At 58.2% G+C, this 57671-nt stretch carries 54 protein-coding genes and 2 riboswitches (2 of these 56 cut by a window edge); of the genes, 22 read left to right on the top strand and 32 right to left on the bottom strand.

Features of this window, described 5'->3' with window-relative positions; genetic code table 11:
* The 7 genes from deoC to AB4Z23_RS20410 form a co-directional block, all read right to left on the bottom strand.
* Positions 1–38: the 5' end (the start) of a deoxyribose-phosphate aldolase gene (gene deoC, locus AB4Z23_RS20380; protein WP_113473768.1), read on the bottom strand. Its footprint begins 922 nt before the window's first position; only the first 38 of its 960 coding nucleotides appear in the window; the start codon lies at positions 36–38; the stop codon falls past the left edge of the window.
* A gap of 19 nt (positions 39–57) precedes the next feature.
* Positions 58–996 (bottom strand): ribokinase, encoded by a 939-nt coding sequence (rbsK, locus tag AB4Z23_RS20385; RefSeq protein ID WP_065660544.1) that lies wholly within the window; start codon positions 994–996, stop codon positions 58–60.
* A 25-nt stretch (positions 997–1021) separates the two neighbouring features.
* Positions 1022–2104, bottom strand: a complete 1083-nt coding sequence (locus tag AB4Z23_RS20390; RefSeq protein WP_441360692.1) for an aldose 1-epimerase family protein — start codon at positions 2102–2104, stop codon at positions 1022–1024.
* Between the two features lie 4 nt (positions 2105–2108).
* Complete coding sequence (locus AB4Z23_RS20395; RefSeq protein WP_441360693.1) at positions 2109–3107, bottom strand: ABC transporter permease; 999 nt, start codon at positions 3105–3107, stop codon at positions 2109–2111.
* Between the two features lie 14 nt (positions 3108–3121).
* Complete coding sequence (locus AB4Z23_RS20400) at positions 3122–4099, bottom strand: ABC transporter permease (RefSeq protein WP_065660547.1); 978 nt, start codon at positions 4097–4099, stop codon at positions 3122–3124.
* A 13-nt stretch (positions 4100–4112) separates the two neighbouring features.
* The gene (locus tag AB4Z23_RS20405; protein WP_003517010.1) at positions 4113–5612 is read right to left on the bottom strand and encodes a sugar ABC transporter ATP-binding protein; all 1500 of its coding nucleotides are present in this window, start codon (positions 5610–5612) and stop codon (positions 4113–4115) included.
* A gap of 71 nt (positions 5613–5683) precedes the next feature.
* A complete protein-coding gene (locus AB4Z23_RS20410; RefSeq protein WP_003517012.1) occupies positions 5684–6730 on the bottom strand; it encodes an autoinducer 2 ABC transporter substrate-binding protein in 1047 nt (348 codons plus the stop codon).
* A 337-nt stretch (positions 6731–7067) separates the two neighbouring features.
* Between AB4Z23_RS20410 and AB4Z23_RS20415 the strand changes: the two genes are divergently transcribed.
* The 3 genes from AB4Z23_RS20415 (at position 7068) to AB4Z23_RS20425 (ending at position 9169) form a co-directional block, all read left to right on the top strand.
* The gene (locus AB4Z23_RS20415) at positions 7068–7796 is read left to right on the top strand and encodes a DeoR/GlpR family DNA-binding transcription regulator (protein ID WP_065660548.1); all 729 of its coding nucleotides are present in this window, start codon (positions 7068–7070) and stop codon (positions 7794–7796) included.
* Between the two features lie 295 nt (positions 7797–8091).
* Positions 8092–8715, top strand: a complete 624-nt coding sequence (locus tag AB4Z23_RS20420; protein ID WP_441360746.1) for a hypothetical protein — start codon at positions 8092–8094, stop codon at positions 8713–8715.
* A gap of 94 nt (positions 8716–8809) precedes the next feature.
* A complete protein-coding gene (locus AB4Z23_RS20425; protein WP_272479391.1) occupies positions 8810–9169 on the top strand; it encodes a hypothetical protein in 360 nt (119 codons plus the stop codon).
* Between the two features lie 392 nt (positions 9170–9561).
* Here the strand turns inward: AB4Z23_RS20425 and AB4Z23_RS20430 are convergent, their stop codons facing one another.
* The 3 genes from AB4Z23_RS20430 to AB4Z23_RS20440 form a co-directional block, all read right to left on the bottom strand.
* Positions 9562–10185 carry a pyridoxamine 5'-phosphate oxidase family protein gene (locus AB4Z23_RS20430; RefSeq protein WP_003517021.1) on the bottom strand — a complete coding sequence of 208 codons (624 nt, stop codon included), beginning with the start codon at positions 10183–10185 and terminating at the stop codon, positions 9562–9564.
* Positions 10186–10503: 318 nt separating this feature from the next.
* Positions 10504–11883: an enoyl ACP reductase FabMG family protein gene (locus AB4Z23_RS20435; protein ID WP_111796253.1), complete on the bottom strand. Its 1380-nt coding sequence runs from the start codon at positions 11881–11883 to the stop codon at positions 10504–10506.
* Between the two features lie 351 nt (positions 11884–12234).
* Positions 12235–13134 (bottom strand): LysR family transcriptional regulator, encoded by a 900-nt coding sequence (locus AB4Z23_RS20440; RefSeq protein WP_003517025.1) that lies wholly within the window; start codon positions 13132–13134, stop codon positions 12235–12237.
* 98 nt (positions 13135–13232) lie between these two features.
* Here AB4Z23_RS20440 and AB4Z23_RS20445 point away from each other — a divergent pair, with 98 nt between their 5' ends.
* The 7 genes from AB4Z23_RS20445 to AB4Z23_RS20475 all read left to right on the top strand — a co-directional run bounded on the left by AB4Z23_RS20445 (position 13233) and on the right by AB4Z23_RS20475 (position 20080).
* Positions 13233–14648 carry an aldehyde dehydrogenase family protein gene (locus AB4Z23_RS20445; RefSeq protein ID WP_076844215.1) on the top strand — a complete coding sequence of 472 codons (1416 nt, stop codon included), beginning with the start codon at positions 13233–13235 and terminating at the stop codon, positions 14646–14648.
* Positions 14649–14844: 196 nt separating this feature from the next.
* The gene (locus AB4Z23_RS20450; RefSeq protein WP_080802999.1) at positions 14845–15456 is read left to right on the top strand and encodes a glutathione S-transferase family protein; all 612 of its coding nucleotides are present in this window, start codon (positions 14845–14847) and stop codon (positions 15454–15456) included.
* 54 nt (positions 15457–15510) lie between these two features.
* A complete protein-coding gene (locus AB4Z23_RS20455) occupies positions 15511–17571 on the top strand; it encodes a 2Fe-2S iron-sulfur cluster-binding protein (RefSeq protein ID WP_441360694.1) in 2061 nt (686 codons plus the stop codon).
* A 123-nt stretch (positions 17572–17694) separates the two neighbouring features.
* Complete coding sequence (locus AB4Z23_RS20460) at positions 17695–18243, top strand: carboxymuconolactone decarboxylase family protein (RefSeq protein ID WP_441360695.1); 549 nt, start codon at positions 17695–17697, stop codon at positions 18241–18243.
* A gap of 67 nt (positions 18244–18310) precedes the next feature.
* Entirely contained in the window at positions 18311–18775 is a 465-nt protein-coding gene (locus tag AB4Z23_RS20465) for a nuclear transport factor 2 family protein (RefSeq protein ID WP_111802226.1), read from the top strand.
* A gap of 61 nt (positions 18776–18836) precedes the next feature.
* On the top strand, positions 18837–19112 hold the full coding sequence (locus AB4Z23_RS20470; RefSeq protein ID WP_112523745.1) for a hypothetical protein: 276 nt from the start codon (positions 18837–18839) through the stop codon (positions 19110–19112).
* A gap of 77 nt (positions 19113–19189) precedes the next feature.
* Positions 19190–20080: a LysR family transcriptional regulator gene (locus tag AB4Z23_RS20475; RefSeq protein WP_003517041.1), complete on the top strand. Its 891-nt coding sequence runs from the start codon at positions 19190–19192 to the stop codon at positions 20078–20080.
* A 19-nt stretch (positions 20081–20099) separates the two neighbouring features.
* On the opposite strand, the gene AB4Z23_RS20480 is transcribed toward AB4Z23_RS20475, so the two are convergent.
* A complete protein-coding gene (locus AB4Z23_RS20480) occupies positions 20100–21086 on the bottom strand; it encodes an NADPH:quinone reductase (RefSeq protein WP_441360696.1) in 987 nt (328 codons plus the stop codon).
* A 108-nt stretch (positions 21087–21194) separates the two neighbouring features.
* Here AB4Z23_RS20480 and AB4Z23_RS20485 point away from each other — a divergent pair, with 108 nt between their 5' ends.
* Complete coding sequence (locus tag AB4Z23_RS20485; protein ID WP_003517048.1) at positions 21195–21524, top strand: winged helix-turn-helix transcriptional regulator; 330 nt, start codon at positions 21195–21197, stop codon at positions 21522–21524.
* 13 nt (positions 21525–21537) lie between these two features.
* Here the strand turns inward: AB4Z23_RS20485 and AB4Z23_RS20490 are convergent, their stop codons facing one another.
* Positions 21538–22419 (bottom strand): LysR family transcriptional regulator, encoded by an 882-nt coding sequence (locus tag AB4Z23_RS20490; protein ID WP_441360697.1) that lies wholly within the window; start codon positions 22417–22419, stop codon positions 21538–21540.
* Positions 22420–22557: 138 nt separating this feature from the next.
* On the opposite strand from AB4Z23_RS20490, the gene AB4Z23_RS20495 reads away from it, so the two are divergent.
* Positions 22558–23133 carry an isochorismatase family protein gene (locus AB4Z23_RS20495; protein ID WP_003526149.1) on the top strand — a complete coding sequence of 192 codons (576 nt, stop codon included), beginning with the start codon at positions 22558–22560 and terminating at the stop codon, positions 23131–23133.
* Positions 23134–23200: 67 nt separating this feature from the next.
* The gene (locus AB4Z23_RS20500; protein ID WP_076844229.1) at positions 23201–23950 is read left to right on the top strand and encodes a pirin family protein; all 750 of its coding nucleotides are present in this window, start codon (positions 23201–23203) and stop codon (positions 23948–23950) included.
* A gap of 383 nt (positions 23951–24333) precedes the next feature.
* Here the strand turns inward: AB4Z23_RS20500 and AB4Z23_RS20505 are convergent, their stop codons facing one another.
* The 9 genes from AB4Z23_RS20505 to AB4Z23_RS20545 form a co-directional block, all read right to left on the bottom strand.
* Positions 24334–25002: an amino acid ABC transporter permease gene (locus tag AB4Z23_RS20505; protein ID WP_441360698.1), complete on the bottom strand. Its 669-nt coding sequence runs from the start codon at positions 25000–25002 to the stop codon at positions 24334–24336.
* Positions 24999–25682: an amino acid ABC transporter permease gene (locus AB4Z23_RS20510; RefSeq protein ID WP_441360699.1), complete on the bottom strand. Its 684-nt coding sequence runs from the start codon at positions 25680–25682 to the stop codon at positions 24999–25001. Before AB4Z23_RS20510 ends, AB4Z23_RS20505 begins: the two co-directional genes overlap by 4 nt.
* 3 nt (positions 25683–25685) lie before the next feature.
* Positions 25686–26432 carry an amino acid ABC transporter ATP-binding protein gene (locus AB4Z23_RS20515; protein ID WP_111801285.1) on the bottom strand — a complete coding sequence of 249 codons (747 nt, stop codon included), beginning with the start codon at positions 26430–26432 and terminating at the stop codon, positions 25686–25688.
* A gap of 29 nt (positions 26433–26461) precedes the next feature.
* Positions 26462–27295 carry a transporter substrate-binding domain-containing protein gene (locus AB4Z23_RS20520; protein WP_441360700.1) on the bottom strand — a complete coding sequence of 278 codons (834 nt, stop codon included), beginning with the start codon at positions 27293–27295 and terminating at the stop codon, positions 26462–26464.
* Between the two features lie 82 nt (positions 27296–27377).
* A complete protein-coding gene (locus AB4Z23_RS20525) occupies positions 27378–27578 on the bottom strand; it encodes a hypothetical protein (protein ID WP_080850342.1) in 201 nt (66 codons plus the stop codon).
* A gap of 5 nt (positions 27579–27583) precedes the next feature.
* Positions 27584–29059: an amidase gene (locus AB4Z23_RS20530; RefSeq protein ID WP_121556227.1), complete on the bottom strand. Its 1476-nt coding sequence runs from the start codon at positions 29057–29059 to the stop codon at positions 27584–27586.
* 5 nt (positions 29060–29064) lie between these two features.
* Positions 29065–30486, bottom strand: coding sequence for an MFS transporter (locus AB4Z23_RS20535; RefSeq protein ID WP_441360701.1), 1422 nt, complete (start codon positions 30484–30486; stop codon positions 29065–29067).
* Between the two features lie 36 nt (positions 30487–30522).
* Entirely contained in the window at positions 30523–31452 is a 930-nt protein-coding gene (locus tag AB4Z23_RS20540; protein ID WP_441360702.1) for a hypothetical protein, read from the bottom strand.
* The gene (locus AB4Z23_RS20545; RefSeq protein ID WP_441360703.1) at positions 31452–32369 is read right to left on the bottom strand and encodes a hypothetical protein; all 918 of its coding nucleotides are present in this window, start codon (positions 32367–32369) and stop codon (positions 31452–31454) included. Before AB4Z23_RS20545 ends, AB4Z23_RS20540 begins: the two co-directional genes overlap by 1 nt.
* Before the next feature lie 167 nt (positions 32370–32536).
* Between AB4Z23_RS20545 and AB4Z23_RS20550 the strand changes: the two genes are divergently transcribed.
* From AB4Z23_RS20550 to ribB, 4 genes are all read left to right on the top strand, one after another.
* Positions 32537–33214, top strand: a complete 678-nt coding sequence (locus AB4Z23_RS20550) for a TetR/AcrR family transcriptional regulator (protein WP_441360704.1) — start codon at positions 32537–32539, stop codon at positions 33212–33214.
* Between the two features lie 474 nt (positions 33215–33688).
* Entirely contained in the window at positions 33689–35197 is a 1509-nt protein-coding gene (locus tag AB4Z23_RS20555) for an ATPase domain-containing protein (protein WP_441360705.1), read from the top strand.
* Positions 35139–37244, top strand: a complete 2106-nt coding sequence (locus AB4Z23_RS20560) for an ATP-binding protein (RefSeq protein WP_441360706.1) — start codon at positions 35139–35141, stop codon at positions 37242–37244. The genes AB4Z23_RS20555 and AB4Z23_RS20560 overlap by 59 nt, the downstream gene beginning before the upstream one ends.
* Positions 37245–37392: 148 nt before the next feature.
* Positions 37393–37542: riboswitch (FMN riboswitch) on the top strand.
* A 119-nt stretch (positions 37543–37661) separates the two neighbouring features.
* Positions 37662–38303: a 3,4-dihydroxy-2-butanone-4-phosphate synthase gene (gene ribB / locus AB4Z23_RS20565; RefSeq protein WP_013637525.1), complete on the top strand. Its 642-nt coding sequence runs from the start codon at positions 37662–37664 to the stop codon at positions 38301–38303.
* 121 nt (positions 38304–38424) lie between these two features.
* Here ribB and AB4Z23_RS20570 read toward each other — a convergent pair whose 3' ends face one another.
* The 4 genes from AB4Z23_RS20570 to AB4Z23_RS20585 form a co-directional block, all read right to left on the bottom strand.
* Positions 38425–39213, bottom strand: coding sequence for an SDR family oxidoreductase (locus tag AB4Z23_RS20570; protein WP_003517081.1), 789 nt, complete (start codon positions 39211–39213; stop codon positions 38425–38427).
* A gap of 14 nt (positions 39214–39227) precedes the next feature.
* Positions 39228–40706: a sugar ABC transporter ATP-binding protein gene (locus AB4Z23_RS20575; protein ID WP_441360707.1), complete on the bottom strand. Its 1479-nt coding sequence runs from the start codon at positions 40704–40706 to the stop codon at positions 39228–39230.
* Between the two features lie 120 nt (positions 40707–40826).
* Positions 40827–41756 (bottom strand): sugar ABC transporter substrate-binding protein, encoded by a 930-nt coding sequence (locus AB4Z23_RS20580; protein ID WP_003517083.1) that lies wholly within the window; start codon positions 41754–41756, stop codon positions 40827–40829.
* Between the two features lie 132 nt (positions 41757–41888).
* Positions 41889–42869, bottom strand: a complete 981-nt coding sequence (locus AB4Z23_RS20585) for an ABC transporter permease (RefSeq protein ID WP_003517084.1) — start codon at positions 42867–42869, stop codon at positions 41889–41891.
* A 437-nt stretch (positions 42870–43306) separates the two neighbouring features.
* Here AB4Z23_RS20585 and AB4Z23_RS20590 point away from each other — a divergent pair, with 437 nt between their 5' ends.
* The 5 genes from AB4Z23_RS20590 to AB4Z23_RS20610 all read left to right on the top strand — a co-directional run bounded on the left by AB4Z23_RS20590 (position 43307) and on the right by AB4Z23_RS20610 (position 48446).
* Positions 43307–44116 carry a transketolase gene (locus tag AB4Z23_RS20590; RefSeq protein ID WP_080850346.1) on the top strand — a complete coding sequence of 270 codons (810 nt, stop codon included), beginning with the start codon at positions 43307–43309 and terminating at the stop codon, positions 44114–44116.
* Complete coding sequence (locus tag AB4Z23_RS20595) at positions 44116–45072, top strand: transketolase family protein (protein ID WP_003517089.1); 957 nt, start codon at positions 44116–44118, stop codon at positions 45070–45072. The genes AB4Z23_RS20590 and AB4Z23_RS20595 overlap by 1 nt, the downstream gene beginning before the upstream one ends.
* Positions 45073–45187: 115 nt before the next feature.
* Positions 45188–46657 (top strand): FGGY family carbohydrate kinase, encoded by a 1470-nt coding sequence (locus AB4Z23_RS20600; RefSeq protein WP_441360708.1) that lies wholly within the window; start codon positions 45188–45190, stop codon positions 46655–46657.
* A 20-nt stretch (positions 46658–46677) separates the two neighbouring features.
* Positions 46678–47631 (top strand): sugar-binding transcriptional regulator, encoded by a 954-nt coding sequence (locus AB4Z23_RS20605; protein WP_019565848.1) that lies wholly within the window; start codon positions 46678–46680, stop codon positions 47629–47631.
* A gap of 29 nt (positions 47632–47660) precedes the next feature.
* Entirely contained in the window at positions 47661–48446 is a 786-nt protein-coding gene (locus tag AB4Z23_RS20610; protein ID WP_003517095.1) for an SDR family oxidoreductase, read from the top strand.
* On the opposite strand, the gene AB4Z23_RS20615 is transcribed toward AB4Z23_RS20610, so the two are convergent.
* The 7 genes from AB4Z23_RS20615 to AB4Z23_RS20645 form a co-directional block, all read right to left on the bottom strand.
* Positions 48436–48990 carry a peroxiredoxin gene (locus tag AB4Z23_RS20615; RefSeq protein WP_076844251.1) on the bottom strand — a complete coding sequence of 185 codons (555 nt, stop codon included), beginning with the start codon at positions 48988–48990 and terminating at the stop codon, positions 48436–48438. The genes AB4Z23_RS20610 and AB4Z23_RS20615 overlap by 11 nt on opposite strands.
* A gap of 663 nt (positions 48991–49653) precedes the next feature.
* A complete protein-coding gene (locus AB4Z23_RS20620; protein WP_019565843.1) occupies positions 49654–50682 on the bottom strand; it encodes a methionine synthase in 1029 nt (342 codons plus the stop codon).
* A gap of 24 nt (positions 50683–50706) precedes the next feature.
* Complete coding sequence (locus AB4Z23_RS20625; protein ID WP_025591622.1) at positions 50707–51684, bottom strand: DUF1852 domain-containing protein; 978 nt, start codon at positions 51682–51684, stop codon at positions 50707–50709.
* 104 nt (positions 51685–51788) lie between these two features.
* Positions 51789–52001: riboswitch (cobalamin riboswitch) on the bottom strand.
* A 221-nt stretch (positions 52002–52222) separates the two neighbouring features.
* A complete protein-coding gene (locus AB4Z23_RS20630) occupies positions 52223–53503 on the bottom strand; it encodes a hypothetical protein (RefSeq protein ID WP_025591621.1) in 1281 nt (426 codons plus the stop codon).
* 92 nt (positions 53504–53595) lie between these two features.
* Positions 53596–55563 carry a glycosyltransferase family 2 protein gene (locus AB4Z23_RS20635; protein WP_441360709.1) on the bottom strand — a complete coding sequence of 656 codons (1968 nt, stop codon included), beginning with the start codon at positions 55561–55563 and terminating at the stop codon, positions 53596–53598.
* Between the two features lie 138 nt (positions 55564–55701).
* Entirely contained in the window at positions 55702–57156 is a 1455-nt protein-coding gene (locus tag AB4Z23_RS20640; RefSeq protein ID WP_025591617.1) for a hypothetical protein, read from the bottom strand.
* Positions 57157–57422: 266 nt separating this feature from the next.
* Positions 57423–57671, bottom strand: partial view of a hypothetical protein gene (locus tag AB4Z23_RS20645; RefSeq protein ID WP_025591615.1) — the 3' portion only. The gene runs 57 nt beyond the window's last position; only the last 249 of its 306 coding nucleotides appear in the window; the start codon falls outside the window, past its right edge; it ends in the stop codon at positions 57423–57425.

Consider the following 57671-nt stretch of genomic DNA (forward strand, 5'->3'; position numbering starts at 1 on the left):
AGAGCCGTGCCGTTGTTTCTGGGGAGTGCTTCGCTCATTTTCTGTCCATTCTTCTGGTCAGGCTGCGGCATGGTCATGTTCGCGGCAGAATGCCTCGAACTCTTCGATGCTGGCATAAGCCTTCTGTGTTCCGGGACGGGTGATGGAATGCGCCGCATAGAGAGATGCCTTCTTCAGTGAGGACACGACCTCTCCCGTTTCGGCATAAAAGCGGGCAAAGGAGCCAATAAAGGCGTCGCCAGCGCCGGTGGTGTCTTTCGGCGTTACCTTGACGGGCTCGATATTGACGATCTCATCTGACGTAATCATGCGCGCGCCACGTCCGCCCAGCGTCACGATGACGATACGGATACCGCGTGCGATCAGGGAACGGGCGGCAGTGATGATTGCTTCGTCGGTCTCGGTCGGCAAGCCGGACAGTAATGCCAGCTCGCTCTCGTTCGGAACGAGGAACGTTACCTGGCGAATACGCTCCGGATCGAGATTGGCAGCGGCGGGCGCAGGATTGAGGATCGTCTCGATACCGTTTTGGGCCGCAAGTTCGATGGTGTGATAGACTGTCTCAACCGGCACTTCCATCTGCATGAGGATCAGACCGCACTGTTTCAGATCGGCGGCCGCCTTGTCGACCTCTGCCGGCAGAAGATCGGCATTGGCGCCCTTGACGATGAGGATCGAATTCTCGCCCGACTGCTCGACGAAAATCGGCGCGACGCCACTGGACTTGCCGGCAACCTTCACCACGTGACGCGTATCCACGCCGAAGCTCTCGAGATTGCGAATGGTATTGTCGCCGAAGACATCGTCACCGACCCGGGTGACCATCATGACGTCAGCGCCAAGACGCGCCGCAGCCACCGCCTGATTGGCGCCCTTGCCGCCGCAACCCATTTCGAAGGCGGGAGCCTCAAGCGTCTCGCCCGGTCCGGGCATACGGTTCACATAGGTGATAAGGTCGACCATGTTGGAGCCTACGACCCCGATTTTCTTGCTCATGCCGAAATTCCCTGGATATCCTGTTTCAAAGGGCGCTGATCCTGGCGCCGAACTGATCGGCGGCAGCGCAATCGAGATAGCCGAGCCGTACCGGAAACGCCCTGCGTTCGCCCGGTGCCAGGCTCTGCACGTTGTTCTTGGCCTTCTCCGCTAGATAGCCCTCCGGCTCGCAGGTAGACGGCAGGGCAAATGCGGCAACTTGCGAATCCCCATTCACCAGGATCCAGCGCACCGTCTTCGGGAAGGCCGCAAGCGGATAGGAGATGGCAAAGCCATCGCCCTCACGCCGCTGCATCATCAGATGCGTAAGCCCCTCGCCGTCCGTCGGCAGGCCGTTAATGTAAAACACCTGTTCGGGGTCGTAACGTTGCGGCTCGTTAAGCACTTCCATGGCTGAAGGCCGCTTTGCCAGCGTCTCCAACAGGGAAAGATAATCGGGGTTTGGCGTCACGTGGCCGGGCACGGCCGTGCGCACCTTCACCTGCTCCGGCGTATACGGTACAGGCTGAACGATGCGTGCACCTTCGGCATAGGCGAAGTTTACATGGCACATATACATGAGGTCCATGGGCGCTGATGACAGGTTCTGGATATCCATGACCATGTCAAAAAGCGTGTCTTCAGCGTGCAAAGTCACGCTGGGGCGGGCCAGATAATTGGCGCCGAAGCCCATGACATATTCAACTTCGCCTGTTACCCGAACGTAAGTGCCGCGTGTATCGTAACCGATGACGAAACCGGCCTTGTCCATGGCGGCACAGGGCATTTCGCCATGCAGGGGGTGATTGTCCTGCGGCGACGGGCAGCCGTTGCGCAGCATGCCGCTGTGGAACGCAAAACACCCATAGGTCTCCACGATCGAACCGGCCGGCCGCGGCATTGAAAAGCGGCTTCCCATGGTCAGGTCGACGCCGTTGAACTCGACGCTCCAGATCATCTGCCCCATGAAAGGCAATATGACGATCCGGCCGTGGCGGTTGTCCAATCGCAGTGCCTCAATGCCGGTGGCATAGCGGATGGCGGTGACCTTCAGCCCATCGGTTGCGGCCAGAAGATGCGGGACGTCTGCAAAGTCCTGCCTGCGGAGATGAAATTCCGTCGCCTGCATGGGGTCACCTGCCGGGGTTGCGCCACGCATTGATGGCGATGACGAGAATGAGGAATGCCCCCCAGATGAAGTCGATAAGGTGGTTGGAGAACCGCATCATCTGGAAGCCGGAGGAAAGCAGCATGAGGGCGATCAGTGCGATGGCGATGCCAAGAACCCGCCCCTTCCCGCCTGCGGGATTGGTGCCGCCGAGTACCGCGATCAGCACCGCCTGCAACAGATAGGACGCACCGTAGTCGGATTTCGCTGCGTTGGTTCGGCCGGACAGAATGATCCCCGCCAGTGACGCCAGAACGCCGGTCAGCATGTAGGAATACAGCATCATGCGATCTTTGCGGATGCCGGCAAACACTGCTGCCCGCGGATTGGTCCCGATCAGCATCAGGTTGATGCCAAGCGTCGAGCGCGTCAGCAGGATAGCCACGATAATGCACACGGCGACGAACAGCAGGAACGGAGTCGCGATACCGAAGATTTTACCGTTACCTATCCAGTTCCATGCATCGGGAAAACCGACGATTGCCGGCCCGCCGGTCATCACCAGTGCCAGTCCCATCAAGACCTGGCCTGTGCCAAGCGTGGCAAGGATTGGCGTAATGCGCAGTTTCGCGACCAGCAGCCCGTTGACCAAACCGGCAAGCAAGCCGACTGCCATGGCGAGCAGGATGCCAAGACCGGTGTAGAACACCATGCCCGACGTAGAGGATTGCCCTGCCTGAACCATGGTGGAATGGAAATAGACGCCAGCGATGATACCCGCCAGATTGGCAATGCCCACCACGGAAAGATCGATGCCGCCGGTCAGCATGGCGATCATCATGGCGATGGAGAGGATCCCCAGTTCGGGCATGATATAGCTGATGGACTCGAAGTTGTAATAATTCAGGAACTTGCCGGGGTTCATCCAGGTCATCAGCGCGAAGACGATGACGGTGATCACAAGGAGCTGAAGGATGTTGTTGTCGTTGCCGAGAAGCCGGCGCATTTCGAACGAATTTTTCATGATGCGCTCTCCCGTTACGCTATGCTTTTGCGATCGCGCCATGCGGTGATGGCGGTGGCGATGATGATGATCAGGCCGACCACGACGCGCTGCCAGGTGGTGTCCACCTTCATGATGATCAGTGAGTTTTTGACCATCACCAGCATGAACACGCCCATCAAGGTGCCCAGAACCGTGCCGCGTCCGCCAAAGATCGATGCACCGCCCAGAACCACGGCCGCTATCACGTCGAGTTCGAGACCGACAAAGTCACGCGGGTTGGCAAGCCAGATCATCGATGAGTGCAGCAGCCCTGAGAAACCTGCCAGCGCACCGGCAACGCAGTAGACAAAGAAGATCGTCGCGCCCGTATTGAAGCCAACGCGCTTGGCCGCTTCGGGCGAGCCGCCGTAGGCATAAACACTGCGCCCGATCATGGTGTAGGTGAGGACGAGGTGGATAACCAATGCCAGACCCATATAGACCACAAACATCGCGGTCAGGCCGAAAGTCGATCCCGTGGCCGACGTCAGCGAGATGACGTCGGTTTTGCCGAACCCGATCAGTTCCTTTGGCATCTTGTTGATGTTGACGATGCTAGTGCCGACGAGGCCTAGAACCAGACCGCGCACGATCGATCCGGTTCCAAGCGTCACGATCAGCGGGATCATCCTAAAACGGTGGATAATGAAACCGTTGAACGCACCAAGAGCCAGCCCAATCAGCGTTGCCGCAACGAAGGGAACGAGCACGCCGTCGTAGCCGAGATAGACCATGGCGCGCACAGTCAGATACATCGCTGCAATGGCAAAGGCCGTGAACGAAACATCGATACCGCCGGAAATCATTACCAGCAGGACGCCGAGCGCCATAATGCCGATCACGACATTGGAACGCAGCAGCCCGAAAATGTTGTCCAGCGACCAGAATGCCGGGTTGATAGTACCAATAATGACCATGGCCGCCAGCAAGACGCCCGCGATAATAAATTCTGTGCTTCTGAAGAATTTCATGTTTTGCGGCCCCTCAATTCAGCGTCTTGAGCCGGTCATTAACGGCGTCTTCGGTCATGCCTTCTCCGGACAATTCGTCAACGAAACGGCCGCGGTGCATAACCACCACGCGATTGCAGTTCTGCACCAGTTCCGGGACATCGTCGGAAATCATCAGCACGGACAGGCCTTCCTTTTCGGCCAGTTTGCGGATGATGTTATGAATCTGTGCTTTGGAACCAACATCGACACCAACGGTCGGGCCGTTCAGGATCAGCACTTTGGCGCCCGTCAGCAGCCAGCGGGCCAGAACCACGCGCTGTGCGTTGCCGCCGGACAGATGGTTGACCGGCGTGTGCGGTCCCGGCGCCACGATCTGCATGGCCGAGAACATATCGCGGGTCGTTTCGTCGGCCTTTTTGCGATTGATGAAAAGACCGCGGACAAATTTCTCAATCGACGTGACAATGATATTGCGCTCGATCGATTGTGTCAGGAACAGGCCCTCGGTCAGGCGGTCCTCCGGCACATAGGCGACACCGCAGGCAATACCTTCCTGAACGGTCCTCGGGTGAACCTCGCGGCCTGCAAGGCGCACTGAACCTGTAAAGTCAGGGCGCATGCCAAACAGCGCCAGTGCAAGTTCGGTGCGACCCGAACCGATCAAGCCCGAAATACCGACGATTTCGCCCGGCCTCAGCGTCAGGTCGGCATTTTCCACCGAACCCGGAACCGAGAGATTGCGAACTTCCAGCACCGGCATGTCGGCGCCCTCCCGAGGAGCCCACTGGTAGCTGTGGGCGGTCAGTTCCTGCCCCGTCATCGCGCGTGTGATTGCCGGCTCGTCGAATTCGGCAATCGGTCCTTCGGCAACCTTCTTGCCGTTGCGGAAAACTGTCAGGCGCTCGCTGATTTCGAGCATCTCGCGCATCTTGTGGCTGACAAAGAGAACGGCAATGCCCTGCGCCTGAATATCGCGCACGATCTTGAACAGGGCATCGACCTCGTGGCGCGTTAGCGCGGTCGTCGGCTCATCCATGATGATCAGGCGCGCATCGGCCATGAGAGCGCGGGCGATTGCCACGATCTGCTTGCCAGACGTGGGCAGACTTTCGACATCCGCATCAAGATCGATGCTCACGCCGAGGCGGTCCAAAGCCTTTTGAGCCAGCTGACGAACCTGTCGCCAGTCGACCGTCTTGCGGCCTTCCATCAGGAAGGTATTGATCGCCAGGTTTTCGGCGACCGTCAGGTTACCGAACAGCGAAAAATCCTGATAGATCACCTGAATACCGTGGTGAACGGATTTTACCGGATCGAGTTTGCCAACAGGCTTCCCGTCGATCAGAATCTCGCCGTCCTCGGGCGTGTAAACCCCAGACATGATTTTGATGACGGTGGATTTACCGGAACCGTTTTCACCGGCAAGGCAATGGATTTCTCCCGGGCGAATGCTCAGCGACACGTCGTCGAGCGCCTTCACGCCGCCAAACCGCTTGCCGATATGGCGCAGCTCGATCAGATTTTCAGTCATAATGGCCTCGTGCAAGGCTGGAAAACACGGGGTGTAAGGAGAGAGGGTTGCCCCTCCCCCCGTGGTGCGGATCAGAAGTCGTACTTGTCCATGTTTTCTTTGGTCACGCCGACCCAACCTGCGCCATAGAGCAGATGTGGCTTGGAGGCGTCAGGAACCAGCAGGCTTTCGTAACCGGGCAGGCCCATATTCAGGCCGGCCTTGATCTGCTCGTTCTTCTTCTCGAGAACCGCGACAGCCAACATGTTCATGGCATAACCGGCAACGGCCGGATCCCAGAACTGAATGTACTGGATGTTATCGTTCTTGATGTATTCGCCGGCAACGGAAACCAGGCCCGTGCCCGAGAAGAAGACCTTGCCCGACAGACCGCCTTCGGCGATCAGGCGACCCGCGCCTGCCGATGTCGGCATCGGCGCGCCGAGAATACCGGTGATATCAGGATAGGCGGTCATCGCTTCCTTGAGTTTGGTATAGTCGGTATTGGCGTCGTCATAGGTTTCCAGCCGCTCGGTCGCCTGCGACATTTCCGGGAAGTTGGCCTTCTGGTACTCGACGGCGCCATCGATCCATTCCATCTGCGACTTGGACGTCAGACTGCCAACGGTGGCGACATATTTGCCCTTGCCGCCCATGGATTTGCCGAGCTCCTTCATCAGGTTCGCGCCATAGGCCTTGTTGTCGAAGGCTTCGATGTCGAAATCGACGTTCTGGATATTGGAAGCCTCATGGCTGATGACGACAATGCCGCGATCGCGGGCTTTCTTGAGCACCGGTTCCACCGCTTCCACCGAGAACGGCACGATGGCGATGGCGTCAACGCCCTGCGCGATGAGATTTTCAACAATCTGTACCTGGGCGGCGGCATCAGCCTGACTTGGGCCAACCATCCAGACATCGTTTCCGGTATCGCCCTTGAACTGCTCGACGCCATCGCGCATGCGGTCAAACCACGCAATGCCATCCACCTTCACGACGGTCGCAATGGTGTATTTCTTGCCACTCGCTGCGGTGATCAATTCCTTGTTGACTTTCGATGTATCGACGGCGCTCTGCGCAAAGACAGCCGACGCCGAAAGCGTGGCAGCAAGCGCGATGGTTGCGAAAATCTTGTTCACGGATAACTCCTCCCTTTGAAACTGCACTGTGCCGGACCTATTCCAGTCGCAGCACCCGACAATGGTCGATCCCTAACGCCGGTATCCGCTCCTCACGCGTCCGACGCCTCCTCATTCTCCCGGAAAAGGCTTCCCACGCCCCGGTAGATGGACCACGATGTGACCCAGAAACCTGTTGTCTTCCTCTCCCGATAATGCGAACTATTATGATACAATCCGATCATTATGTTTCGATCGTTTCATGTTTGTTGTTCTTCTGTCAAGCGTAGAGAGGGCGATTGCAAGGAAACTAACACCGAAATATGAAGCGCAGGGACAAACCGAAAGCGGAGATAAGGTGAGCAGAATAAGTGCACACAATGCCAGGTTGGACGCACTGGCCGGGCTGGTTCAGGAAACGGGCGTCCTGAGGCTGCGGGACGCAGCGTCCCGGCTTGGCGTATCCGAAATTACCATTCGCCGCGACATTGCCGCCGACGGTCAGCGGCTTAGCTGTCTTGGCGGCTACATTATTCCGGTTCAGGATGGCGCCATCAGCAGCGACTATGTGCTCGAGCAGGAGAAGGACAGCCATGCAACTGCCAAGGCGCGCGCCTGCACGCAGGCGGCAGCTCTAATCGAACCATATGACACTGTATTCATCGATTGCGGAACGACGATGCCGCATCTGGCGCGGCAAATTCCGGCAAACGCCCATGTCACGGTCATCTGCTATTCCCTCAATGTTGCAGAGGAGCTGGCGAGCAGAAACGATGTCCGCCTGATCATGCTCGGGGGAGTCTATCATCCGGAAGCGGCTTCGTTTTCGGGTGATGAGGGTATCGAGGTGCTGAAGCGCATCAATATCAACAAGGCATTTTTGTCTGCCGGTGGCGTGGACGAACAGCTCGGCGTCACCTGCTCACATTTTCATGAAGTGCCGATCAAGCAGATGGTTATGCAACGTTCGGTTCAAAAGCATCTGGTCGTGGACAGCAGCAAATTCAGAAAGGTGCGAGCCGCGCGCTACGCTGCCATAGGCGACTTCAACTCAGTTATTGCAGATCAGCCTTCACCCTGGGCTTGAGACAAACCGACAACGAGGGCTCCCAAGTAAGCCTCGGGAGAGAGAGCTCAGCGATATCTTTCGCCCCACAAGGGCGAACATCACCGCAGTCTGGCCAGAAAGAAGGCAGAAACGCCCCTGCTGCTACACCATTCCTGCGTATCTTGATGGAAGATTTCAGCAATACGAAGGGAGAGGAAAGATCGGCCGATGTTCATCAGACGTGTCTTTCATGCCTCGTAGCAAGTTGGCCTAGTGAACGAGTGCCATCAATTAGCTGTTTGACTTGAACGCGCTCAAACACCATCTGTGCGACATGCCGAAGCATGAAAAACATCACATCGAACTGATCAGAACATGGACCCTGCCGGCTACCGTGACAATGGGGTCGGCCGTTCGCGCCAAAGGCGTCCTTCAGGAAATACAGGCAAGGCTGCCCGCTCATGCAAAAAAGTTGATCTCGCTCGAAGGAGTCGACCTCACCCTGGCGATGACGGCCAGTGAAAAGACCGCCTTCAATGCAGCAGCGACCATCGTCACAAAAGTGGTGACGGAGGCCGCTGCACTGCCGGTAATCCCGCGCGAAATCGAGGACATCCTGACTATCAAGACGAGCGAGCGGCATCGTTGGCTTGCCGACGGTCGCCTGCCGAGCGCGGGGACGCGAACGGTCAGACTGAATGGCCGCGCCCGTCAGATCACGTTCCATGTCTTTGACCCCAAGGTGGTCGAAGACCTTCTCGACCGTGGCGTTGTCGACGAATGGCGGGTGGAGGATGCAGCGGCGAAAGCCGAAAAGAGGCGGCGCGCGGCATATCAGGCGAAGCTGACGCGGTCGCTCAAGAAGAAGGTTGCGAAGCGGCCAACGACGTCTTCCGATGATCCGGCCTCGAAGCTCGGCGGCTGGGAGGAGTTCGACGTGGACGGACTGCTTCGTTAAGCACTTATGCCAAAACTCTTGGTATCACGCGCGATCACAGCACTTGGCCTGACATTTCATCGACAGGGTCAATGTTGCAGCGGCGATCTTTGCCGTGAAAGAACATTCGTCGGCAGGTTCAACGCCGGAGCATTTTAAGCTCATCGGTTTAGAAACAGGAATGTTGGGTTATACGCCGGCCTACGCTGTAAACTATGCCGCTCTGCGGATCGGCATTGAAAACCACGTATCTTCGCTGCGGGCAGACCAGGTCAAAGGAGGTTTTATGGCACTCGAGGATATCGGTCTTGCGTTGGACGTTGTCTTTGGTCACGACTGTGCGGTTTCGATCAAGGCTTTGGTTGCATCGGAAGCCGTTTCGCGTCGCCATCGCTCTTGCGGCTTCCAGGCTGACACCTACCGCATCCAGCTTGCTCACGTCGCGATCATGCACAAAATCAGGTACCTTGGTTAGTCCGCATCCGCTGATACTCAAGCACGCAGCCACTATCACTGAAAAACGGAACATTTTCTCTCACTTTTTGTGCTTGCCTGATGGCTTGCTCCGATACGCATTGGCACAAGCCTCAAAGCAGCGGCTCGGCCAACATTCTTGGCCGTTCTTCCACAATTACCGCAATCGACACAAGGCGGTGGGAAGCGTTGTCACGGCCTCACCGCAAACTCGAAGCCCGAAAGCTGACAATTATTTCCGGTAGACCGTGAGTACCCCATGAGGCTGATCACTGCAGGTGTTGCGCGCACTCAAAGGAGCGGCCAAGAACGCCTGCCAGATATCCTAACAGACGGCAAGCAGGACTTTCTCCACCACGCTGAACGGGGGACATGGTGGTCGTAGAACTTCATTCATGTTTGAAGTCCTCCCAACTGTGCTCGCAAGGCTGCGTTTTCGGTTTCTAATTGCAGCAGTTTTTCACGAAGAGGAGCGACTGCCTGCTCGACCTGCTGTTGGGTGTAGCGCGGAGTAATATGCTGGGGACAGTTCCAGTCGTACGCTTCAAGCCGAAGCCTGAAAATCCCCTCCGCACGGCCTTTATATGTGGGGTCGGATACCAGATCGTTGAGCGTCGGGTCGGCATCAAGTGTCAGCCGATCTACATGGACATAGATTTTGAGCCTCGCCCTTCGCGCGTAATCCATCAGAAAAAGACAGGCCCGGTCGTTGGCAGCCAGATTGCCGGTGCTGATGTACTGTCGGTTGCCGCGATAATCGGCAAAGGCCAGAGTTCGTTGATCAACGACTTTGAGAAAACCGGCATTGCCTCCACGATGTTGGACGTACGGCCAGCCCGTTTCAGAGACTGATGCCATATAGAAGCTGTCACGTGCGGCGATGAAAGCGATCTCGTCTTCTGTGAGGGTATCGGAGGGACGGCTATCATTACCCAACCAGATCTGGTCCACGCCCATGGCAGACTGAGCGGCTCTGACGCTTGGCGTCACGGCGACTTCAAGGAAATGATATGGCATGTCTCAATCCCCTGTTAACGCAGGCTCGCACCGCTGTCTCCCGGTGTGAGCCTAAGTTGTCTTATAGCAAGCCCGATTTTTTTGCGCTGCTATATCCTTCAGACCTGGCGTAGACGTTAGTCCTGCAAGCCCTAGCCTGCAACTTGCCAACGCATCTCGCCGCGATCAGCGACGATCCGACCAAGGCCCGGGAGAGACGATCAACATAAAGCTCGGCATCGGGGTAGTTGTTTCTTACCACCAGGGACCAGTCCACCCATGTGGTTCTGGATCGTTCATGGCTAAAGCACCCGGTCTCCAGGCCAGGCTGGGAAGCCTTCACGCCATCTCAGGCTGCGCGGATCCCATTCCCGGCGCGATAAGCGGCGCGGAAGACTTTGAATGCGGGTGGGAAGCATTAAGTCGCCGAGCCACAATGTCATGGTTGAGCCACAGAACTGGACCGGAGGGTTCGGAAGATTCACCGAAGATTAGCTGCCCTGTTGCCGTCACAACGAGACTGCTCAATAGATCGCTGATCATCACCTTGCTATCCCGATGCATCTGGGTGATTTCGTTGGACGTGCCGATGGTGAGATCAGCCTGCGCCTGGCTGTTTGCCATGGGCCATGCCGAAAAGTCATAGAACGGACGCATGACATCGCTGGCCTGCATGGCGGCGATCTTGCCGAAGACGTCTTCCATCGTTAGGCCATCTACCAGCAGCTGCTGGCAGGCCTGCCACTGTTCATCTGCCCATTGGCCGCCGTTTTCTTTCTTCAACGCAAGCAGCAGCGGTATTAGGGGCAGCTCGATACCGGTGAACACGTCGGACGAATTGGTCCGGATTTCGGGGCAATTATAAACTGTTGCCTTGATCCCTTTAGCCCAGGCTTCCTCTGCAATGCCTTCGAGCCGCATCTTCGCGTAACCCTGGGTGTAGTTGGTGTAGGTCTGCCAACGATAACTTCCGTCGATGAGGACCGCCGATCCGTGATAACCATAGGCCGTATATCGCACTTGACCGCCTGAAGCTTCAACGCGCTCGCGGATCGCCGCACTGAAATCGATGAGATGGCGAAAGGTGTTTGCGGAGACGTCGTCAAAATTCTGCAGGATGAGTTTTCCCATGTCACTGTCGAGCAGGGTCTGCGAGGACATGTGGCGGGTTCCAGTTCCCTTGTAGATCCGATTGGCGATGACCAGGAACACCTTCGCCTTCGGAATGCCGCCTGCCATTGTGTGGGCGAAGAAAACATTGCGGCCATCGGCGATCATACCATCGAGAACGGTCATGACTTTCGAAAGCGATTCCGTAAAACGCGCATTGGCAATGTCGCGGCATTGCCTGACATAGTCCCAGTCGAGCTTGTCGTGCTCCCAGCTCTCAAGCGTCATTTTTGCCAGGAGATCGGTGGGAGTCGGCCCGTCTGCGGGCGCATCGCGATCGAAACCCGCCATAAGAGGTATGTTGATGATCCTGCCGCCCAGCTGGGCCTCCGCCGAAGACAGTTCATCGGCGTCGAGCGGCCGCAGCGTGTTGTTCTCGTCGCGCCGCCCGACGGTGATCCCCACAATCTCCATTCCAGCCCGTCTCGCTTCGTCGAGCAAGCCGGTGGCGTATCCGCGGCCGAACAGTTCGCCGAAGAGTACGAAAACGTCGCCTTTACGGAAGACCGTGTTTTCAGAAAGGCGATTCAATGCAACCGGATTTTCCATGCTGTCAACTCTTTAAAGTTTGTCATCGAACACTGGCTCGTGCAAGTTTTGCAAAGACATGACCGCATTGGCACGGAATGGGAACTCATTTTCGGTGACCGTTCATTTCAAAACGTGAAGTCGGTCTCTGTTCGCCCTACAATACAGGGGATGCCGAGGCCGGGGGATCGGCGCGCCGATACCAAAAAAGAGCTCGCTGGAAACATCGCGCCTCTCCGGTGGCGCACCACGCCGAATCTTGTCGCGTCGAAGACCTGTTCAGACTGCCTTCTCGCAAGCTTGCAAGAAGACCGGTATCGACAAAATATGCACCAACGACCAGGCTTACGACAAAGATAGGCATCCTCGTTATCAATTGTCGCCAGTCGAACGCTCTCGGATCAGCTCGATGAAGGCACGCAGTTTGGCTGGCATGTGTCGCCGTTGCGAGAAATAAAGGCTAAGTCCCGGATATTCGGGAGACCAGTCTTCCAAAACAGGAATGAGATCGCCTGAGGCAATATGGGGCGCAAGTGCATGTTCACCCAGATAGGCGAGCCCAAATCCGGCAAGAGCGGCCTCCAGAATAAGGTCAGACCCATCAAATGTCAGATGGCCGCTGACATCGATCAAGTGTGTTTCCCCGTGCTTCTCAAACTCCCAGCGATAGAGTCTCCCGCTCGTCATGCGCATCTGGATACAGACGTGCCGGGCGAGATCGGCGGGGACGACAAGCTTTGAACGGCCGTCGAAGTAGCGCGGCGAGCCGACGACGAAAGACCGCATTTTCGGAATTATCGGTACGGCCACCATGTCGGGCGAGATAGCCTCGGCGAGACGAATGCCCGCATCGAAACCTTTGCCGATCACATCCACGAGCGCATTTTCGGTCACGATCTCGATGTCGACATCCGGGTATCGACGGCTGTACTCGAGGATGAGCGGCTGCAGCAGAATGCGCGCCGCGCCCGGCGCCATATTCAGCCGGAGTCTTCCGGAGGGCCGATCTGAATGTTCACCGACATTTTCGATCGCCTTCTCGAGCGTCTGCAGGGCAGGTGCGATTTCAGATAGGAATTGCTCACCGGCTGCAGACAAGGACACGCTACGCGTGGTGCGGTTGAAAAGCCTGACGGCAAGGCGCTCCTCAAGTGCGGCGATCGCATGGCTCAAAGCCGATGACGACATACCGAGTTCGCGCGCGGCAGCCCGGAATCCACCGTGACGCGCGACGCCGGCAACCGCTTCAAGCTCGATCAGGCTTGCCCTCATTGCGCAATCCAGTTCATCAGGCTGTCCGATTTTGTCCTACTACACGCAACACTTACCGCATGCCATTTTTGCTGTGAAGCCATCACAGGAGAAGAAACATGCACATCATCGATCGGATCTATATCAACGGGGCGTTTGTCACGCCGCACGGCGATCAATGGGCGCCGCTTTTCAATCCGGCAACCGAGGACCAGATCGGCAGCGTGCGGCTCGCAGATGAGCGGGACGCCGACCGCGCAGTTGCTGCCGCCAAACGCGCTTTCCCAGCCTTTTCGAATACGACCAGAAAAGAGCGGATCGACATGCTGAACCGGCTGCATGCCGCGGTGTCCGCCCGAACCGACGATCTGGCGTCCGCCATGCGTGAAGAATACGGTGCGCCATCGGGCTTCATCGGCTTTTCAGCGTCACGCGCAGGTAGCGTCTTTCTCGACATGGCAAGAACGCTGAAGGACTACGAGTTCCAACGCCGCATGGGCAGCGCCGATGTCGAGATGCGACCGTCGGGTGTTGCCGTGGCGATCACGCCCTGGAACAGCAATTACAGTTTTATCTGCGGCAAGCTCTCCGCCGCCATTGCAGCTGGAGCAACGATGGTGATCAAACCTTCGGAGATGAGCGCCCTGCAGACGCAGGTGATCACTGAATGTCTGCACGCGGCCGGTCTTCCCGATGGCATTTTCAATATCGTCACCGGGTATGGAGGCGTCGTTGGTGCGGCACTGACTGCTCACCGCGACGTGTCCAAGATCACCTTCACCGGTTCCACTGCCACAGGTCGCGGCATTGTTCAGGCGGCCGCGGCCACTATGAAGCGCGTCACAATGGAACTTGGCGGCAAAAGCCCCAGCATCATTCTGGACGATGCCGATCTTGAGGTCGCCATCCCGCAGGTGCTGGTGGCAGGGTTCCGCAACAGCGGTCAGGCCTGCATTGCCGGAACCCGCATTCTTGCTCCAGAAAGCAGGTTCGGTGAAATCGAGGAACGGCTAAGCCACACCATCAAAGACTTCAGGTCGGGAGAACCGGCCGACGAACAGGTTCAGGTTGGTCCGATGGTCAGCCAGAAGCAGTGGGATCGCGTGCAAAGCTATATTCGCCTGGGACAGGAGGAAGGCGCCAGACTGCTGGCAGGCGGCGAAGGTCGTCCGGAAGGGCTGCAGCGCGGCTGGTTCGTCAAGCCCACCATCTTTACCGGCGTCCGCAACGACATGCGCATCGCGCGCGAGGAGATATTCGGCCCCGTGCTATCGCTGATCTCCTACCGCGACGAGGAAGACGCCATCACGATCGCGAACGACACCGATTACGGCCTGCAGGCGCACGTCTTTTCTTCCGACGTCGCGCGGGCAAAACGCGTCGCAAACCAGATCGAGGCAGGCCGCGTGTTCATCAACGATGCGCCGCATGACCCAATGGCACCATTCGGCGGATTCAAGCAATCCGGCTTCGGGCGGGAATTCGGCGTTTTTGGGCTCGAGGCCTTTCTCGAACCCCGTGCCGTACTGTCGTGACATTTAAAGGCCACGCAACTTCTTGGCTGTGTGGCCTGATGCCACGATACCGTCGAGCGAGCCCTGTTGGGTGGCCATTGTTGCACCTGGTGTAATGATGAAGTGTGAAGCACGATCGTTCTCATCACCACGTAATAATAGCAATCTGCAGGTGCGGATCGGGAATTGACCCGAACGATACTCGCAGGAGCGCACAATGAAACTCTATCATCATCCTTTGTCGGGCCACTCGCATCGGGCCCGTCTGTTCCTTTCACTGATCAACCTGCCGCATGAGCTGGTTGAGGTGGACCTCATGTCCGGCGCGCACAAGACGCCCGATTTCCTCAAGATGAACCCGTTTGGCCAGGTTCCGGTTCTCGACGACGACGGCGAATACGTATCGGATTCCAACGCGATCCTGGTCTACCTTGCCAAGAAAACCGGACGGACGGACTGGCTGCCCGATGACCTGAAGAGCGCCGCAGCGGTCCAACGCTGGCTGTCGGTAGCTGCCGGCGAGATCGCTTATGGTCCGGCGGCGGCCCGCCTGGTCACCGTCTTTGGTGCCAAGTTCAATCCGGAAGAAGTCATTGGTCGCGCCCATGCGGTCCTTGGAAAACTCGAAACTCAGCTTTCCGACCGCGAATGGCTGGTTGGCGAACGCCCGACGATCGCCGACGTCGCAATCTACAGCTACGTGGCCCGCGCCCCTGAAGGCAACGTGGATCTCTCCACTTATCCTGCGGTCAACAGGCTGCTTCGTCGTATCGAAGCGCTTCCGGGCTTCGTGGACTTTATCGGGACTCCGGTTGGCCTTGCCGCCTGATCCGCATTCGGGTGCGCGCCGAAGCGTGCCCGATCCCTTCTTAGGAGAGCTGACATGACCGATACTTTGACAAAGCTGCCGACATGGCACGAAGGCGAGAAGTTCATCCAGGAAAAAGTCGGTGTCGCCGAGCGTATGGAGGTCGTCGGCCAGCGGGTCGTTCGCGATTTCATGCCGGATCAGCATCGGGACTTCTATGCCCAGCTCCCGTTCATCGTCCTTGGCAGTGTGGATGGCCACGATGACGCCTGGGCCACCTTTGTCGAGGGCCGACCCGGCTTCATGTCCTCTCCCACGCCGACCACGCTCGATATCCGCTCTACCTTGGAGCCAAGCGACCCCGCCAGCGAAGGAATGGCAGACGGCAAACCGATCGGCCTGCTCGGCATCGAGATGCACACGCGTCGCCGCAATCGCATGAATGGCTTTGTCTCCACCACAGCGAACGGTTATCGGATCGATGTGGATCAGAGCTTCGGCAACTGCCCGCGCTACATACAATTGCGGGATTTCCAATTCGAGAGAGCACCCGGCCAACCAAGCCAGAGCCAGCGTGAAGACCTGTCCGAGCTTGACGACCTTGCTCGCTCCACGATCAAGACTGCGGACGCGTTCTTCGTTGCCTCCTATGTCGACCGCGAAGACAGGCGCCAGGTTGACGTTTCGCATCGCGGCGGGAATGCTGGCTTCGTCCGAGTTGGCGATGATGACGTTCTCATAATTCCCGATTTCGACGGAAACCTTTTCTTCTCGACACTGGGGAATATTCTGCTGAACAAGAAAGCAGGTCTGCTCTTCGTAGACTTCGCGACGGGCGATGTGCTGCAGATGACAGGCGAAGCCGACGTCATCCTGGAATCACCCGAGATTGCGGCCTTCCAGGGCGCGGAACGGCTCTGGACGTTCAGGCCAACCCGGATCGTCCGGAGACCGAATGCACTCGCACTCCGCTGGGCATTCCAGAAGGATGGATGGTCGCCGAATTCTCTGATGACCGGGAACTGGGCGCAGGCAGCAGACCGGATGCGTGCCACCGGACTTTCAGACACGTGGCGGTCGATGACGGTCACAAGGATCGTCGAGGAAAGCACGACGATCCGCTCGATCCATTTCCAGCCAAGCGACGGCGCGGGGTTGCTGCCGCATGCTGCCGGGCAGCACCTCCCGATCCGGCTGGTGCTGCCGGGAAGCGAGCGGCCTGTTGTCAGAACCTACACCCTGTCTGTCGCACCGTCCGATGGCATCTACCGCATCAGCGTCAAACGCGATGGGCTCGTGTCGCAGTTTCTGCACGACAGCATCTCCGTTGGCGACGTGATTGAGGCGCGCGCCCCCGCAGGAGGGTTCGGTGTTGACGCCCGTGCCACGCGCCCTGCAGTGCTCCTTGCCGGTGGTGTCGGCATCACGCCGCTGCTCGCCATGCTTCGTCATGTCGTCTACGAGGGAATTCGCAAACAGCGCATCCGGCCGATCACGTTGTTCCACGCTGCCCGCACGAAGGCCGAGCGACCTTTCGACAAGGAGATCGCCGAACTCGTGGCTGCGGCCAAGGGCGTGGTCCGGGTAGTGCGGGTTCTCAGCGACATCGGCGATGCCACAGAGGGCTCCGACTACGATACTGCCGGCCGTATCGACATGGCTATGCTCACCAAGCATCTGCCGTTCAACGACTACGACTTCTATCTGTGTGGTCCGCCGCAGTTTACGCAGGCGCTCTATGACGGTTTACGCGGCTACAACGTTGCAGACGATCGTATCCACGCGGAAGCGTTCGGACCCTCGTCGCTTGTTCGGTCTGTAGACGCCAAAGATGCCAGGGCCACCCCTTTGCGTGAGCTGCCGTCCGACAGACCGGTGCCTGTCATATTCACGAACTCGCTGAAGGAGGCCCGCTGGGCACCCGGCTCCGGAACGCTGCTGGAACTTGCAGAAGCACGCGGTCTTCAGCCCGAGTTCAGTTGCCGCGAAGGCAATTGCGGTACGTGCAAAACAAAACTCGTCAAAGGCGCTGTGACGTACCTGAAGGAGCCGACAGCGAAGGTTGACGATGACGAGATCCTCCTTTGCTGTGCCGTTCCAGCAAGCCAGGAAGGCGGCATCCAGATCGCCGTCTAAACCAACATTACTACGCCTGACGCAACAGTCCCTTCCTGCTTTTCGACGTTCAACAACAACCGGTTACCAATCATCTTGAGGATCAGAGAGCGACGTCTCTCAAAACCATTAAAGGAGAATACCATGTCACGCATTCCTACCCCCGCCACGATTGAGGAGGCGCCCGAAGCCTCACGGCCGATCCTGGAGACCATCCAGAAGCAGATCGGCTCCGTGCCGAATATCTTCCGCCTCGTCTCCAACAGCCCAGCGGCCCTCAACGGCCTCGCCTCGTTGCAGGGTGCGCTCGGCAAGGGCAAGCTTGCACCCGCCACTCGGGAAAGGATCGCCCTGGCTATGGCCGAAGCCAACGGTTGTGACTACTGCCTTTCGGCGCACACCTTCACCGGAGCGAAGTTCGCCAAGCTCGATGAAGCGGAGATGGCTTCGAACCGCCGCGGAACATCGAACGACGCCAAGGCTGCGGCAGCCGTCGAATTCGCCCGCGCCCTGACGACCGCGCGTGGCTCGGTGGCACCTGGGGAAATCGTAAAAGTTCGGGACGCCGGCTACAGCGACGCGGAAATCGTCGAGATCATTGCGCATGTCGCGCTCAATACCTTTACAAACTACGTCAACGAAGCCCTCGATACCGAGATCGATTTCCCGCGTATCGATCGTCTTGCGGCATGACATTCAGGACGGGGTGACACGATAGCCGTCATCCTTCCCTCCCCTTACGAAACCTGGAGCCATCACAATGTCCCGTCCCCCGCTTCCCCCTTTCACTGAAGAGAGCGCCATCGAAAAGGTCCGCCTTGCGGAAGATGGCTGGAACAGCCGCGATCCTGCCAGGGTAGCGCTCGCCTACACGGTGAATACTCGCTGGCGCAACCGTGCCGAATTCGTAACGAGCCGCGCTGAAGCCGAGGCCTTTCTGGGCCGCAAGTGGAACAGGGAACTCGACTACCGCCTGATCAAGGAACTCTGGGCATTCACGGGCAACAGGATCGCGGTGCGCTACGCCTACGAATATCACGATGACAGCGGCCAGTGGTTCCGGGCCTACGGGAACGAGAATTGGGAGTTTGCCGAAGACGGCCTGATGCGGGCGCGTCACGCCAGCATCAACGAACACCCGATCGCTGAAGCCGACCGCAGGTTTCACTGGCCGCTCGGCCGAAGGCCTGACGACCATCCCGGTCTCAGCGACTTTGGCTTTTGAGCCGGGCGTCGGTCCGTTGGCCTCGTCAATGCCGTCGTTCAAACTCAACGAGCGAGTTCGAGTGTCCGTTGAACTCGCTCTTACCGCATCGAGCGGCGACCTGTCGTGCAAGCGCAAGCAGGAAGACGATAGCCGTGCGCTTGGGCTGACGGGTGCGGAAATCGATCTGGCACGCCGTGGCCTGAGCTTCGATCTGAAAATAGCGAGGGCCATAGCGTTTGCGCTCGCGGTCAATGAGCACACACGTGCACGTGCAAACGCCGCTGGCCTTTGTGAGCGAAGCTGCGTCGAAATCGAGCACCTTGCTGCTGCCAACCGACAGGTCGCTGGCAGCTAATCCATGCCGCGGACGGCTTGCGGTCTTGTCGTCCAGGATTCTACTATGGTCACCGTATCGAGGGCATGGGGGACCGGATGGATCGTTGGCAGGCAATGCGGATTTTCGTGAAAGTAGCGGAGACCGAAAGTTTCGCAGATACCGCCCGCCAGATGCACATGAGTGCTCCTGCCGTCACACGGTCTGTTGCAGCCCTGGAAGATATCATCGGAGCACGCCTGTTCGTGCGAACGACTCGTTCGGTAAAAATGACCGAGGCGGGTGCCCGGTATTTCGAGGACTGCCGCAAGATTTTGTCAGACATCGCTGAAGCAGAGGCGGCAGCGGGCGGCTCCTACGCTACACCGACAGGCACCCTGTCCGTAACTGCTTCGGTCATGTTCGGGCAGATGTATGTGCTGCCCGTCGTGACGGGCTTTCTGGACGCATTTCCGACCATGAAGGCGCGAACCCTGTTTATCGACCGGCCTGTCAATATTGTCGATGAAGGCATCGATGTCGCTGTCCGCATAGGTCACCTCCCCGACTCCGGCCTCTCCGCCATAAAGGTCGGGAGCGTCAGGCGTGTCGTGTGTGGTTCACCGGCATACTTTGACCGACATGGCATTCCGACAACGCCATCCGACCTCAGGGATCATCGCATCGCGGCGTCGACCAGCGCCTGGGCCTCCCCTGAATGGCGCTTTTCCGACGATTTCCGCGTGACGATAGACGCTGCTCTTCAGTGCAACACCAACGAAGCGGCCATAACCTCCGCACGCGAGGGCTGGGGACTGACCCGCGTGCTGAACTACCAGATAGGCCCTGACCTTATGGCGGGCGACCTTCAGATCGTGCTCAGCGAGTTTGAAGAGCCGCCCCTGCCTATCCACATCATGCATCCAGAGGGTCGGAATGCACCCGCAAAAGTGCGGGCTTTCGTTGACATGGCAGTTGCCCGCCTGCGTGAGAACCGTCTCCTGAACTGATCCAGGCGCAGCGGGCAGATCAAAAACCAATCAGAATCTTGCCAATGGCCTTGCCGCTTTCCTGCAGTTCATGGGCCTCGGCAATCTGATCAAGCCCGAGCGTTACGGCGATCTTGGGAACGTAGGCTCCCGAAGCCGCGCAGGCCGAGACTTCCTCGGCGGCATCGCGCATCGCTGTTTCCGGCATCGTATAGACGTAGACGAAACGGAAAGAAAAACCACCAACGAGCGCCGGAAAGAACGGGATCGAGAGCCTGGCTTGCGGCGATCCCGTGGAGTAAGCCGACACGCCCCCGTCACGTGCAAGGCAGGCGATTGCCGTGTCGATGTTGGCGGAGATGTCCACGTCGACAATACGGTCGACGCCGTGACCATCGGTCGCCGACCTTATTTTCACAGCAACATCACCGGCATGCCTGTTGACGACGAGATCGGCTCCGGCTGCGCGGGCAACGTCTGCCTGTTCGTCGCGGCTCACCGTTGCCGCCACCCACGCCCCTGCCCACTTTGCAAGAAGAATGGCGGCGTTACCGACCGCACCGGCGCCACCGTGCACGAGAACCCGCTTACCTCGCAGGTTTGTATCGGCAAACAGGCATCGATGCGCCGTCATCGCGGGGACGCCGAACGACGCACCGACCCCGAAGGGCACGTTGTCGGCCAGCCTGACCGCCTGCCTCGACGGCACCACGACGAATTCCGCAGCCGTCCCGAACGCCCTCCCCGTCTGGGCCATGTAGACCCACACCCGCTCGCCTATACGTGCCTGCGACACGCCGGGGCCGACACTGTCGATGACGCCCGACCCGTCCTGATGCGGAACGATTCTTGGAAATGGCATGGCCTTACCGCCGAAGCCGACACGCGTCTTGATGTCCGAAGGATTGATGCCCGAGACCACGATCCTGACCCGGACTTCCGCCGCCCCGGGCTGGGGATCGGGAAGCTCGCCAACGGTCAATACTTCTCTCGCAGTTCCTTGCCGTTCGTAGAACGCAGCTCGCATAACACACCTCTCCTAAATGTGGCTTCCATCTGGGCGTGACACAGGCAAACTTGCAAGTAGGCAACAGTTTTGCCTATAGGAATAAAAAGTACACTAATGGAGAACTGAATGGCTGTTGGCCCAAAATGCCCGGTAGAAGTTACCGTCGATGTCACGGGCGGCAAGTGGAAGCCGATGATCATCTATCGTCTACTCGACGGTCCGTACCGGTTTGGAGAGCTGCGCCGCCTGGTCGGCGATCCGAGCCAGCGCTCGCTCACGATGCAGCTCCGCGAACTCGAGGCCGACGGGATCGTGAGCCGCGAGGTCTTCGCCGAGGTCCCTCCGCGCGTCGAATATTCCCTCACCGAATTCGGAAAAACGCTGGCCCCCGTGCTGATGGCGATGCGCGACTGGGGAGTTTCCTTCCAGGGTCGCTGTCAATCCACGAAGGCATGACCGGTCGTCCGCGTCAGGGACCGGGCTTTGCCGCGAAGCGCTGCACGAAGAAGTCGATTAGCACCCTGACCTTCCGGGACACGTGCGATCCTGGCGGACGCACGATGTAAACGCCGATCTCCGGCAGGCCGTAGTCCGACATAATCGGCACAAGGGTCCCTGCGGCAACATAGCTTTCCGCGATCACAACCGGCAGTGCAGCGATGCCCAGTCCGGCTGCCGTCCCTTCGGCAATGCCAAGGGCACTATCCGCCTTGAACCTTCCCTGCGCATTGATGACAATGGTTCGGCTACCATCGGACACCTTCCAGCTCTCGGTGCCCTGCAGGATCGCCTGATGTTCAAGCAGATCGGAAGGCTTTCGCGGGACGCCATGGTTCCGGAGGTATTCGGGGTTGGCAAACAATCCAGCCGCGAATGCACCGATCTTCCTCGCCGTCAGGTTCGAGTCCTGCAGATAACCCACACGTATCCCGCAATCAAAGCCTTCCGCCACCAGATCGACGTAACGGTCGCTGTAGTGCGCATGGAGCTGCAAGAGCGGATGCTGGCGAGCCAGTTCGGCGAGCGCTGGCGCAAAATGCCGCGAACCGAAGGATGACGGAACTGCGACGCGCAGCCGTCCCCGAAGCTCCCCGGTCGGCGCCATCTCCTCGCGCGCAACCTCCATTTCCAGGCACATGCGCGCGGCATGCTCGCGAAACGACGCTCCAGCCTCCGTCAGCGACGCACCTCGTGTGGTCCGGGCGAGGAGCTGGACGCCCAGCTCGCTCTCGAGACGAACGAGGCGACGGCTGACGATGGATTTCGGCAATCCGAGACGTCGCGCCGCAACCGTGATCCCGCCGCCATCGGCAACCTCAACGAAAGTCTGCATATCTTCGAAGCTGACCATTATTGCGTTCCACTTTCCGTTCCACAGAGTGGCTTATCCTAGAGCTACCGTGCCGTCTATCGCAACGCTAAATTCCACTCATCGAGCGGACCTAAATCCAACCCGACAGCCGCCGACAACGCAAAAAGGAATACGACAATGCATAAGGACGTTTTTACTCCCGAGAATTCCGCCATGCTGCTGATCGACCATCAGATCGGCACGATGGCCTGGACCCACTCCCACGACATCAACCTGGTCAAGCAGAACGCACTCAAGCTTGCCCGGATCGCAAAAGCCGCCAACATCCCGACCATCCTGACGTCCAGCATGGAAGAACAAATCCAGGGGCCGCTGATTCCGGAACTCAAGGAAATCCTACCCGAGGCGTTCGAAGCCCGCATCAAGCGCCCGGGTATCGTCAACGCCATGCACCACGACGGCTTCAACCAGGCCGTCAAGGCGATCGGCCGCAAGAAGCTGTTCGTCGCAGGCGTGACCACGGAAATCTGCGTCACCTTTCCAGTCCTCCAGATGCTTGACGAAGGTTACGAGGTGCAGGTCTCGGCGGACGCATCCGCCTCTTACACCAAATACGGCGACGATATCGCCCTGAGGCGCATGGAAAAGGCAGGCGCAATTATCACCACTGTCGACCAGATCATCTCGGAACTCGCCGTCGACTGGACGAGCCCGCTCGGCCAGAAGCTCGTCGGCATCCTGAACTACCACTGACAACGCAAGTCGCTGTGTTCGGCGCGGGCGATTGTCGCCCGCGCCCGAGATCGAAGGAAACAGTCCAATGACCATCACCAAAATCCCTGCAGGACGTATGCGCGGCAATATCGGCCAGGGCTTCGGCGTCGAGATCATGTATCCGGGGCTGTCACTGACAACCGACGACAGCGGGATCGGTCCCATCGGCAGGATTGACCGCGCCCAGGTTCAGCCGGGTCATCTCATAGGCATGCATCCGCACAAGGACGACGAAATACTGACCTACATGCGCGGCGGCGAGATGCTGCACCGAGACACCGTCGGAAACGAGAAAAAGCTCGACAAGACACGTTTCATGATGATGAACGCCGGCCATCACTTCCAGCATGAAGAGCTTATGCTTGGGGAAACACCCGTCCGGGCCCTACAGATTTTCCTGCGTCCTAACGCTCAAAATCTTGAGCCAATGGTGCAGTTTCATGATTTCGTTGATGAATTCAGTGACGATAGCTGGAGACTGATTGCAGGGCCACGAAAAGCGCCATTGACGGTAAGATCCGATGTCTGGGTCTTTGACGTGCGCCTCAGCGCAGGCACGACGCTGAGATTGCCAACCCCTGATAACTCAGGGTTGGCTTGCCTGCTCTTTGTCTTCAAGGGGAAAATTCGATTTGGAAACGAGACGGTCTGCGACGGAGAGAGCGTGTTCGTGACCTCGTTCGAACAACATCCAACGGCATTGACCGAGACCGATATCGTCTTGTTCTCGTTCGATACTGACGTCCAGGTATATCGTGGCGGCATGTTCAGCGGCAACCAGAAACGGGGCCGCTGAAGTCGTTGCTCGAGCGGCGCAAACGTGAACCAGGGCTTTCTCACGCCAAGTCTCTTCCAACGTTTCGGTGTCTCCCACCGATGGTGTTTTATGCATAGCAAAGGGCACCACTAGATCGGCAGCATCGCCAGCGGCTTCCGTGGCCATCCTCGATGAACGGAAGAGCAGTTCTGGCTAATCGTCGCTACCCTCCCAATCTTCATAGCGATCGCTGATGCGGATCACGAAGACCGTAGCGTCCTCGCCTACCCGGTAGACAGGCATCGATCTCAATCGAACGAAATGACGCAGGGCGAAGGGGCTTCACCTCGTCTGCTGCCCTATAGAAGCATGGCCCACTCCAGCGTACGGTCGTCGGATAGACCTGGCAGTGGGTTGGAGCTCTAAACCGTTTGCGGCTTCCGTTCCAGCCGGCCTGAAAGCCGAACCGCTGGTAAAAGGATTATAAGATAGATTATCGCCGCCAGCGTCAGCGACGAGGTGTTGAACGTCACGGACCGTATGGTGCTGGCCGAATAAAGAAGGTCGTGAACACCAACAATCGAGGCTAGTGAAGTCGCTTTCACAACCTCGATCGTATTGGATGCAAGATCCGGCAGCACGTTGCGCAATGCTTGCGGCAGCACGACATAACGAAGGGAATCTGTGTATCCAAGGCCGGTGGAGCGGGCAGCTTCCATTTGCCCCCGCGACACCGAACCGAGGCCCGCTCGAATGATCTCGCAATAATAAGCCGTGTTGTTGAGCAACAGCGCAATGATCGCGCACAAGATCGCAGGCAGCCTGATGCCTAGAAACGGCAGGGCGGAGAAGGTGACGATGATCAGCACCAGCGGCGGCATGGTGCGAAAGACGTTAACCCATGTCCTGACAATCCAGCGCAGCACCGGCGAGCGCGCTTCAGACATCAGCGCTAACCCAAGGCCGATACCGAAACCAACGGGTGCCAGCACGGCCGTGAGCACGAGGGTGATCATCAGCCCGGAGATGAGATAGGGTAGCGCCTGGCTCATGATGTCGAGATTGAAGAATTGTTCGATCAGATCGGTCATGTCCGCGTCCCCCAGGCCATACGTTTTTCAAGGCCGCCTGCCAAAGCCATCAGCGGCATGAAGATGATCAGATAAAGGATCGCCGCCATGATCAGTGGCGTCGCATTTCCGGAGAAGGACAGCGCGGTCTGCGCTTCGTTCAAAAGCTCTGGCATGCCGATTGCTGTTCCAAGCGCCGTATTCTTGGAAATGGCCAGTGCACGGTTGGTCAGCGGCGGGATGCAAAGCCGCATGGCCTGCGGCAAGACCACATAGCGCAGGGTCTGTGCATTGGTCATGCCGGTCGAGCGAGAGGCTTCCCATTGCCCCGGGCCGACGGCTGAGATCCCGGCCCAGAAAATCTCCTCGGCGAAAGACGCAAGTATGAGAGAAAGCGTCAGCCAGAGTACCCAAGATGCAGAAAGGCTGATACCGACACTTGGCAAGCCGAAATAAAGCAGCAGCACGACCGAGAGCGGCGGAACAGCTCTAAAACAGTCGACGAAAAGGCGCAGGAACCACACGACAGCCTTGTTCGACACAAGACGGATCAGCGCCAACGCAAGTCCGGACAGGAGCCCGGCGATTACGATCGCCAGCGACAGATAGATCGTAATCCAAGCGCCACGCAGCAGATCGGGCAGATATGTTTGCGCGACCGCCCCGTTGAAGAAGAGATCGACGAGACCGGTGATATCCATCGCTCAGTGTCCGTGCGAGAGAAATTGGAAAGCGCGGCTTTCCGCGCCACGCGCCAGAATTTCGGCGGGCGTTCCGATCTCGACGATCTGCCCCGCCTCCATGAAGGCGACCCGGTCCGCAGCCTCGCGGGCAAAGCGCATCTCGTGACTGACCACCAGCATGGTCATGCCTTCTTTTTTCATATCCATCATCGCCTGCAGAATTTCGGCGACGAGTTGCGGATCAAGCGCCGAGGTTGGCTCGTCGAGAAGCATGACCTTCGGCCCAAGCGCAAGCGCCCTCGCGATAGCGACGCGCTGCTGTTGGCCGCCGGAAAGCTGCGATGGGTAATGCGTCAGGCGGGCGCCGAGACCCACACGGGTCAATTCACGGCGCGCGATTTCCCGCGCCTCGTTCGTGGATTTCTTCTGCACCCTCTGCAATGCCAGCATCACATTCTGTTCGGCTGTCATGTGCGGGTAAAGATTGAACTGCTGGAACACCATGCCGATGCGCTGGCGCATGTTGTTGATGTCTGTCGCCACGGCGGTGATATTGATTCCGTCGACAATGATCGCGCCGTCCGTCGGCTCTTCCAGCCTGTTGCAGCACCGCAGAAGAGTGGATTTTCCAGACCCCGAGGGTCCGATCAAGAACACCAGCTCACCCGGCATGACGCGCAGGTTGATGTTGTTGAGAACATTCACGCCGTTGAAGGACTTATACAGAGCATGAATGTCGAGCATGGGCTGCGCGATCGATTGCGACATGGTTCTAGGCCTTAATCAGTCAGTCTGTTTCAGTTGCACGACAATTCGTGCGGCGTCGCATCGTAATTGCCGAGGCCGACCGGGCCGAAACCGGCTTGCGGGGTCACTTCCAGCGATCCGGCCTCAGGCTTCACGCCAAGCCATTTTTCATAAAGCGATGCTGCCGTGCCATCCGACTTGATGCACTCAATGACGGTTTCGATCTGCGCACGCAGTTCTGGCGAGGACTTGGGGATCGTGTAAGCGAAGTAGCGGCCGGTGGTTTCCTTCAGGTCGGCAGCCTTCAGTGCCGGATTGCGCTTGGCGAAGGTCAACGCAGTCGGCACGTTCATGATCGCCGCATCCGCGCGCCCTGCCTGAACGGCCTGCGCGGCATCGCTGAGCGATGCATAGGACTCGATCGTCCAGCCGATTTCGCCGGCCTTCTCGCGCGCCCACTTCTCGTCGGCGTTGCCCTTGTTGGCGGCAATGACCTTGCCCTTCAGCTGGTCGTAGCTCTTCAGCGCCGGCGCATCCTTTTTGGTCACGAAGGCGAGATCGGCAGACCAGATACCTTCCGTCAGCAGAAAGATGTCGGAGCGTTCCTTCGTTACCGTCATCGGAACCGACAGCATGTCGTAGGTGCCCGCCTGCAGGGCCGGAATCAGCGCCGAAAATGCCATGGCGTCGATTGTAATCTTGCGGCCGAGGCGCTTGGAAATCTCGTTTGTCATGTCGACGGTCAGACCTTCGATGGAACCGTCCATCTTCGGTTGGGCGAAGGGTGGTGCATTGCCGTCGAGTGCACTCTTCAACGGTTCTTGGGCAAAGGCGGGCCCAGCCGCAACGGCGAGCAGGGCAATGATGGCGTAGATTTTTTTCATGGTCGTTCCCCTTTATATTTTAATCAGGCTACAGAATTCGAATGAACATTTCAAATGGATGTTTCATTCATTTTTATTATTTTTAGACTTCCAGATCGCGGCGCGGTCCAACCAGCGGCTCGAAGGTTTTATCCGTGACGCGCGGGATCATGCGTCCCACTTCAAGCGCCTTGCGGAACGTGATCGCGGCAGCGGCCAGTTCATCGCCGGTCGGGGCCGTCTCGCCGCAACCTCTCCACAGCACCTGAACGGCAAGGCCCAAATCCTTGGTATCCTGAGACATGCGACTTACCCTTCTGCCCTGGTGGCGATTGAAAGAACATGCTGTGGCTCTGCCCGCATCGGGTTGGGGGTCAGAACCTGTTCGAGCGCCCACGCCGCGCGCATCAGCAGCGCTTCGTTCCTGAACCCGGCCGCCAGCTGTACGGACAGCGGCAGGCCCTCCGGCGAAAACCCAGCAGGCAGCGCCAGCGCCGGATGGCCGGACAGCGAGAACGGGCTACCGGCAGAACCTGCCGTATAGGAAATGACCGCCGGATTGTCGTGAATGGGCGGCGCCACCCGATAGGTCATCGGTAGCAAAAGCACATCGACCTTCGCGAAAATCTCATCAGTGCGGGCAACAAGCGCACGCCTCTGGCGCAGGGCTGCAAGGTAGTCGGCAGCCCTCAGATACATGCCCATTTCGAGCTTTTCGCGCAGCGAACGGCCCATAAGATGCCGATGCTCGAGATAGTCGCGCTCATGAATGGAAAAACTCTCCGCCCGGTTGATCGGCATGGCGATCGAGCGATATTCGGATGGCGCAATCGGCAGGTCGATTTCGACCACCTCAGCGCCCAGTGCGGCAAACATCGCCGCGCTTTTGGCAAGAGCATCGAGAATAGCCGGCTCCGGCGCTACGCCACCCGGATCGAGATTGCGGACGAACCCGATCTTCAGATCTTTTACGCCGTCCTTCAGACCCGGCAGTGTCGGCTCAACCGGCACGGAAAGGCTGACGGGATCGGCTTCGTCAAAACCGGCAATCACATCATAGATGAGTGCCGTGTCCTCGGTGCTGAGCGCCAGTGGACCTGGCGTGTCGAAACTCCAGCAATTCGGCATGACGCCATGACGGCTGATGCGACCGAAGGTGGCCTTCAGCCCGACGAGACCGCAGGCCGCGGCTGGCAGGCGCACCGAACCGCCCGTATCGGTACCGATTGAAAACAGTGCGGTGCCCGCCGCGACAGCCGCAGCCGAGCCTGTCGAGGATCCACCGGTAAAATGCGCGGTATTCCAGGGGTTACGGCTTGGCGGCGCATCAAGATCGAAATGTACGGCACCGGTCCCTGTGCCGTATTCCCAGGTATTCAGCTTTCCCACGAGAATGGCGCCAGCCGCTTTCAGCCGCGTTACCAGCGTGGCTGTCATGTCGGGATCGTGGCTCTGCGGAACACGTGAGCCGCCGGTCGTTTCCATGCCCGCGGTGTAGATGTTGTCCTTAACCGCGAAGGGAATGCCATCAAGCGGGCCGAGCAGCGTCCCGCTTGCGGCCCGCTCGTCCGATGCGACGGCGTTCTCGCGCGCAGCGTCTCGATCCATGCGCAGATAGGAATAGATCACGCCGTCGACCGCATCGATGCGGGCAAATACGGCTTCCAACAAAGCCGATGGCGTGATCTCGCCGCTCCCGATTTGCCGCCCTGCCTCTGCCACCGAAAGGCCGGCAAGTCCGATGCCTGCCTTTGCCGTTGCTTCTGTGTTTTCTGTAGCCTTCATGAGCGTCAGCTCCTTGCACTGTATGCTTTGTGGCGGCTTACGTCAGCGCCATCGGCATGTTGTAATCCGAGGAAAAAAATGCCGGACAAAGCGGTTAATCCGGCAACGACGAAAATGGAGGCCGAGATGGCATCCGCCGGTATTGTCACGCCCATTGCCTGGATTTGCGCCACCAGTACCGCCGCAACGGAGATGCCCAATCCCATCGACAATTGCTGGCCGACACCGCCAAGCGAGGTACTCGCGCTTTGCCTCGTCCTGGGAATATCGGCGAAGAGAAGCGCGTTCGTCGTGTTGAACTGAAGAGAGCGCATGACGCCAAACAGGAAGACGACGCAGACCGTGATCGCGAGTGGTGTGTCCGGTCCGATCCAGCCGATCAGCGCAATGGTCACCGCACCCAGCATGGCGTTACCAAACAGCGTTACCTTGAAACCGAATTTCGCCAGCACCCGCCGCATCATGGGTTTGAGTGCAATCGCGCTTGCGGCAACGATGAAGACAATCCAGCCGGCATCCGCCGCGCTCCAGCCAAAACCGATCTGCAATTGCAGCTGGAAAAGGAAAGGCAAGGCATTGAAGCCAAGGCGCGAAAGTCCCCCGCCGAAGAAGCCCACCCGGAACAGACGCAGCTTCAATAGCGTGAGGTCAAGCGCTGGCGCTTCACGCCTCGCCATATGGCGGGCGTAGAACAAAACGCAGACCGGCAGGATTGCAATCATGACAAGGATCGCGGAGATCGGCAGGAAGACATGAACCAGCTGGTCGAGCAGCAGCTGTACCGCGCCGAGAAACACGGCACAGGCCACGAAACCCCAGAGGTCGAAATTATAGCGTTCCCCGGGCTCGTCGCGTGGCAGCAAACGCGCTGCGAAAATCATGCCGAGAATGCCGAAGGGCATCTTCACAAAAAAGATCCACTGCCAGGAAAGGTAGGTTACCACATAGCCGCCGATCAACGGCCCCAGCACCGGACCGACAAGTGCCGGCGTCGACATCCAGGCAATGGCCGAGGCCAGTTGATCCTTCGGTGCCGCTCGAATGAGAAGCAACCTGCCAATCGGCGTCATTAGCGCCCCGGCCACCGCCTGCAAGGCGCGCATCGCGACAAGCGTCGCAAGGTCCTGCGCCAGCGCAGCGCCCACCGACATCAGCATGAATGCGCCCATCGCCCACAGGAAGATACGTTTCGCACCAAAACGATCAGCCAGCCATGCGCTTGCCGGGATCACGGCCGCCAGCGTCACGAGATAGATCGAGAGCGCCAGATTGACGCGCAGAGGCTCAATGCCGAAGTCGGCCGCAATCGCCGGGATTGCCGATACCATGATCGTGCTGTCGAGCCCTTCGATCAGAAAGGCGGCCGAGATCGAAAGGGAAAGCAGCATGAGGCTGCGCTCCCCTGAAAGGCGAGGCGTTGAAACCATCTGGGTCTATCCGGTGCGTGAGGTAACGCTCAGGCGCTAAAGCCCAATCGTTGCCTCGATTATTTCGGGAACGGTGACGCTCTTGGCACCCTCGATCGCGAAAATCTGGTCGAGTATCCGCTCGAAAGCGGCAATCCTGTAGGGTTGCCCCATGATCCAGGGCGAAAGGTTGATCGTAAGCAGACGGCCGTGCCCAATTTCCTTTGCTTCTTTAGTCAGACGCCTGGCGGCCGCTATGAAGCTGCGTTCCACATCCTGCAGAGGCTGCTTTCGAACAGCGAGCATTTCACGGTCGGAAAGCTCCATCGTCGAGGGCAGCGCAATGATCTCGCCGGCACCGGTGTCGAAACGATAAGGCACCTCGTCATTGACCCAGTCTGCAATCGCCGTCACGCCGGCTTCGACCAAGAGGCGCGGCGTGCGCGTCGATTGCGACCAGGATGGTGAATGCCATGCAACAGGTGTTACGCCGAAACCATCGAAGATGGTGAGCGTTTCGGCAATCATCGCGGCTTCCGTCTTTTCATCCAGCCCTTCGTGGTGGATCGAACCGGCATCAAGGCTCGCCGCTACGATTTCCCACCCCTCACCGAGAATTTCCCGCATCAGGATCGGGTAACGCTGTGCGACACGGGCATTGAGGAAGGCGCTTGCTGTCAGTCCCCTTGCCTTCAGCGCATCCATCATCCGGAAGATACCGACCCGGTGACCGTAATCGCGCTGGGTGTAGGTCTGCGTGTCCGGCCATGCCCGGTTCGGCGCACCGACCGGCAGAAAAGGCTTGCCGGAGATGTTGAGTGGAAACCACTCGACGGCAATCTGGATCCAGACGCCGAGCGTGGTGTCGCCAGACCATTGAAGCCTGCGCTCGCTCCAGGTGTCGCGCCAGGCGTAGAAGTCGTGATCCATCTGACGGTGACGGCGCAGCGGCGTTTCGAGATAGGCGGGTCCGGTTGGTCGGATCATCATTGCTCTCCCTCAAGCTCGGACAGCCAAGCGGACATCTGGTCGTAGTGGTGCCCGTAATACCAGTCGGCGATTTCGCGCGCCGTCGGATACCAGACCTGATCATGCGATTTGACGTAGTCGAGGAATTCGGCAAAGGCATCGATGCGATGCGGATGCCCGAGCACCAGTGGGTGGATCGCAAAGCACATTACGCGGGCGCTGTCGGCGCCTTCGATATAAAGCCGGTCGAACTGCGCCTTCAGTGACGCGAACATTTCGTCCACCGAGTTATTGTTCCAGGCCGCCATCGGAATGTCGTTCATCTCGATGGAATAGGGCACCGAAATAAGCTTGCCGCTTTTCAAGTTGAGCGGCATCGGCTGGTCGTCATGGAAGTAGTCGAGGGTATAGCGAATACCTTCCTGCGCCAGAATTTCCTGGGTCTCGAGGCTTGGCGTAATGGCCGGCGTCAGCCAGCCGTCCAGCCGCTGACCGACCTTCGCCAGTGTCTCGCGGGAATCGATGACGACCTGGCGCTGCTCGTCAGGCGTCATGCCGTAGAAGTAGCGGCTGTTGTAGACCCCATGGCTGAAAAGTTCCCAGCCCAGATCGTTGCAGCGCTTGATGATATCAGGATAATGGTCGCATACGGCCACCGAAAGCGAAACCGATCCGCGAATGTCGCGCTTGGCCATCTCGTCCGCAATACGGCGGAAGCCGATGCGATTACCATAATCGCGCGAGGAATAGTACAGGACGTCCGGCAGGGTACGGAACGGAAAGCGATTGGGATTGACCGGTGGCTGCCATTCGTAGTGCTCGATGTTCGGCGCCAGCCAGAAGGCGAGGCGCGCACCGTCCGGCAGGGCAATCTTGGGCCTGCCCCGCATCGGCGCATACCGATACTGTCCCGTATCGACGTTTGCTTGCATCATGTCGTTCCCGTCACGTTCCCAGCTTCATTCACGATATGTCTTTGTCAAACACATCATTGAAACATTTGTTTTGAACGTTATATTCAAACATCTGCTGGTGCAAGTCTGTTTTTTTCGGTAGAGCATCGTAACTAAAGAAAACAGGCAAGACAGGGATGGAGACCTCCATGGAAGAGGAAGACGCAACAACGCGCCGGAGTGAAACACGCGATGCGATCCTGAGTGCTGCCAAGGAACTCGTTGCGCGCAAAGGCCCCAAGGGCACGACCGTGCGCGATATTACCGAGGCGTCTGGTGCCAATACGGCAGCGGTCAATTATTACTTTCAGTCGAAGGATGCACTTGTCCGTCTCGCAACGCAGGAGATCACCGGCGACGTAAACCAGCAGCGCCTATCGCGCCTCACCGAAATGGAACAGGCGGCAGGCGAAGCGGCGCTGACGCCCCGCCAGATCCTCGAGGCTCTGATCGAGCCCATCCTGACCGCTTCCCGGTCCAGCGACGGCGGAAGCCTTTACGTCCGGAACGTTTTCCAGATGCGCGTCGATGCCCGCGCCGGATACAACAATTTCAACATCAACAGCCATGCGGCGCATCGCTTTATCAAAGCGATGCAGAAAACCTTTCCCGAACTCGATCTGGAAGATGTCATCTGGAATTACGAGTTCGCACGCGGTACGTCGGTCCATCTTTTGGCAAACCTTGATCCTGTCTCGCGTCGGTTTGAACAGCTGATGCTCCCCCCCGGTGAAACCCTGCCGCAAACGCCCAGATTTGAGCTTGGTAAAAGCGCGGTTGAGCGAGTGATTGCAGTTATTATGCGTGGGTTCGGCAAGCCTCTCTGAGATTCCAAAATATAAGCGGGCAGTGTCGGCGACTACATTACAAACAAGCTTCGCGTCCACTCGCTTCCCAACGGCATGCTTATCGATCGGTCCGATCTTCACACCACAACGGCGGCGCCCGAACGTCCTGCGAGTGAACACAACGCGCGTGCCATTAAAAACACGCAACTGAGGAGGGTTTGCTTCAGTGCTTAAGGTTGATCCAGTCTTCGGAAGAAGAACCTTCTTCCCCGGGGACTCAATCGAGATGCTGTTTGTGACCTGACCTCCGCAGATTACTCCCGAAAGAGCCACGCGCACCCGGTGAAGTCAGCTTCAGGCCTCTACAAATTACGGTGCCAACCGTCGCCAAACGCTGCGCGCTGCGGCGCTGCGGCGGGCGCCGTTGGTAGTCCGGGCTCAGACACTCCCGCGCCTACGCCCTTGATTCTCCTGAGGTCGCGCCCTAGATATTTTAGAAAGTCCGGAGGAAACATGCATCAGGTTCTAAGTCAAAAAGCAGAAACTGGCGTCAAGGGACTGGATGATGTTCTTTCCGGTGGCTTTACGCGCAGGCATGTCTTTTTACTTGAGGGCTCTCCAGGGACTGGCAAAACAACGATTGCTTTGCAGTTCCTTATTGAAGGAGAAATACGCGGCGAGCGCTGCCTTTACATCAGCCTGTCGGAAACGGACGAAGAATTGCGCGATTGCGCCAGATCGCATGGCATGGAGATTGGTAGCGGGATCGAGATATTTGAACTCGTCCCCCCGGAAAGCCTTCTCGACGCCGAACAACAGCAAAGCCTACTCTACTCCTCAGATCTCGAGTTGGGTGAAACGACAAAACTGATTTTCCAAGCCTTTGAGCGGATCAAACCTCAACGCGTCGTAATTGATAGCCTCTCTGAAATTCGCCTTCTAGCGCAGAGTTCGTTGCGATACCGCAGACAAATCCTCGCATTGAAACACTTCTTCGCTCGCTCCGATGCAACGGTGCTGCTGCTTGATGACATGACGTCGGAAAATTTTGACAAGACGGTCCATAGCGTAGTTCACGGTGTCATTCATCTCGAACAGCTTGCTCCCGATTACGGCTCCGAGCGGCGTCGGTTGAGAGTGATCAAGTATCGCGGTCAGTCGTTTCGCGGCGGCTATCATGATTTCACTATCAAGACTGGTGGCGTTGCGGTTTTTCCGCGCCTTCGCGCGATTGAGCACAGAACCGAATTCGAACGAACGACCCTCTCGAGCGGTCTTTCCGAATTCGACGGCCTGCTCGGTGGGGGCGTGGAGCGTGGATCAAGCACTCTCCTCATCGGCCCTGCTGGAACCGGAAAGAGCCTGTTTGCTCTGCAGTTCGTCAACGCCGCAGTCGAGCGTGGGGAAAAGGCTGCGGTCTTCATTTTCGATGAAGAACTTGGTCTCCTTTACGCACGCACCAGATCAATGGGTATCGACTTGGAGAAGCTGCAGGCAGATGGGCACGTCCACATCGAGCAACTCGATGCCGCCGAACTATCACCGGGGGAATTTGCACAGCGTGTGCGCGACCGGGTATCAACTTTCGATGCCAAGACAGTGGTGATCGACAGCATCAATGGCTACCAGGCTTCTATGCCGGAAGAGAATGCTCTCATCTTGCACATGCACGAACTGCTACAGTACCTCAACAGGCAGGGAGCCAATACATTCCTGACGGTCGCCCAGCATGGCCTCGTCGGGGACATGAAATCGCCCGTCGATGTCACTTATCTGGCAGATAGCGTCATCCTTCTGAGATATTTCGAGGCGCTCGGAAAAGTGCGTCGCGCCGTATCAGTGATCAAGAAGCGCACAGGTCCTCACGAAGACACGATCCGTGAGTTCAGAATATCCGGCAACGGACTGACCCTCGGAGAACCACTTTCCGACTTCCAGGGCATCCTTCGCGGCGTTCCAAACTTTGTCGGCGATCAACACCCGCTTCTTCCTCTCAACGGGGAGGGTAGCAAGAATTCCTAACGGCGACACACGCGCACTTGTCTATGCTCCGATCGGCCGCGATGCGCAAATTGCAGCGTCACTCCTGAAGGAAGCTGGTGTATCTTCCACCACCGTGGCTGATATTGCGTCGTTTGTCGCCCATCTGGGGGACAACATCGCCTTCGCTGTGGTGACCGAGGAGGCATTTCGTTCAGCGGACCTGAAAGGGATTTTTGCTTGGATCGCAGCGCAGCCCAGTTGGTCTGACCTGCCATTCATTATCCTGACAAACCGCGGCGGAGGACCTGAACGCAACCCGACTGGGGCGAGGCTGTCTGAGGTTCTGGGAAATGTGAGCTTTGTCGAGCGACCTTTTCATGCGACGACTTTCATAAGCGTTGCCCGGTCGGCCATGCGCGGTCGCCGGCGGCAGTTCGATGCCCGGGCCAGAATGGAAGCACTCGATGAAGGCGAGCGTCGCCTCCAGACGGCCCTTGCCGCCGGCCGACTTGGCGCGTGGGAGCTCGATCTTGCAACCAATGAACTGACCACTTCGGCAACATGTCGATTAATTTTTGGCCGCGGTCCCGACGAAGAGTTTTCCTATGCGGACCTCTTAGCATCGGTCCATCCTGATGACTTCGAGCGCATGCAGTTGGCTGTTCGTGCAACGATCGAAACGGGCGCCGACTACGCGATAGAATACCGAACGGTCTGGAATGACGGGTCTACCCACTGGGTGGAGATCCGTGCCCAGCTCTACAGGGACCGCACTGGCAAGGCCATCAAGCTTGTTGGCGTATCGGCCGACATAACCTCACGTCTGAAAGCGGAAGAGCATCAACGGCAGTTGAATGAGGTTCTGGAAGAGCGCGTCGCGGAGCGAACGCGTGAACTGGAAGAAGCATATGCTACTGTCATGGAAGAGGTAAGCCAACGAGAACGAGCTGAGCAACAGTTGCGCCAGTCCCAGAAGATGGAAGCGATCGGCCAACTCACCGGCGGCGTGGCGCACGATTTCAACAACCTCCTGATGGCCGTCCTTGGCAATCTTGAGTTACTGCGAAAATACGTTGGCAATGACGCAAGGGCAGTCCGTCTCATCGAGGGTGCCCAACAGGGCGCAAAACGTGGCGCTTCCCTCACCCAGCGGCTTCTCGCTTTCTCGCGCCGGCAGGACCTACGCATTGACCCGGTCGATATGCGAGCGCTGGTCACCGGAATGGAAGACCTTCTGAAAAGGTCCGTCGGCTCAACAGTGGTGATCAAAACTGACGTGCCAGATCACCTTCCTCTGGTCTCGGCCGACGCCAACCAGGTCGAGCTCGCGCTCCTCAATCTCGTTGTCAATGCCCGTGATGCCATGCCTGACGGAGGCGAGATCGTTATCGGGCTGCACGATGTCCATCAGAACGTCCAGGCCGGTGAGCTTGCGGCAGGCAATTACGTCGTCCTCTCGGTCGTCGACCAGGGCCACGGAATGGATCGTGACACGCTGCTAAAGGCTATCGAGCCGTTTTTTTCGACCAAGGAACTTGGAAAAGGCACCGGTCTTGGTCTTTCCATGATCCATGGCCTGGCGTCCCAGTTGAAAGGCGACCTCAAGCTGACAAGCGAACTGGGTAAGGGCACAAGGGCGGAACTGTGGATCCCAATCTCGACATCCGAAATCACAAATGACTCCGCAGCGATTGAGGTCTCGGCTGGCCCGACCGCGAGCGCCTCAGGACCGAAACGAATACTGCTGGTGGATGACGACCCTCTCATAGCGATGAGCTCAGCCGATATGCTGATGGACCTCGGTCACGATGTCGTTGAAGCGCATTCGGGGAAAGAGGCACTGGAACATCTGGGAGACGGAAGCGGCTTTGACCTCCTGATCACCGACTATTCAATGCCCGGCATGACCGGTGGAGATCTGGCAATTGCAGTGCGCCATATTGTCCCAAAGCTTCCGATACTCATCGCCTCGGGCTATGCAGAACTGCCGCCTGGAGTTGATCTTGACGTTGCACGGCTCGGCAAGCCTTATACGCAGGATCAGTTGGAGCGGGAGCTTCGTAAGCTGTTTAACGATCCGACGTAAACGCCGCCTTCTGGTCTCTTACCCCAGACAATTCTAATTCCGAAATGAAATACCCGGTCTCGAATATAATCGAGATATCCGTTTCGCGCGCGCGGAGGCTGGCAAAATATTGCCGCTTGCGTCCTCCCCATTTGATAACTTATGTTGGCAATGTTCTCAGGGCGGGGTGCAATTCCCCACCGGCGGTATCGGGATTTTCCCGGAGCCCGCGAGCGCTTCCGGTCTCCAAAGCCGGAAGGTCAGCAGATCCGGTGAGAGGCCGGAGCCGACGGTATAGTCCGGATGGAAGAGGACAAGGCAAAAGACGCCCGCATGCAGCGGGCTTCACATTGCATTGTTCGCCCAAGGGATATTTGGCGCTTCTTGAAGCGCGAAAATGCCGCAAAACGGCATAACCCTTGAAAGGCTTGAAAGAAAATGACCATTGCTAAAATTGAAGACGCAATCGAAGCCATATCCCGTGGCGAGATGGTAATTGTCGTTGACGACGAAGACCGCGAAAACGAAGGCGATATCATCGCCGCGTCCGACAGCATAACCCCGCAGCAGATCGCATTCATGATGAACCATGCGCGCGGGCTGATCTGCGTCGCCATGCCGGGAGAGCGCCTCGACGCGCTCGACATTCCGCTGATGGTGTCGCGCAATACCGAATCTCTCAAGACAGCCTTCACCGTCTCCGTGGACTATATTCCCGGCACCACGACAGGCATTTCCGCTGCAGACCGGGCAAAGACCGTGCGTGCGCTGGTGTCGGAAGGCTCGCGTCCCGAAGACTTCGCCCGCCCCGGCCATATCTTCCCGCTACGCGCCAACCCTGCAGGCGTGCTCGGCCGCACCGGCCACACGGAAGCCGCCGTCGATCTGTGCCGCCTGGCAGGCAAGTACCCCTGCGGCACCATCTGCGAAGTCGCCAATGACGACGGCACCATGGCCCGCCTGCCCCAGCTCGAAATCTTCGCCGAACGCCACGGTCTGCTCGTCGTGACGATCAAGGACCTCGTTGCCTATCTGAAGGGCGAGGTTGTCGAGGAAGTGGCGCAGAAGCAGGTTGCCTAGTCTTCACGCGCCTGTGCGGTGAATAAAAAACGCCCGGCGAAAGCCGGGCGTAAAATCAAAAGGCAGACCACCTTACCTCTTGCACGTGGTCATCAATTCGGGCGGCGCTGCCGCGCAAACCCTACCAGCAGCAGAACCCGCCATCTACTAAAAGGTCCACGCCCGTCACGAAGCTCGCCGCATCTGACAGCAGGAAGATCGCCGGGCCGACCATTTCATCGACGCCCGCCATGCGCTGCATCGGGGTCTGCTCTTCGAACAGTTTCGTCTGGTGCACCATTTCCGGCCGCGTGTTCATCGGCGTCGCGGTGTAACCCGGCGAGATGGTGTTGACGCGGATGCCGCGCCCCACCCATTCCATCGCCATGGATTTGGACATGTGGATGACGCCAGCCTTAGATGCATTGTAGTGGCACTGCATCAGGCCGCGATTGACGATGACGCCGGACATGGAGGCAATGTTGACGATTGCGCCGCGACCGTTCTTCAGCATGGCATTGGCTTGCGCCTGGCAGGAGAGGAACACACCCTTCAGGTTGATGTCCATCATCGTCTGGAACTGGCTTTCCTCCATTTCCTCGGCAGGATTGGCGTTCGCGATGCCGGCGGCATTGACGGCAAGCGAGAGAGCACCGAGTTCGGCCTGCGTGCGTGCTACCGCTTCGCTCAGCGCCTGCTTGCTGGTAACATCGGCGGCGATTTGGATCGACTTGCGACCAGCCCTGGCAATGAAATCGGCCGTCTGCGCCAGGCCGTCATCGGTGCGGCGGTCAAGCAGCGCGACATCGGCACCGGACTGGGCAAGCCCCATGGCGATCCGCTGGCCGATGCCGGAACCGGCACCGGTGACGAACGCCACCTGGCCGGAAAGATCGAAAAGTTTCGGCGCGTTGAGCGTGATGGTGGACATCTCTATTTCCTTCTTCAGATGGTTGCCAGTTCCATGACCGAGACGTCGTTGGCCTCGTCGCGATTGAGGATTCCGGCCTGTTTTCCCTGTGCAAGAACGAGGATACGGTTTGAAACGCCCAGCACCTCTTCGAGATCGGAACTGACGACGATGACGGCAACGCCGCTTTTGGCCAGACCGACGATAATATCGTAAATGCCAGCCCGCGCGCCGACATCGATGCCGCGCGTCGGCTCGTCCAGCACAACCACGCGCGGGTTACGTGCAAGCCATTTGGCGATGACGACCTTCTGCTGGTTGCCGCCGGAGAGATCCGAGGCAGGCTGTTCGCTGCGGCCCTTCACGCCGAATTTGGCAATTGCCTCCTTCGTAAAAGCACGCTTGATGCTAGGCGTTATCCAGCCGGTGCCGACACGGTCGAGATTGGCGTAGATCAGGTTCTCACCGATCTCATGCTCGACAACCAGCCCTTGAAGCTTGCGGTCTTCCGGCACCATGACGATGCCCTTCGCAATCGCATCCGCCGGGCTTTTCAGCGTCAGCACCTGTCCATCGAGCAAAACCTCGCCCGCACTGGTCGGATCGGCACCGGAAATGGCACGCACCAGTTCGGTACGCCCCGCGCCGATCAGCCCGGCAATTCCAAGAATTTCGCCTGCACGCACGCCGAAACTGATGTCGCGGAAAGAATTGCCCGTGCCAGTCAGCCCCTTGACCTCTAGCACCGTTTTTTCCTGCGGTTCGGGCAGCGCCGGGAACAGGCGTTCCAGCGACCGGCCGACCATGCTTTCGACGATGGTGCGCACAGGTGTCGCGCTGTCTTCAAATTCGTGCACCCGCTCACCGTCGCGCAGCACGACGATGCGGTCGGTGATCTGCCTGATCTCTTCCATGCGGTGGGAAATATAGATGATGCCGACGCCCTCTGAGCGCAGCTTGCGAACCTGCTCGAACAGGGCCTGGGTTTCTGCACCGCCAAGGGCCGCCGTCGGCTCGTCGAGGATCAGGAGCTTGGCATCGAGCGCCAGCGCCTTGGCGATTTCGATCAGCTGCTGGTTCGCGGTCGAAAGGCCCGCCACCTTGCGGGTTGCGGGAATATGCAGATTGAGCCGCGCCAGCTGCTGCTGCGCCCTTCGCACCATTTCGGCGCGGTCGACGATGCCGTTCTTCATCGGCCAGCGGCCGATGAAGACGTTTTCGGCGATGGAAAGCTCCGGCAGAAGCTTCAGCTCCTGATGAATGAGTACAATGCCCTTGTCTATCGCCTCACGCGGCGAAGCGGGCGTATAGGGCTGGCCAAGCCAGGTCATCTTTCCTTCTGACGGCTCGCGGGAACCGGCGATGATGCCTGACAGGGTGGACTTGCCCGCCCCGTTTTCACCCAGCAACGCCACGACTTCACCCGGATAGACGTCGAGATCGACGCTTTTCAGAACCTCGAGCGGGCCGTAACGTTTGCTGATGCCACGGAGCGAAAGAACCGGCTCGCGCATGACGGGACCTCCTGGGAAACACGCGTGGCAGCGATGCGCCACGGCTTTGCGTCCGAATTGCCTGAAAACGAACAGATGACGCCCCCGCGCATCCGGCTAGAGTGCGCGGGGGCGGATGCATCAGGGGTGGTTGGCAATGAAGCCGTCGACGTTTTCCTTCGTCGTCAGCGTCGCCTCGGAGAGTTGCACGGCCGGAACCTTCTCGCCGCCGACGATCTTGACGGCCATTTCCACAGCCGTGCGGCCCATCTTCTGGGTCTGCTGCGTCGCTGTCACGTCAAAAACGCCGTTCTTCAGCGCCTCAAGCGCTGCCGTGTCGCCATCGAAGCCGCCAACGACGATCTTCTGCGAGGGGTTGGCGACCTTGATCGCCTGTGCCGCGCCGAGCGCCAAACCGTCTGCCTGGGCAAAGACGATGGAAACGTCCGGATTGGCCTGCAGCATGTTCTGCATGATCTGGAAGCCTTCATCCTGGCTCCACATGTTGGACCACTGTTCGGCAACGATCTTCACGCCGGAATTGGCCTTGACCGATTCCATACAGCCCTTGGTGCGGTCGACTTCCGGTGTCGTGCCCTTCTGGCCATGAATGATGACCATCTTGCCCGAGCCGCCTGCCTGCTTGATGATGTAGTCGCAGACCGACTTGGCGGAAGCGACGGAATCGGTGGCGAGGAAGGTATCGCCCGGTGCGCCGTCGGCATTGCGGTCGATGTTGATGACGGGCACACCGGCCGCCTTGGCAAGCTTGACCGGAACGGTCGCCGCAGCGGCACCAGCCGGAATATAGATCAGCGCGTCGATGTTCTGCGTCAGGAGATCCTGGATCTGGTTGACCTGCGTCGGACCGTCGCCCTTGGCATCGACGGTTACGACGGTGATGCCGCGCGTCTTGGCTTCGGCTTCGACGGCCTGCTTGATCTGGTTGAAGAAGTTCGCCTGAAGATTGGCAACGGCAAGGCCGATCTTCTTGACTTCGGCGGCGTTGGCCGAACCGAGCGACAGGGCCAGAAGTGCGGCGGATGTCAGCAGAATGCGTGAAAATTTCATGATTATTCCTCCATTTGTTGATTTTTGACCTTCGGGCAGATCAAACCTCCTCCCCTTCGGCCGCTTTTCACGCCTCCCATACCGGGAGGGTCGTCTATTGCGCGGACGGCTCATCGCCCTCCGCAGGCAAATTCAGCTTCTGCGCCGACGCAATGTTTCAGCGCCCACGGCCAGCACGATAACCACACCAATGATGACCTGTTGCAGAAAGGGAGAAACATTGAGCAGGTTGAGGCCGTTGCGCAGCACACCGATGATGAGCACGCCGATCAGCGTTCCGCCGATGCCGCCGGCACCGCCCGAAAGCGAGGTCCCGCCGATGACGACAGCCGCAATCGTATCCAGCTCGTAGCCAAAACCGCTGGAGGGCTGCACCGAGTCGAGACGGGCTGCAAGAACGATACCCGCAAGACCGGCAAGAACCGCACAGGCAACATAGACGCAGATCGTCACCAGGGCGACGTTGATGCCGGCAAGTCGCGCCACTTCCGGGTTGCCGCCAACCGCATAGACGGTGCGGCCTTCGGAGCGGAAGCGCAGGAAAAGAAACGATACCAGAACAACGACCAGCATCAGCAGCACGGTCGCCGTCAGCACGCCGAAATGGCGGTCGATGGCCAGCATCATGAACCAGTCAGGGAAACCGACGATCTGCTGACCGTCCGTGATCATATTGGCAAGGCCGCGCGCCACCGACATCATGGCAAGCGTCGCGATGAAGGCCGGAACTCGGAAGGCGGTGACGAGAACGCCGACGACAAGGCCGCAGGCTGCGGATGCGATGAGCGCCAGCATGATGGCCATGCCCATGGGCATGCCCGCGACATTGGCTGTCCAGCCCATGATCATCATAGACAGCGCCAGCACCGAACCGACGGACAGATCGATGCCGCCGAGCAGAATGACGAAGGTCATGCCAACGGCCATGATGCCGAGCACGGTGATCTGGTCGAGGATGTTGAGACCGTTTCGAAGCGACAGAAAATTTTCGCTGGTGAAGGTCAGGAAAACACACAGCAGCAGCAGGCCCAAAAGAGGTCCGGTCGCACCGCTTAGCCAGGCAAGCGGGCTTCTGGTGTGCGTAACCCCCTCATTGCGTTCAAGCACGGACATGGCTCCTCCAAGTGGCTATCTTGCATTTTTTAAACCGATTAGAATAATTATTCATGCTCGGTGAAACATGCATAAGCCAGTTGAGAGAAACTTGTCAATAGGCTTGGAGAGCGGGACGGGCCTTGCGGGTGATGGGATGGCTTCACACCTGCGCCTCTCATCCCGTTCCGGTGCGCATCGCGGGAATCCAGCGCAAGCGCTCCTGCGTGGCAAGGAGAGCCCTTTCAGCCAAAGGACTTAGGCTGAGCAGGCTCCTTTGAAGGACCGAGGAATGAGGCGGGGAGGTGCGCTTCATCATTGGTGAAAATGAAGCGGCAGAAATAATCGGCACGGATTGAAACAGGACAATTCACAATTCCGGCTTGACAGAAACGCCACGTCTGCAATTATATAAACAGCTGTATAAATATTCACACGCATGTTTTGAAGAGGATCCCATGCAGCCCACAGAGCTAGAGCGCATTGCGCGCCAGATTCGCCTTCGCGACGTCCAGGCTGTTTTCGAAGCGGGTGCCGGCCATATCGGCGGAGAAATGTCGGCGATCGACATCATGACCGCCCTTTATTTCCGCGTATTACGCATCTGGCCGGAAGAACCGAAGAACCCTGCCCGCGACCGTTTCGTGCTGTCGAAAGGCCACACCGCCTGCGCGCTTTATGTGACGCTCGCCAAACGTGGCTTTATCCCGGAAGAGGAAATCTCGACCTTCCTGCAACCCAATTCCCGCCTCAATGGCCACCCCAACTGTAACAAGGTACCGGGGGTCGAGACCAATACCGGCCCGCTTGGCCACGGGCTTCCAGTTGCCGTCGGAATGGCCAAGGCGGCCAAGCTTTCGGGAGCGGATTACCATACCTATGTCATGACCGGTGATGGCGAGATGCAGGAGGGCTCCAACTGGGAAGCCATCATGTCCGCCGCGCAGTTCGAGCTTAACAATCTGACGCTTATCATCGACCATAACCGTTTCCAGCAGGGTGCTGCGATCTCGGAAACCAACGACGTCGCGCCGCTTCGCCCGAAGCTTGAAGCATTCGGCTGGGAGGTGAGCGAAATCAACGGCAACGCGATGGAAGAGATCGTCCCGGCGCTCGAACATCGCGGCGAGCACCCGCATTGCGTCGTTGCGCACACCAATAAGGGTCACGGCATTTCATTCATGCAGGACCGCGTCGACTGGCACCACAAGGTTCCAAGCAAGGAACAATACGAAATTGCCGTCAAAGAACTTTCGGAGGCATTGTAATGAACGCGCCCGTAACCGCCGCCAAACTCTATGATTGCCGCGACGCCTTCGCCGAAACGCTGGAAGCGCTGGCCGCTGCAAACGACAGGGTCGTGGCCGTCTGCAACGATTCGGTCGGCTCCTCGAAGCTCGGAGGCTTCAAGTCGAAATTCCCTGAGCGCCTCGTTAATGTCGGCATTGCCGAACAGAATATGGTGGGCGTCGGCGCCGGCCTTGCCAATGGCGGCCAGCTTCCCTTCGTCTGCGGCGCATCCTGTTTTCTGACCGGTCGCGCGCTGGAACAGATCAAGGCAGACCTCGCCTATTCCAACGCCAATGTGAAGCTCATCGGCATCTCCTCGGGCATGGCCTATGGCGAACTGGGTCCGACGCATCACTCGATCGAGGATTTCGCCTGGACCCGCGTTCTGCCGAACCTGCCGGTGATTGCCCCCTGCGACCGCATCGAAACGGCCGCCGCCGTCAAATGGGCTGCGGACTATGCCGGGCCCTGCTTCCTTCGCCTGTCGCGCGTCGGCGTGCCGGACCTTCTGCCTGATGGCCACGTCTTTGAACTCGGCCGCGCCAACCTGCTGCGCGAAGGTTCCGACATAACGCTGATCGCCAATGGCACGCTCACACACCGCATCGTCAAGGCCGCCGATATTCTGGCCGGTCGTGGCATCAAGGCGCGTGTGCTTAACATGGCAACCGTGCGCCCGATCGACGAGGCGGCCATCATTGCCGCAGCGAAGGAAACCGGCGCAATCCTGACGGCTGAAGAACATTCGATCTTCGGCGGTCTCGGCTCTGCCATCGCCGAAGTTGTTGTCGATCACGCCCCCGTGCCGATGAAGCGCCTCGGCGTTCCGGGCGTCTTTGCCCATACCGGCTCGGCAGAATGGCTGCTCGATGAGTTTGGCATGGCACCCGCGGCCATCGCGGAGGCTGCAGCAGCGCTGCTCAAGAGAAAGTAAGTCTCCTCCCAGGGTCGTCGCGTGTCTTCGGATGCGCGGCGACACCCTTTGCAATATCGTCGTTTAATCACCGCAAGGCTGAAACGAAAAAACTGCCGACGAAAGAACTCAAGTGATGCGCGCCATTCTGTCCATCGATCAGGGCACCACCAATTCCAAGGCCATTCTCGTTTCTGAAACAGGAGAATTGCTGGCGCGCGGTTCATCGCCGGTCGGCATAACTTATCCGCAGCCCGGCTGGGTGGAGCAGGATCCGAACCGTATCTGGGCCTCGGTGCGCGAAGCGATTGCCGCCTGCCTGTCTTCGGCACCCTCTGCCGTCAACATTGAAGCCATCGCCATTTCAAACCAGCGCGAATCGGTGACGATCTGGGACGGCGAAACAGGCGAGCCGCTTGGCCCGGTCTTGAGCTGGCAATGCCGTCGCACCGCGCAGGAATGCACCGATCTCATCGGCAAGGGCCATTCCGAACGTGTCATGGCGCTGACCGGCCTGCCTATTGACCCGATGTTTCCCGGCGCCAAGATGCGCTGGCTGTTGGAGCGTGCGCCGAAGGGCCGCAGCCTTCGCCTCGGTACCATCGATAGCTGGCTGATCCACTGCCTGACCGGCGGCAAGGTGCATGCCTGCGACGCCTCCAATGCGGCCCGAAGCCAGGTGCTCGATCTCAACCGGCAGGTGTGGAGCGAAGAGCTTTGTGACCTTTTTGGCATCGACATCAACGCCCTGCCCGACCCGCGCGACAGCAGCGGCGACTTCGGCGTGACATCAGGTGTTCCCGGCATCAAGGACGGCACGCCTATTCTGGCTGCCGTCGGCGACAGCCACGCCGCCCTCTTCGGCCACGGCGCCTTCAATCCCGGTGACGGCAAGGTGACGTTCGGCACCGGCTCATCGGTGATGACGACCCTGCCGCATTTCATCGCGCCAGAGCGCGGCATCACCACGACAGTTGCCTGGAGGATTAACGGCAAGCCGACTTTCGCCTTCGAGGGCAATATTCTTGTGTCTGCCGCCTCCCTGCCGTGGATGACGGACATTCTCGGCCTGCCAGATGTCGCATCTCTTGTGGAGCTTGCCGCGACCGCTGAACCAGATGGCCCCGGTTTCGTCCCGGCCTTTGTCGGCCTCGGCGCGCCCTATTGGGATTCAAATTGCCGCGCGCTATTTTCGCAGATCAATTTCAGCACGAGTCGCGCGCAGATGGCCCGCGCCGTTACCGATTCCATCGCCTTTCAGGTTTATGACGTCTTCTCGACCATGCGCGCGCAGTCGCCCTCCGGCTTCGGACAGCTGTTCGTGGATGGCGGGCCGAGCCAGAACCGTTTCCTCATGCAATGCGTCGCCGACATGCTGGACCACCCCGTCATCCAGCGTGACGCGCCGGAAGCCTCCGCGCTTGGCGCGGCCTATCTTGCCGGCCTCGCCCTCGGTCTATGGAGCGATCTCGACGCCATCGCCGCGCTCAACAGTCACGGCAACGCCATCGCGCCTTCGTCCGGTGACGGCAGGCAACGGCTTGCCGTCTGGCGCGACGCGATTGCGCGCTCGACGTTACCTGTGACGTCGGGTAAGGGTGAATAAAAATTCACCCTGGAGGGCTTATGGGCAGGATCAACGAACTTCGGATGATATCCCGCGTGGCGCAGATGTATTTCAGCGAGCACAGGCGGCAGGCGGAGATTGCCGAACATCTCAATCTTTCGCAGGCCACCGTCTCGCGCATGCTGAAGCGTGCCGAAACGGAAGGTATCGTGCGCACCAGCATCATTCCGCCGCCCGGTACCTATAGCGATCTTGAAGCACAGCTTCGCGAACGCTTCGACCTGCCGGAAGCCATTGTCGTCGATTGCAGCGAGGATCGCGACGGCGCGATCATGGCCCGCATCGGCGAGGCTGCCGCGCATTTTCTCGAGGTGACGCTGTCGCAAAACGAGATCATCGGCGTTTCCAGCTGGAGCCAGACGATCTTCAAGATGGTGGAAAACATCCATCCGCTGAAGGGCGCCAAAGCGCGTTACATCGTCCAGACGCTGGGCGGCATGGGCGATCCTTCCGTGCAGACGCACGCGACCCAGATCACCACCCGGCTGGCGCGGTTAACGGAGGCCGAACCGAAATTGCTGCCGGTCCCCGGCGTCGCCACCTCTCGCGAGGCCAAGCTTTTGATGCTGGCCGATCCCTTCGTGCGCGAAACCATCGATCTTTTCGGTTCGATCACGCTCGCCATCGTCGGTGTCGGTGCCGTCGAGCCATCGGAGCTTCTTGCCCGTTCCGGCAATATCTTTTCCGCCAAGGAGCTTGCCGATCTGGCACAGGCGGGCGCCGTGGGCGATATTTCGCTCAGGTTCTTCGACAAGGACGGCAAGCCCGTCAAGACACCGCTCGATGACCGGGTCATAGGCCTTCCGCTGGAGAACCTCTCCAATGTCGACCGCGTCATTGCACTCGCCGGCGGCTCGAAAAAAACCGAGGCGATCGCCGGCGCGCTCCGAACCGGCGTGATCGATGTTCTCGTCACCGACAAGTTCACCGCCGAACGACTGGTCGGCACATAAACATAGCCATTATCCCATAAGGAGGAGAGATGAGGCGCTTTGAAGGTCAATCCGTATTCGTGACTGGAGGCAACAAGGGCATCGGTTACGGCATCGCCCGCCGTTTTGCCGAGGAAGGTGCGAAAGTCGCCATCGCCTCTGTCGACAAGGACACCAATGACGCCGCCAAAAAGCTGGCGGACGAAACCGGCTCAGTCACCCATGGCGTGATCCTCGATGTGCGGGATGCGGCGGCGGTGCGCGAGGCCTATGGCGCAGCCGAAGAGGCAATCGGTCCCCTTTCCATCTCCGTCCAGAACGCCGGCGTCATCACCATCTCCAAGATCGAGGAGCTGACGCAGGAACAGTGGGATTTCAACCTCGATGTCAACACCAAGGGCGCGTTCCTGTGCTGCCAGGAAGCGATCCGCCGCTTCCGCGCAAGTGGCACCAAGGGCCGCCTGGTTAACACCGCCTCCGGCCAGGCCCGTCAGGGATTTATCTATACCCCCCACTACGCCGCTTCAAAATTCGGCGTCGTCGGCCTCACGCAAAGTCTGGCAAAGGAACTGGCGCCCGAAGGCATCACCGTCAACGCCATTTGCCCCGGCATCATCCACACCGAAATGTGGGATTATAACGACCGAGTCTGGGGCCAGATGCTCGGTGACTACAAGCCCGGCGAACTCATGGCCGAATGGGTGCGCAACATTCCAATGCGCCGCGCAGGAACACCAGCCGAAGTGGCAGCCTTGGTGGCGTTTCTCGCCTCCGAGGATGCGGCCTACATCACCGGCCAGACAATTAATGTCGATGGCGGGCTGATCATGTCGTAGCACTCAACCAATCGATGACGGCATCTGCGTTCTTCTCTGGCGGATGGACCGGGTAAAAGACATGCTTGATAACGCCCGTTTCGATAATCATCGTGAGCCTCTTGAGCAGTGTCAGGCCTCCAGCCTGGAAAGTTGGAAGGCGAAGGGCTGACACCAGAAGGAGTGAATGATCGGAAAGCAGAGGAAACGGCAGGTGAAGCCGCTCTGCTGCCTCTCGCTGATACTCCGTGGTCTGCGTAGAAAGGCCAAACAGACGCGTTGCTCCCAATGCCTTCAGTTCAGCGAAATGATCACGGAAGGCACAGGACTGTGGTGTACATCCCCTCGCGCCGGGTATTGCGTCCCATCCGTCAATCGCCTTTCCTCCGGGCGGGCTTGTCCAGGGGTAAGCATAGACCACGGTTAACCCCGGCTCACGCAGATCGACGGTCGTGCCATCCGTCGCAGCCAAACAAATGCCAGGCAACTCCATCCCGGGTAAATGCCTGGCTGCTCCGTCGTCACGTGGGGTAACTAATTGCTCATCCCCGCCGGGTTCAATCATTGCCACCTCGTTGCTCTTCCTGTCTGTCGACGTTGCGAAGTTAGCCGATTTTCATACTACCGCAATGCCTTGTGCGCAGGTGCAAAGCTGCCGTAGCGATTCGCGCGTTCAGCCTTGATGGAATACGAACGCCACACCTTCATTCGATTTGACAAAGTCACTGATTGCCAAGTCTCTGGCCGATAGTATCGTTTTGGAATTTCCGCTGAAGCGATGTTCTGAGGCAACGGCTTCTTTATCTTGGGATCGCTGCTACCGTATGGCCACCACTGTCCCCATTTCCAAAAGGCAATTGCTGCTCTCGGCAAATACGTCCTGCTGACTGAGACCCACTTTTTTCGGCGATCTTAGCGGCCGTCGTGCTCCCGAGATTTTCGGCGTCTGGGAAGTTGTTTTGTTTGGCAAAAGTCACGAAGACGTCGGTGGCGTTGGAATAAATGTCTTCCAACCGAGACGTTTGGCGCAAACACTCAGCAGAAACAGGGCCGATTTTTAGAGAACAGGCGGTCTTGGCAGCTTTGCGCCAAGAGGCGGACATCCGTCGAAGCTGTCAGGATGATCCGCGCCGTGAACTTATAGCCATTCGTAAGTCTCCCAGCGTGTGTCGCGATGGGCGCGGTGGCGGCGAACGGCAGCCATCCGCAGGTTCAGACTATCAAAAAACTAAACAGTGAGCTCTCTTCGGACGATCTCAGCTCCTGCGCTCAAGGAATTCAGCTTGTCTCTTGCCACACGACGAGACAGGGGGGCCATGCCGCAATTGGTGCAGGGGCAAAGTTTATCTGCGTCGACAAACTTAAGCGCCTTGCGCAGCGTTGCAGCGACTTCCTCCGGGGTTTCGATGGTATTGCTTGCCACATCGATGGCCCCGACCATCACTTTCTTACCTCGAACAAGTTCCAGAAGATCCATTGGGACATGAGAATTGTGGCATTCGAGGGAGATCATACCGATGCCGGATTTCTGCAGCCTGGGGAGAGTTTCCTCATACTGCCGCCATTCTGACCCGAGTGTCTTTTTCCAATCCGTATTGGCCTTTATGCCGTAACCGTAGCAGATATGGACGGCGGTCTCGCACTTCAGCCCTTCAATCGCCCTGTCCAAAGTGGCGACACCCCAGTCATTCACATCGTCAAAGAAAACGTTGAACGCAGGTTCGTCGAACTGGATGATATCGACGCCGGCAGCCTCCAATTCCTTTGCTTCCTCGTTGAGTATCCCGGCAAATTCCCAGGCAAGCTTTTCACGGCTCTTATAATGGCCATCAAAGAGAGTATCGATCATCGTCATCGGACCCGGCAAAGCCCATTTGATGGGTTGTTTGGTCTGCTGGCGCAAAAACTTGGCGTCTTCGACGAACACGGACTTCTGGCGAGACACGGCGCCGACGACTGTCGGGACACTCGCATCGTAGCGATCGCGAATTCTGACTGTCTCGCGTTTTGCAAAATCGACCCCGTCGAGGTGCTCGATGAAAGTCGTGACGAAATGTTGGCGTGTTTGCTCGCCATCACTGACGATGTCGATGCCGGCCTGTTGCTGATCGTCCAGTGAAAGGCGCAGGGCATCTCTCTTGCCTTCCAGTAATTCCTCGCCCTCCAGCTTCCAGGGCGACCACAGTTTTTCGGGCTGCGCAAGCCAGGATGGTTTCGGCAGGCTGCCAGCGGTCGATGTGGGGAGAAGTTTCTTCACGGTGGGACCTCTTCTAAGTGATGCTCAGGCGGGGCGGTGAGCAAACAATTGCTCAAGGACGGCGCGGTATGGGTTGATGAAGTGTTTTTCGGTGAACTTACCCTGATCCACCGCCAAGCGATTTCGTTCGTCGCGATCGTAAATGACCCGGGTCAGCGAATAGTCCTGGTGCTTCAGGTTGGGCTGGTAAAATGTCCCGGCTGCTGCGTTCGCATTGTAGATTTCGGGGCGATAAATTCTCTGAAACGTTTCCATCGTGCTGATGACGCCGATTAGCTCAATATTGGAGTAATCGCCCAGCAAGTCCCCAACAAAATAGAACGCCAACGGCGCAACGCTACCTGCAGGCATGAAGTAGCGAACCTGCAATCCCATTTTCCCGAAATACTGGTCGGTGGACGAGAACCCATTCTGCCGGTATTCGACGCCCATGACGGGGTGATGATTTTCGGTCCGGTAATAGGTCTTGCTGGTCGAGGCGCTGATGCAAATGACCGGCGGCTTGCGAAAGTACGAGCGGTAGGCATCCGACCGCAGAAAAGACTTGAACAGGTTTCCATGCAGGTCGCCGAAGTCGGCCGGAATGCTGAAGGCGGGAACGCTCTTGTTATGCTCCGGCAGCACAATGCTGAAGTCGTAGTCTCGCACATAGGAGGAGAAGTTATTCCCCACAATGCCGTCGATACGTTCACTGGTTTTGTGATCGATGATTGTCGTCTTCAGTATCTCGATGAGGGGAAATTTTTCACCTGCGACATCGAAGCTCATATCGACCGAAATGATCTCCAACTCGACCGAGTATCGGTCCGATTTGGGATTATCCCAGTGCGCGAGGGCGTTGAAGCGGCTGTCGATCATGCGCATGACATTGCGCAGGTTTTCCTGCCGCTTTTTGCCCCTGGCCAGATTGGCGAAATTGGTGGTGATGCGCGTATTTTCTGAAGGACGATAGTCCTCATCGAAGGGTACGCTCGTGATTGTAAAAATGCAGGTCTGAGACATGTTGTGCCCCTATAAAGTTGGGGGGCATGGGTCTGCGGACGCATAGCAAGACAGGCCGCGACAATGCAGCCTTTGCTACGGCACACTGGGACACCCCGCCCGTGGACGTTATTTCACCAAAGGCAGGTCTCCTGGCTCACGGATCATCACTTCCGTCCGTCTTCCCGGGGTAAACCAGTGACATGTTGGACTTCAGCTCGCCGCTTACAGTTGCGGGGGCAGCGTCGGCTTTTCCGCATGACACGGAGCACCGACTTCCCTCTTAGCCCCGGCACGTTGCGTGCAACGACTGGGGAACCTTAGGCGTGACGACCATATTGTAAGCCACGTCATCGGTCAACATCGTATAACGATATCTTTATGTCCTTAAGTCTGCGTTTCCATCGCCGGTTCCGACCGAATAGATTGCATTCGGCGCGGCAGTCAACGTTGCGGTTTTACGCTTTTCGCCGCTTTCAGCAGCGTCATGCGTCCCAGTTTTCAATCTCCGGCGCAACGGCCTGGAGCAATATCCTCCTGCTGCCGCCGAGACGAACGATTATCCCTCACAAAGACGAATACAACCGCTTTTTCTAAGAAAAGGGTTCCAGCCTTTCGCTGCAAGGATTGCCCAGGCAGTGGCCCCGACATGCGGCAACCTGAAATATTTGAAGTCGGCAAAGGTCGAGGTCGGCCCGATCATCAGCCCGGTCGTCAGTTCGTCCCCGACTGTCGCGTAGATCAGGTTATCGGGAGATATTTGTGCGGCGATGGTGGCAAGTAGCGCCTCGGCCCGCTCGGCATCGCCGACCTGCTGAAATGCCAGCGCGGCCTGGGCCGTACCTTCCAGCCACACACCATCCCGATCGTCGTTAAAATCAAAACCTCCCGCAACCGCATAATGCCGATCAACCCAATGCAGAACACGCCCACCGCGGCCCCGAAACTCAGGCACGGCGAGAATGGGCCAGAGCTCGGAATCTATTCCGGACTGGCTCGAGTTGGGTGTGTCGCTTCCGGGCAGGCTGCCGACGTAAAACCGTCCCTGCTGCTCATTCCACATCGCATCAAGAAATTTGCGTGTATTATCCCGCATCGCCTGCCAGGCGCGCGCTCCCTCAATTTCGGCGAGCCAACCCGCAACGGCATATACATCGAGATTATGTTCTGTCGATTTCCACTCGAGTTTGGCCGGTGCAGGCTCATGACCGAATGTGCCGCCTGTGTAGCCGATATCGCGGACGCCCGCCGTATGCGCATCGATCCAGCGCATGAGTTTGGTCGCTGCCTGCACATAGGACGGATTGCTTGATCGTTCACTGGCAGTGAGAAGCGCAAGTGCCGCCCAGGCCAGGTTGCCCGTTGCGCTGCCGACCTGATAGTCATCCTCGACCCACGTCTTGCTGGCCTCACTCCAGAAACCGGGCAAAAGCATAGCATCGTTTTCGTTCGCAACGGGGCCGGAACGGTAGGCGTTGCGCAGGCGGCCATCGCTGTAATAGCGATCGTTGTTGACGGCGAGCAGCAGCGCATCGGCAACCCTTTTCGCTTCGGCGTCGTTGCCACAGGAAAAAAGGGCAATCGTCGCCAGGGCATTGTCATATGTGAAACCCGCATTTGAAAGAGCGGGATCAAGCGCTTTGCCGCCCGGTGCAGGCTCAAAGCTCCGAAATACGAAGGGGGTGGTGGATTTGTCCATCTTCCCAACGAGACCCGAACACAAGCTCACAGCAAGGCGGTCGCGAACTGATCCGGAACCGGTGCGCCCATCGCCAGCAGCGACCACTCCTGTTGTGAAGCAGGTCATGAGAACTGTCGCGATGATCGATTTGACAGACATGAGTTTCCCATTTGGTGGGCGCTTTTCCAAATAACCCCGCCTCTAGCTTGCGGTTTACGTCGAGCACGGTCCCGGGTTTGGCGCGAATTGTCTTAGCTGAAGGCCCTTGCGAGTAACATCTGCATGGACTTCAGGAGGTCGCCCTGTTCCGCGACATTTTCGGGCGCATTGCGGAAAAGCAGCCTCAAGATTGCACGATGCTGGTCGGTAGTAGGGGTGAGAGTGAATTTGCCGGGCGTTTGCGAGACTTTCGTTGCATCGATCTGCAGCCAGCCCACCTCGGGCACGTACAGGGACTCTGCCTCGGCGTAAGACCGGTTGAAATCCGCCAGGGTCGCGGTTTCGGTCGAAAGCGCCACGATCCGTACCGCCTTCACCTCGCTTGCGCATTGCAAACGGCCTTCGAGATCCACGCCGATCGGCTCTTCCTTGTCTACACGTGGTAATTCAATGCAGCAGATGAGGCTGGTGAAGGCAATCACCATGGCGACCGCCGACCAGATGAGGTTGAGACAATCTCGCGCCGAAAATTCTACAGGGGCGTCCCATGCGTAAACGGCGAGCAGAACTGAAACCGCGGAGGTGACGGTGACGATTGCGAAAAATAGCGCTGTAGGCCCATGAATGCGCACCTGTGACCGGTCACCACCTTTCTCCGTGACTTTAAAGGGACGTCCGAAGGGTTTGCGCATAGCCTGAAACAAGGTGATGGTGATGGGAACAGCGGTCAGCGCATGCGTCACTTCGGTGAACAGCGGTAGGGTGCGTTTTCCCGATATCCAGGTGGAGTAGGCCCAAAACAAAGCCAGTGACGACAGTCCAAATTTCATGAACATCAGCTCGTCGGCCTGGAGGGCGGAAACGCCTGTCAGCCAGTAGATCGATGGTGCCAGCAACAGGCAGAGGATGAAAGGCTTCGACAGCCAGCAAAACAGCCCGTGCAGATAATGCAGCCTTTGTGTCAGCGTGAACTTGCCGCGCCACAATGGTCCCGTCCGCAGAAGGCCGATCTGAATGGTGCCCAGGCACCACCGCGTGCGTTGCGTGATATATTCTGGCAGGCCCTCAGCCGATAGACCGACACTGAGTTTTTCGTTGAGCCAGCGTGTGACGTAACCTCGCTCCATCAGGCGGTAGGTCAGCAGCATATCTTCGGAAAGTGCATCATGCGGAAACCCGCCGAGCTCGTTGACCGCCGCCCGCCGCACGACAAAACTCGTCCCGACGCAGAAAGCGCAACCGACCGCGTCCTTGGCCGGCTGGAATACATCAAAGAATACACGTTGATCATCGACGAAGGAATTGCGGATGCCGAGGTTGTGCTGGATGGGGTCGCAATTAAAGTAAAATTGCGGTGTCTGCACAACTGCCACCTTGGGATCGGCGAAAAGACCGGTTACGCGACGAAGGAAGTTGGCCTGTGGCGCGAAGTCCGCATCCAGTACCATGATGAAATCGGAAACCTGTGGCAGCGCATTGGTGTGTTCAAGTGCATTGTTCAGATTTCCCGCCTTGGCATGTCTATTGTCCGGGCGCGTCACATAATTGACGCCGACCGTCTCGCAATAGTCCCTCACTTCCGGCCTGCGCGTGTCGTCGCAGACAAAAACACGCAGCTGCGGATATTGCATGGCCTGGGCCGCGATAACCGACTTCTCAAGGACATTCAAAGGTTCGTTGTAGGTGCAGATAAAGACGTCAACGAGTGGCGCATCGGGATTAGTTGCAATCGCGGCTTCCCCTCTATCAGCCAGAAAAGACCAGTCCGTCCGCCTCGTCAGGATCAGGATCGAGCCGATGGCGTAAAGAAGGGAGATCAGCTCGAAGGTGAAATAAATGTAGTTCCAGGCAGTCTCCAGAGAAAGCTCGAAGGGTGGCAGCGTATCGGTGGCGCGCCAAAATATGTAAAGGCCAAGAGACAGCAGCATAATCGCACTGAAGGCCAACCGGTCCAGGACCCTGCGCGGGTCGGCCAGTATGGTAAACAGGATCGCGCAAAGGGCGATGACAAGATTGACGTAGAGTACCGACTGAACATCGCCATCAGGGCTGAAATACATCGACTTATCCTCATGGTTGGTCAGGCGCGCGGCACGCCGCGCGTGAATGAGGTTGCTTCGAGTGTCTTAAACAGGTGGTGGGTCGCCCTGCGGGTTTGCATCGCACTCCCGCAGGGGCCCGTCCAATCCATGCGGGTGTCAGGATTGGGTGCGCGGTGCCTTTCCGGTGGCATCCGTATTGCCGAAAGGGTGCTGGGTGATGATATCGGGCTGATGTGCCCGGCCAGGCACGTCCGGCCGCTGTTGTGGCCACTCGATACCAGTGTGTGCGGATAGCGTATCACGCGACGTTTCGATCAGTGCCCATGCGGCCTGCCTGACATCCGGCAATTCGCTGACGGAGGTCTTTGCAAACTGGAACAGGCTGGCTGATGCTTCATGCACATAATTCCGGGTTTTGCCGAGCCACTCGCGCGGCAGGCTCACACTCACCCACGTGCCGACCGAACAGGCGCCGTTCTCGGTCAATTTTTCCTGTGCCCTGCTGTCCATGCGAATATAGGCGTAGAGCTCTCGCCGCTCTGTTGGTGGAAAGGGCACGGCATAATCGAGGTCGACACGTTCGGTAGTACGTGGCACCAAGCGCTCCACCACCCCATCGGATTCTTCCGCCCAGGCATCGGAACTCACCTTCACCCGAGAACCGACGGAAAGCGCCTGTGCCTGACGCTCTGAAAAAATCGCCACGACGAAAGCGTTACGGCAGTCAAGCGCCTCCGCCAGCGTGTCGCCTGCAACCACTTCACGGCCGGTCGCAGCCACGGGCTTGTAGAGCGTTGTGCCCGGTGGAATGGAAAGATCGGCGCGGGTCAGCCTTTCAATACGTGCGCTCTCCGCCGATGCCAGCGTTTCGAGCTCGCTTTTGCGCGTCTGCATGGTGGTCATCTGCATCCGGATCTGCAGCAGATCTGCGGACCGTGTGCGAATTTCCTGCTGAAGATTTTGCAGCGATTGCAAATCGGAGCCGATATAGATGCCTTGGCGCGCGAAGTTCATTTCCTTGGTGAGTTTGTCAACGGCGACTTTGGCAGCTTGCAGCTTTGTATCTTCAAGTTGTATTGTGTCCGCTATATCCTCTCCGATTCCAGAATACATCCCCTTCGCCATCAGCTTCTGTTTTCGCGTGGCTTCCGCTTTTGCAATTCGGGTCGAATAGGTCACCATCTGCAAGGCTGCATTGGCTGCCTGTAGGTCAGATTCGGTTCTTTGCAGTAACGCCGCCTGCTGACTGGCAAGATCCCTGTTCAAATCGTCGATGCGGCTGGCATAGTCGCCAATAATTCCGTTCTTCTGGCGAAGTTCATTATCGAGTGCTGCCAATTGCACCTTCAGGCCGATGAGCGTGGTATTGTCGACCTTGTCGTTTTCAATAGCAGCCTTACCGTTCTTGTCGGATATCTTTACCACACCGCTGATCGGTGTCGTCAGCGGAATGACTGGTGCATTGATGAGGGCGCGGTTCGTCTGGGATGTGAAGACCGGCGGAAACACAGAAGATGAAAACACCGTGGCGACAACGCCAAGGACAGTATAGGAGGCCAGCTTCACCGACGCACTTTGGCGCACTTCTTTGTCTCTATTGCGGAACAGCATGATATCAACTCCTGTTTTGTTGAACAGCCTTTCCTCCCGCAGTATTAAAATAGTTCACTAAGTTTTTTTGCGACGCAACATCGTTAAGATTGCATTAATAAATTTTTCGATATCGCCTAAATCATAGGCATCTGCCAGCGTTGAAATCGCAAAAACTCGTCCACGAAAAACTACAGAGCTAAATTTCAATCGTTTCGTATCAGCTGTGCCTTTTAAATGGCATCTGGTTATTATGCGGGCTCTCACCCCGCCGCCCAGGTTGCAACCTATAGAAGCATCCGCTTGTCCAAGGCAGCGGCACGAGTCTGGTTTTTCATATCCAACTTTCGATAGGCCGGCGTCCACAGGTCAGCATTCGCGGTCGCCAAAAAGGCGTCGGAACAAGATCTGGTCCTGGCAACACGCCAAGCTGTGACATTCGGCATGGCGTCGGTTCCGCCTTCGCCGGGTACGGAGAAGGCTCTGCGAAGAGCAGATTGCTGCTGGGCATCACAAGCATCAATGGCGAGCCGATC

The sequence above is a fragment of the Agrobacterium sp. MCAB5 genome, from assembly GCF_052114365.1.
Lineage (GTDB): Bacteria > Pseudomonadota > Alphaproteobacteria > Rhizobiales > Rhizobiaceae > Agrobacterium > Agrobacterium tumefaciens.

Bases quoted from the DNA above. Each gene is read 5' to 3' on its own strand.
- AB4Z23_RS20505 (WP_441360698.1), bottom strand. From the start codon at position 25,002: ATGACCGATCTGATCGAACAATTCTTCAATCTCGACATCATGAGCCAG.
- AB4Z23_RS20530 (WP_121556227.1), bottom strand. From the start codon at position 29,059: ATGAAGGCTACAGAAAACACAGAAGCAACGGCAAAGGCAGGCATCGGA.
- ribB (WP_013637525.1), top strand. From the start codon at position 37,662: ATGACCATTGCTAAAATTGAAGACGCAATCGAAGCCATATCCCGTGGC.
- AB4Z23_RS20490 (WP_441360697.1), bottom strand. From the start codon at position 22,419: ATGGTCAGCTTCGAAGATATGCAGACTTTCGTTGAGGTTGCCGATGGC.
- AB4Z23_RS20520 (WP_441360700.1), bottom strand. From the start codon at position 27,295: ATGAAAAAAATCTACGCCATCATTGCCCTGCTCGCCGTTGCGGCTGGG.
- AB4Z23_RS20550 (WP_441360704.1), top strand. From the start codon at position 32,537: ATGGAAGAGGAAGACGCAACAACGCGCCGGAGTGAAACACGCGATGCG.
- AB4Z23_RS20465 (WP_111802226.1), top strand. From the start codon at position 18,311: ATGTCCCGTCCCCCGCTTCCCCCTTTCACTGAAGAGAGCGCCATCGAA.
- AB4Z23_RS20610 (WP_003517095.1), top strand. From the start codon at position 47,661: ATGAGGCGCTTTGAAGGTCAATCCGTATTCGTGACTGGAGGCAACAAG.
- AB4Z23_RS20495 (WP_003526149.1), top strand. From the start codon at position 22,558: ATGCATAAGGACGTTTTTACTCCCGAGAATTCCGCCATGCTGCTGATC.
- AB4Z23_RS20400 (WP_065660547.1), bottom strand. From the start codon at position 4,099: ATGAAATTCTTCAGAAGCACAGAATTTATTATCGCGGGCGTCTTGCTG.
- AB4Z23_RS20570 (WP_003517081.1), bottom strand. From the start codon at position 39,213: ATGTCCACCATCACGCTCAACGCGCCGAAACTTTTCGATCTTTCCGGC.
- AB4Z23_RS20435 (WP_111796253.1), bottom strand. From the start codon at position 11,883: ATGGAAAATCCGGTTGCATTGAATCGCCTTTCTGAAAACACGGTCTTC.
- AB4Z23_RS20545 (WP_441360703.1), bottom strand. From the start codon at position 32,369: ATGATGCAAGCAAACGTCGATACGGGACAGTATCGGTATGCGCCGATG.
- AB4Z23_RS20575 (WP_441360707.1), bottom strand. From the start codon at position 40,706: ATGCGCGAGCCGGTTCTTTCGCTCCGTGGCATCAGCAAACGTTACGGC.
- AB4Z23_RS20430 (WP_003517021.1), bottom strand. From the start codon at position 10,185: ATGCCATATCATTTCCTTGAAGTCGCCGTGACGCCAAGCGTCAGAGCC.
- AB4Z23_RS20395 (WP_441360693.1), bottom strand. From the start codon at position 3,107: ATGAAAAATTCGTTCGAAATGCGCCGGCTTCTCGGCAACGACAACAAC.
- AB4Z23_RS20475 (WP_003517041.1), top strand. From the start codon at position 19,190: ATGGATCGTTGGCAGGCAATGCGGATTTTCGTGAAAGTAGCGGAGACC.
- AB4Z23_RS20600 (WP_441360708.1), top strand. From the start codon at position 45,188: ATGCGCGCCATTCTGTCCATCGATCAGGGCACCACCAATTCCAAGGCC.
- rbsK (WP_065660544.1), bottom strand. From the start codon at position 996: ATGAGCAAGAAAATCGGGGTCGTAGGCTCCAACATGGTCGACCTTATC.
- AB4Z23_RS20510 (WP_441360699.1), bottom strand. From the start codon at position 25,682: ATGGATATCACCGGTCTCGTCGATCTCTTCTTCAACGGGGCGGTCGCG.
- AB4Z23_RS20540 (WP_441360702.1), bottom strand. From the start codon at position 31,452: ATGATCCGACCAACCGGACCCGCCTATCTCGAAACGCCGCTGCGCCGT.
- AB4Z23_RS20525 (WP_080850342.1), bottom strand. From the start codon at position 27,578: ATGTCTCAGGATACCAAGGATTTGGGCCTTGCCGTTCAGGTGCTGTGG.
- AB4Z23_RS20445 (WP_076844215.1), top strand. From the start codon at position 13,233: ATGCACATCATCGATCGGATCTATATCAACGGGGCGTTTGTCACGCCG.
- AB4Z23_RS20455 (WP_441360694.1), top strand. From the start codon at position 15,511: ATGACCGATACTTTGACAAAGCTGCCGACATGGCACGAAGGCGAGAAG.
- AB4Z23_RS20515 (WP_111801285.1), bottom strand. From the start codon at position 26,432: ATGTCGCAATCGATCGCGCAGCCCATGCTCGACATTCATGCTCTGTAT.
- AB4Z23_RS20615 (WP_076844251.1), bottom strand. From the start codon at position 48,990: ATGATTGAACCCGGCGGGGATGAGCAATTAGTTACCCCACGTGACGAC.
- AB4Z23_RS20640 (WP_025591617.1), bottom strand. From the start codon at position 57,156: ATGCTGTTCCGCAATAGAGACAAAGAAGTGCGCCAAAGTGCGTCGGTG.
- AB4Z23_RS20440 (WP_003517025.1), bottom strand. From the start codon at position 13,134: ATGAGGGCAAGCCTGATCGAGCTTGAAGCGGTTGCCGGCGTCGCGCGT.
- AB4Z23_RS20460 (WP_441360695.1), top strand. From the start codon at position 17,695: ATGTCACGCATTCCTACCCCCGCCACGATTGAGGAGGCGCCCGAAGCC.
- AB4Z23_RS20625 (WP_025591622.1), bottom strand. From the start codon at position 51,684: ATGTCTCAGACCTGCATTTTTACAATCACGAGCGTACCCTTCGATGAG.
- AB4Z23_RS20635 (WP_441360709.1), bottom strand. From the start codon at position 55,563: ATGTATTTCAGCCCTGATGGCGATGTTCAGTCGGTACTCTACGTCAAT.
- AB4Z23_RS20485 (WP_003517048.1), top strand. From the start codon at position 21,195: ATGGCTGTTGGCCCAAAATGCCCGGTAGAAGTTACCGTCGATGTCACG.
- AB4Z23_RS20605 (WP_019565848.1), top strand. From the start codon at position 46,678: ATGGGCAGGATCAACGAACTTCGGATGATATCCCGCGTGGCGCAGATG.
- AB4Z23_RS20500 (WP_076844229.1), top strand. From the start codon at position 23,201: ATGACCATCACCAAAATCCCTGCAGGACGTATGCGCGGCAATATCGGC.
- AB4Z23_RS20580 (WP_003517083.1), bottom strand. From the start codon at position 41,756: ATGAAATTTTCACGCATTCTGCTGACATCCGCCGCACTTCTGGCCCTG.
- AB4Z23_RS20535 (WP_441360701.1), bottom strand. From the start codon at position 30,486: ATGGTTTCAACGCCTCGCCTTTCAGGGGAGCGCAGCCTCATGCTGCTT.
- AB4Z23_RS20405 (WP_003517010.1), bottom strand. From the start codon at position 5,612: ATGACTGAAAATCTGATCGAGCTGCGCCATATCGGCAAGCGGTTTGGC.
- AB4Z23_RS20595 (WP_003517089.1), top strand. From the start codon at position 44,116: ATGAACGCGCCCGTAACCGCCGCCAAACTCTATGATTGCCGCGACGCC.
- AB4Z23_RS20480 (WP_441360696.1), bottom strand. From the start codon at position 21,086: ATGCGAGCTGCGTTCTACGAACGGCAAGGAACTGCGAGAGAAGTATTG.
- AB4Z23_RS20450 (WP_080802999.1), top strand. From the start codon at position 14,845: ATGAAACTCTATCATCATCCTTTGTCGGGCCACTCGCATCGGGCCCGT.
- AB4Z23_RS20420 (WP_441360746.1), top strand. From the start codon at position 8,092: ATGCCGAAGCATGAAAAACATCACATCGAACTGATCAGAACATGGACC.
- AB4Z23_RS20590 (WP_080850346.1), top strand. From the start codon at position 43,307: ATGCAGCCCACAGAGCTAGAGCGCATTGCGCGCCAGATTCGCCTTCGC.
- AB4Z23_RS20630 (WP_025591621.1), bottom strand. From the start codon at position 53,503: ATGTCTGTCAAATCGATCATCGCGACAGTTCTCATGACCTGCTTCACA.
- AB4Z23_RS20555 (WP_441360705.1), top strand. From the start codon at position 33,689: ATGCATCAGGTTCTAAGTCAAAAAGCAGAAACTGGCGTCAAGGGACTG.
- AB4Z23_RS20585 (WP_003517084.1), bottom strand. From the start codon at position 42,869: ATGTCCGTGCTTGAACGCAATGAGGGGGTTACGCACACCAGAAGCCCG.
- AB4Z23_RS20390 (WP_441360692.1), bottom strand. From the start codon at position 2,104: ATGCAGGCGACGGAATTTCATCTCCGCAGGCAGGACTTTGCAGACGTC.